Below are 57,671 nucleotides of genomic sequence, written 5' to 3'. Positions count from 1 at the left end.
AATAGCAGTATTCATCCATCATTCCCGAGGAGGTATACTTTCCATGGATGTCTTAAAAGTTTCAGCAAAGTCCAATCCAAATTCTGTTGCAGGGGCGCTTGCAGGCGTATTACGCGAACGCGGCGCGGCTGAATTACAAGCAATCGGGGCTGGTGCGTTGAATCAAGCGGTAAAGGCGGTAGCGATCGCAAGGGGGTTTGTCGCTCCGAGCGGTGTGGATCTAATCTGTATCCCAGCGTTCACAGACATTATAATTGACGGTGAAGATCGGACGGCTATTAAGCTGATCGTGGAACCGAGATAGTGCAATAGGAGCTTAAATATAAGTGCAATTTAATGGACCTGTTTACGACGTAGGCAGGTTTTTTTGCGTTAACCGGCTGGGGCTGCTTATCAAAAGGGAGGCGTTCAGTAAGATGGCTAATTTAAATAGTGCTGATTTTCATTGTGATGTGCTGTGGAAGCTGTTAGAGGATCCTTCGCTTTCATTCGAGCAGGATGCCACGAACGCGCTGGACGTAACGTTGCCGAGACTGCGGCAGGCGGGGGCAGTGCTGCAGACGTTTGCAATCTACGTATCGGATCGGACGGAGAAATCCATGATTCCGATTCTGCGAAGCATCGATCTGTTCCATCGAAAGGTGCTTTCAGCGCCAGATATGACCTTTGTGCGTTCGTCAGATGATGCGGCTAAGCTGCAGAGCAGCGGCAAGATCGGCGCTATGCTCTCGCTTGAAGGGGTGGACGGGCTCCAAGGCGATCTCGCGATGCTTCGCATTCTGTTTGCACTTGGCGTCAGGGCCGTCGGACTCACATGGAATCATGCCAACTGGGCAGCTGACGGTGTGATGGAGCCAAGAGGAGGCGGCTTAACAAAAAAAGGCCGCGCCTTAGTAGAAGAATGTAATAGATTGGGTATAATGGTTGATGTGTCGCATTTGAGCGACCGCGCATTTTGGGACGTGCTCCATCTGTCTACGAAGCCGGTCATTGCTTCCCATTCCAATTGTCGGACGATTTGCCCGCATCCACGCAACCTGGCTGATGATCAGCTGTCGGCGCTGCTTGCCGCAGGAGGTATGGTTGGGGTTACTTTCGTGCCGCATTTTGTCGCCTCTCATCATCCTGTACAAATTACTGACGTGCTGCGTCACATAGAGCGAATATGCGAGCTAGGCGGGATAGAACAGCTTATGTTCGGTTCAGACTTCGACGGTATTGAAGAGCACGTTCACGGACTTGCGCATCCTGGCGAGGTAGAACAGCTGCAAAAGGCACTATTGTCGCATTATTCAGAATCAACCGTAGCCGGATTCTGTTCGGGCAATTTGCTCCAATTTCTAGTAAAGCATCTGCCTGAATGAACGGTTAGGGGATTCCATTCTGTTTGTGATATGGATATAATCGAAAAGAACTATGCTATAAATCCGAGATTTCTACTTGCATTTTACTACTTTGGGACATAAAATTTATGTGACTGTTAAAAAGTTTTAATATTTTATTAACATTCAGCTTGTATACGTTTCACTCATAGTCATGTCTGAATGTTCACCGCACAAAACTAATGTCGAACATATTGCAGGTTCATCAAAAGAGGAGATGGGCATTTTGATTAGTCAATTGTCTTGGAAAATCGGGGGACAACAAGGGGAAGGCGTAGAAAGTACCGACCGTATTTTCTCGACAGCATTGAACCGTTTGGGTTACTACTTGTATGGATACCGTCATTTCTCGTCCCGTATTAAGGGCGGTCATACGAATAATAAAATCCGGATCAGCACGAAACCGATGCTAGCCATCTCGGATGATTTGGACATCCTGGTTGCGTTCGACCAAGAAAGCATTGATCTGAATGCGCATGAGCTTCGTCCAGGCGGGGTAGTCGTGGCGGACGCGAAGTTCAATCCGACGCTGCCAGAGGGCATCAACGCTCGTCTGTTCCCCGTTCCGATCACTTCGATCGCGGAAGAGCTTGGCACATCCCTTATGAAGAACATGGTGGCATCCGGCGCGTCTTGGGCGCTGCTAGGCCTGCCAGTAGATGTATTTAATAAAGCAGTAGAAGAAGAGTTCGGCCGTAAAGGTCCGGCAATCGTAGAGAAGAACATTGAAGCGGTTAAACGCGGCTCTGACTTCGTACTTGAGCTGGCAGGCGGACCTCTGGAAGAGTTCCAACTGGAACCAGCTGACGGCAAACAGAAGCTGTTCATGATCGGTAACGAAGCGATTGGCCTTGGCGCTGTAGCTGGCGGCTGCCGTCTGATGAGCGCATATCCGATTACTCCGGCCTCAGAGGTCATGGAGTACCTGATTAAGAAGCTTCCTAAGTTCGGCGGCACGGTCGTTCAAACGGAAGACGAGATCGCTGCAGTAACGATGGCAATCGGCGCGAACTATGCAGGCGTTCGTACGATGACCGCTTCAGCAGGCCCTGGCCTGTCGCTCATGATGGAAGCGATCGGTCTTGCTGGTATGACAGAAACTCCGCTTGTAATCGTAGATACGCAGCGTGGGGGCCCTTCAACAGGCTTGCCGACGAAGCAAGAGCAATCCGACTTGAACGCAATGGTATACGGTACGCATGGTGAAATTCCGAAGATCGTAATCGCGCCTGCTACTTTGGAAGATTGCTTCTATGACACCATTGAATCTTTCAACCTCTCGGAGCAATACCAAGTACCGGTTATTCTCATGACTGACCTTCAGCTCTCGCTTGGTAAGCAATCTTGCGAACCGCTGGATCTAAATAAAATGCCGATCAACCGTGGCAAAATTGTACGCGATCTGCCAGAGCTTGAAACGAATGAATTGTTCAAACGTTATGAGTTAACAGCCGATGGTGTCTCGCCGCGAGTTATCCCTGGCGACAAGTACGGCTTGCATCACGTAACAGGCGTTGAGCATGATGAAACAGGTCGTCCATCGGAGAGTGCGATTAATCGTAAGAAGATGATGGATAAGCGTCTGAACAAGCTTAACGGCATGCACATCCGCGATGCGGTTCGTGCGGATGCGCCTCACGCGGAAGCGGATCTGCTCATCATTGGCATGGGCTCGACCGGCGGTACAATTGACGAAGCTCGCCTACGCCTTGCAGAGGACGGCTTGAAGACGAACCACATTACAATTCGTCAGATCCACCCGTTCCCTACAGATCTAGTGAAATCGTACCTGGCTGGAGCGAAGAATATCGTTGTTCTTGAGAACAATGCAACTGGTCAGCTGGCAGATCAAGTGAAGCTGCACACAGGCTACGGCGACAAGATCAAGAACATATTGAAATACGACGGCAATCCGTTCCTGCCTTCCGAAGTGCACAAAGCATGCAAGGAGTTGGTCTAAGATGGCAACATTTAAAGAGTTTCGTAACAACGTAAAACCGAACTGGTGTCCAGGCTGCGGAGACTTCTCCGTTCAGGCTGCCATCCAGCGTGCTGCTGCGAACGTCGGCCTTGAGCCGGAAGGATTGGCTGTTATTTCGGGTATCGGCTGCTCTGGCCGGATCTCCGGTTATGTGAATGCATACGGCTTGCACGGTATTCATGGCCGCGCGCTTCCAATCGCGCAAGGCGTGAAGCTGGCGAACCGCGAGCTTACAGTTATCGCTTCCGGCGGTGACGGTGACGGCTTCGCGATCGGTATGGGCCATACGGTCCATGCGATTCGCCGTAACATTGACTTGACCTACATCGTTATGGATAACCAAATTTATGGTTTGACGAAAGGTCAAACATCGCCGCGTTCTGCGGAAGGCTTCAAGACGAAGTCGACGCCGGAAGGTTCGATTGAGTCGACATTGTCGCCGCTTGAAATTGCAATGTCCGCTGGCGCGACTTTCATCGCGCAATCGTTCTCCAGCGATCTGAAGCAGCTCACAGCGCTCATCGAAGCTGGCTTGAACCACAAAGGCTTCTCGCTCATCAACGTGTTCAGCCCATGCGTAACGTTCAACAAAGTGAACACTTACGACTGGTTCAAAGAGAACATCGTTAACCTGGATCAATTCCCGGATTACGATCCGACGAATCGGATCGCGGCGATGAACAAGATCATGGAAACGAACGGCATGCTTACTGGCCTTATCTACCAGAACAAACAGCGTCAAGCCTATGAGAGCATGATCAGCGGCTTCAAGCCGGAAGGTCTTGCAAACCAGGAGCTGTCTTTGTCTCAAGACCAATTCGATAAGCTGCTTACTGAATTTAAATAAGGAACAGCTGTATAATAATGGAGGCATACCCCCGCACATGCGGACGGTATGCCTCTCTTAACGACATGGTGTAGAAAGGTGTTATTACATATGAAAATGGTTCCGGTTGGCGTATCCGCCAGACATATTCACCTATCGAAAGAGCACGTAGACACGTTGTTCGGTCAAGGGGCAGAGCTCACTGTGTTCAAGGATCTCTCCCAGCCAGGGCAATACGCAGCGAATGAGACTGTTGAAGTTATTGGACCGAAAGGCAGCTTCGCCAAAGTGCGGATTCTCGGTCCTGTCCGGAAGCGGACGCAGCTTGAAGTGTCGCGTACCGACGCATTCCAATTGGGCATCAACCCGCCTGTTCGCGAATCAGGCGATATTGCCGGCTCGGCAGGCATTACGATTAAAGGGCCTGCAGGCGAAGTGACGATTGAAGAAGGTGTCATCGTAGCGGCGCGCCATATTCACTTCCATACAACGGATGCAGAACGCTTTGGCATTGCGGATAAGCAGCGGCTTACCGTAAGGCTGCAAGGAGAGCGCGGCCTTGTGCTCGAGAATGTCGTGGCACGTGTTTCGCCTGATTTTGCGCTAGATATGCACATTGATACAGATGAAGCGAACGCTTCTGGTGCGAAGACAGGGGATCAAGCGGAAATTATCGGTTAGTTGGTGATAGATGAGGCAATTTGCTGCTCAAGCGAATTGTCTCTTTTTTGTTACAAATTCGGTGTCTATCTCCCAGACATAAGTCTCATTCTCTTTATTAAGTGATGCCGGTTTGCTATAATATTGGAATGGACACGTTGGTCTGAAGGGGCGTGAGTAAGTGTGAAGAAGGAATCCGCAAGCAAAGGCAAGGATTTCTCCAAGTATTTTGACTTCTCTGGCGCGAAGGTGCTGAAGGAAGCAGATGGCAAAACAACTTACCGGATTAACGGTCGAGATATAACGGTTAATGCTGCGCCCAATCACACTGAAGAGAAACGTAGAGGCAAGGAAGAGATTCAAGTTCACTATGAATCTTCGATTCCTCCTGAGCTGCGGCAGCTTGGCAAAGGCAAGCTTTATCACATCACGACTTACGGATGCCAAATGAACGAGCATGATACGGAAGTGATGAAGGGGATCCTCGAAGAAATGGGCTATACGTCCACAGAAGACCGCCAGCACGCGGATGTTATTCTGCTCAACACTTGCGCGATTCGCGAGAATGCGGAGGATAAAGTGTTCGGCGAGCTTGGTCATCTGAAGAGCCTGAAGCTCCAGAAGCCGGGGCTCATTCTTGGCGTATGTGGTTGTATGTCGCAGGAAGAGTCGGTCGTTAGCCGCATCATGCAGCGTCATAGTTTCGTTGATCTCATCTTCGGCACGCATAACATTCACAGACTGCCTTATCTATTGCAAGATGCGATGTTTAGCAAAGAGCTGGTCGTTGAAGTATGGTCCAAGGAAGGCGACATCATCGAGAACTTGCCGAAGAAGCGGGAAGGGATGCGCGGCTGGGTCAACATTATGTATGGCTGTGACAAATTCTGCACGTACTGTATCGTGCCATATACGCGCGGTAAAGAGCGGAGCAGACGTCCTGAAGATGTCATTGCAGAAGTGCGCGAGCTGGCGCGTCAAGGCTTCAAGGAGATTACGTTGCTCGGACAGAACGTGAATGCGTATGGCAAAGATTTTGAAGACATTACGTATCGTTTCGGTGATTTGATGGCGGATATGGCGAAGATTAATATCCCGCGGATTCGCTTCACAACGAGCCACCCGCGTGACTTTGACGATCATCTGATCGAAGTGCTTGCGACGCAAGGCAATCTGGTCGAGCATATTCATCTTCCGGTTCAGTCCGGCAGCACGGAAGTGCTTAAGCGGATGAGTCGCAAATATACAAGAGAGATGTACCTCGAGCTTGTAGGCAAAATAAAAAGGGCAATACCAGACGTCGTGCTCACGTCGGACATCATCGTCGGATTCCCGGGCGAGACGGATGAGCAGTTCGAAGAGACGCTGTCGCTCGTGCGACTTGTCGGTTTCGCGTTTGCGTATTCGTTCATCTACTCGCCGCGTGAAGGAACGCCAGCTGCGGATATGGAAGATAACATTCCGCAGGACGTGAAGAAAGCGAGATTGGCTCGATTGAATGCGTTGATCGCTGAGCTAAGCCGTGAAAGCAACGAGCTGCTGGTCGGGCAAGAGATCGAGGTGCTGATCGAAGGCCAGAGTAAGAACAATGCGATGGTGCTATCCGGTCGCACGCGCACGAACAAGCTCGTGCATATCGAAGGACCAGCGGAGTATATCGGTCAGTTCATTACGGTGAAAGTGACGGACGCGACGACCTGGTACGTGAAAGCAGAGCCGGTAGAAGAATATTTGAATGAAGAAGCAGTATCTTAACCACATAGAGGAGCTGGAACCATTGGCAAACCAAGAACATAAGCATGACCACGATCACGATCACGGTACGAGCTGCGCTGTACCGAAATTCAATACAGAGGATATCATCGTTCGCGCTGACATTATGGCGAAGACGAAAGAATTGGCAAGCATGATTTTTACTTCGGAAGAAGTTCAGCAGTACCAACGTGCTGAGAAGCAAATTAATGGCAATGAGCGTGTGCAAGGCTTGATCGCTCAAATTAAGAAGAAGCAGAAGGAGCTCGTCGCGTTCCAGACGACGTTCAAGAATGCTGACATGGTGGAGAAGATCGAGAAGGAAATCGAAGTGCTGCAGGATGATCTCGACGGTATTCCGATCGTATCGGATTTCCAGCAAAGCCAAGCAGACATCAACTACCTGCTGCAAACGATCGTTTCCGTTATTCGTGATACAGTAGCAGAGAAGATCAACGTGGAAGATGCATCCGTAGAAGCACCGGAAGAGTGCATGTAACTTTCTTTATATGTATGAACAAGAAACACCTGCCGTCATGACGGCAGGTGTTTCTTGTTTGTTACAGATGAGAATTGGCGCGGCGCCAGCTGAGCGTAAGAAGGAGTGCCATCAAGGCGAAGCAGCCGCCAAGATAGAAGCCGTAGTCGCGGCCGAAGGCATCGTTAATGAAGCCTGCGAGGAAAGGGCCCGCGAACATGCCGACGGAGTATACCGCCTGGTAGAAGCCCATTGCGGTCGCGCGCTTCGAGGAGGCGAACGGCTGAATCGCTAGTCCGAGCAGCAGCGGCATATACATGCCTTGCGCGAGTCCATTCAGCGCTTGCGTCGCTGCCAGCCAGCCGAGCGATGGGGAGAACGCAATAGCGACAGTGAAGATGCCGCTGAGCGCATAACCGACGGCAATGACATTCCAGCTGCCGAACTTCGGCGCAAGCCATCTGCCCGTAATAAGGGAGGTGGCGGCATGCGGCACCATGAAAGCAATCACGATTAGCGTCAGCTCCGAAGTGGAAGCGCCGAGCGAGGTTGCTTTCAGCGGCGTAAAGCCGAACATCGTAATGAAAAGAACGCAGTGCGCCAGAATGGACAGCGTCGATACTTGCACCAGTGACCTCGTTCGTACAACCTCTCGCAGATGTTGCATCGAGATCGGCGGCCTTGTAACCCCTTCACGCGGTTCTTTGACCGCGAATGCGAGCAAGAGTCCGGCAAGGCCAAGGAAGATGCCTGTCGTGAATGCCGCATTATAGCTGTATTCGCCAGCCAGCCAGCCACTAAGCGTCATTCCGATCAGCTGACCTGAGACGGTCATGAAGCTGATGTTGCTCATTGCCTTCGTCGCTTCTGATGAGGCGAAGTATGCGGCATAGAGCACGGTAAAAGCAACCCACGCCGAGGCGCATACGCCTGACATCATCCGTCCGGCAAGCGGCCAGAGCCATGAGCCTGGTATCGTGAACAGCAGGCAGCTTATTGCGCCGCTGATCATGCCCAGCATGAGGAATGGCTTGCGCTTATGCAGCTTATCCGAATACAAACCGAGCGGGAATCGCACAAGCATTTGAATAAATCCGTAGCTGCCAAGTACGACGCCGATCAGCACATCGGCATATCCCCTGCTAGTCATGAAGGGAGTTAGAATCGGCACATACACATAAAGCGTCGACCAATACAGGAGCGTGACGACAATAAAGATGAGATGATCCGTCCGATTCGCGGCAATAAGCGGCCGTTCGGAGGTCTCAGCTGCAGTAGACAAGAAGGGGTCACTCCTTTTACGATAGAATGAGAACAATCCTCCTAACTGTATCGCACACGAGAGAGACTCGGCAATCCTTTTTACATAAATAGAGAATGATTCAGAAACTTATGGACAGCTTCTGTCGTATTAGAATAGGTATTCATACATTATCGCTGTAAACCGGGAAGGGGAAGACGATGGAGACGAATAATGTGACAGTTCGGAAATCGAAGAAATCTTGGGTGCGAGAAGTGCGGGATTGGTGTATCTCGCTAACAGTGGCTGTAGTCGTGGCACTGCTCGTACAGAATTATGCTTTTGCACAAACCGAGGTTAAAAATATATCAATGCAAAAAACGCTCATAGAAGGCCAGCGCCTCATTGAGGACAAGCTGAGCTATCACTTCGAGAAGCCGCAGCGTGGAGATATCGTCATTATCAATGGGCCGCAGATCGATAAGCGGCTCATTAAGCGAGTCATTGGCTTGCCTGGGGACGTCATTGATTTCACGGATGAAGGGCAAGTGACGATTAACGGCGAGGTGCTGAAAGAGCCATACATTAAAGGGCGCACCTATGCAAATGAGCTGAAAGTACCGTATACGGTGCCGGCTAGAACGGTGTTCGTCATGGGAGACAACCGCGAGAACAGTATGGACAGCCGTGCAATCGGGCCAATCGCTTTCTCAAGTGTCGAAGGGCGCGCTGTCTTCAGACTGTGGCCGCTCAATAAGTTCGGTCAACTCAATTAAGTAACCCATAGATCGCTTACCGACACTCCTTGCATGAAATCGCCTCCTGTGGGGAATTCTACCAACTGTATGAGTTGGAGGTGATGGCTGTGATGAGAACAGTATGGATGACGCTGGTGCTTGTCTTGTTCATGTTAAGTACAGCGGCGATTCAAGCTGGCGCGGAGCCGGCATACGCCAAATGGGGCAGGCTTGCGATGAAGGAAACGGCGCAGCGGTATCATGCCGATATTATTGATTACAAGCATGTTGGCCGGAAAGTGGAAGACGGCGGACTGATGACGGAGACATTTCGACTGCAGCTGCGTAAGGGACCAAGGGAGTTCGAAGTGACGGTACGTATTTGGTTCGAGCAGCAGAGCGAGCGAGTTGTGCGGATTCATTTCTCGGAGGATGACAGGACCAGCGGGCTATCAGCTGCGATGGTATTAATTTGAATCTTTTTGCCAAGCCGCACCGTATGACACCTTATAACATATGGGAGGGATACGAATGATCTTATCGACTACGCCAACAATTGAAGGAAATCCGATTCAGCAATACTTGGGCGTTGTAACTGGCGAAGCGATTATGGGAGCGAACATCGTACGCGATCTGTTCGCGTCTATTACAGATATCGTCGGCGGCCGCTCAGGCGCATATGAGACGAAGCTGAAGGAAGCGCGGGACGTGGCGTTCAGCGAGATGTCCAGCCAAGCTTCGCGACTAGGAGCGAATGCGATCGTCGGTATTGATCTTGATTATGAAGTGGTACGCGAGGGAATGCTGATGGTTGCTGTCAGCGGAACCGCGGTTCGCGTATAGCAGGGTAGAAGCGGCGTCCGGTGAGAACCGGATGCTGTTTTTATGTCGAAATAGGGTGGACACGGAGAGCTCGCGAAGAGTAAAATGCAACTAGCACAAGTACCTAAGCTTGAAGGAGCTGCAACTGAAAATGGGAGAAATTATGGCAAGTGAGCTGGAAACCCGGCTGCGTGAAGGCGAGAAGCTGAGCGTTATTGACGTTCGCGAGCCTGACGAGTGGGAAGACGGTCATATTAAAGAAGCAATCAGCATTCCGATGTCGGTATTCGTCGAGCGTCTTGGCGAGCTGAACGACTTGGAGGAGCCGATCTACCTGGTTTGCCGAAGCGGCAATCGCAGCGGCAGAGTGGGCGATTACTTGTCCACGCAAGGCTATGAAGTCGTGAATGTGCTCGGCGGAATGCTGAGCTGGCCCGGTGAAGTTGTAACGGGCGAATAAGCTTGTTGGTATGTAAAAAGCATTTTGATCATCCGCTTTGGGTGAGCAAAATGCTTTTTTATTTGCGACATATTAGACTTATTTAGTCGTAGCCGCCTTCTGCCTCAGGCAGCGCCTTATACTCTTCCTTGGCAGCAACAATCTGCATGATGTCCACGCGAAGCTGCCTCATTTGAATCGCTGCATCGGATACGCTGCAATAACGGTCTGTCCATGATAGCTCGCGGGTTACGCCGCCTATCGTTATTTTCCACGTATTTTCACCGTAAGGAGTTTGTTCGCAAGTAGTTGTGCCAGGCGCGTAGGGCTTGATCGTTAGATTCATAATATCGATCGCTTTCATTTTCGCATAGATGTTAGCCATCTCATCCGCAGATAAGGTGAGGTCCGCTGTCGCGCTGCCTTTCACGATGAGATCCTTCGTCACCGTATTCGTATACGTATTTACCTCATTCTTCGTCATTTCTCCATAACCGAATCGGACCGAGAAGTCAAAATCATCCGGCATCGCCTCAGCCATCTCCACACGATTCTTCTCACCGCAGCCTGTCAGCAGCAGCAATACGGCGAACAGTGCGATTTGAACCATTCGCATCGTCAGCTCCCCCTTCCAATACATACTCTGTATACCTACTATGACGGATTAAGACTGCATTTGTTGCAGAAGTTCTGTGATTGAATCATGAGGCAAGCAGCCTGACCATATAGTGGAGAGTAGGACAGCTTATTGCTAATAAATAAACTTGATAGCTTTAGCTCCTGAGTAGGGAGGAATGAATAACGATGCAGCAGCAAGAGCAAAGCGACGGTGTACTGGATTTGCGAATTCAAGGCATGAGCTGCACCGCTTGCGCGACCCGAATCGAACGGGCGGTCGGCAAGCTGGTCGGCGTGACTGCCGTGTCGGTTCATTATGCAGCCAAATCAGCCTACGTCGCCTATACGCCCGAAAGTATTACGCCAACTGCAATCATGAATCGAATTGAGAAGATCGGGTTCCATGCTTCTCCGCATGGGAAAGACGGGAGCGGGTCCTCCGAAACGGATGCGCTGCGCTTGCGGGTATTCGCTGCGATTGTGTTGACACTGCCGCTGCTGTGGACGATGGCGCATCATTATAGCTGGTCGGAGGGCATTCCAGTGCCGTTATTTATTCAAGAGCCGTTGCTGCAGTTCTTGCTGGCAGCGATTGTGCAGTTCTTCATCGGCATGCCGTTCTATTTCGGTGCCTTCTATGCGCTGCGCGAGCGGACCGCGAATATGGATGTGCTGGTCGCCATCGGGACTTCAGCTGCTTTCGTGTACAGCTTTATCGCGATGATGACGGGCGGGGCGTTGTACTTCGAGACATCGGCCGTCGTCATTACGGCGGTGCTCGGAGGCAAGCTGCTGGAAGCAACCGCGTCGGAGCGGGTCATTCAAGAAAATGACAGTTTCGGTGCGTTGGAGGCAAAGGAAGCGGTCGTCATTCGAGCGGGGCGAAGAGAGCGGATACCGCTTGCGCGAGTTCGGGCGGAGGATCAGCTCATCGCCGCAGTGAATGAGCCGATCCCAGCTGACGGCATTATCGTGGAAGGTCAATCTGCCATTGATGAGTCGTTCCTGACGGGCGAAAGCGCGCTCGTGACGCGCACGGTCGGCGACCGCGTATATGCAGGCACGATCGTGCGCAGCGCAGAGCTGCGCATTCAAGTAACGGCGATTGGTCAGCAAACGATGCTCAGCCGAATTGCGGCATTGACACGACAGGCGCAAGCGACCAAATCATCTATCGGTCGTAGAGTGGACCAGCTGGCGGCCATCTTCGTACCGGTCATGATGGTACTATCGCTTGGGACTCTGCTTGTATGGCTGCTATGGCTTGCTCCTGGCAAATGGGGTACGGCATCGATCCACGCGCTTGCGGTGCTGCTTGCTGCATGTCCATGCGCGCTCGGGCTTGCTGCGCCGATTTCACTCGTCATTGCGACAGGGAAGCTCGCAAGAAGAGGCGTCGTGCTGAAGGAGGCTGGCGCGCTCGAACGGCTCGCTCAGCTTAATACGATCGTGCTCGATAAGACCGGCACGCTTACAGAAGGCAAGCCGGCTTTAACGGAAATGTATTCGCTAAGCGGAGAACCGAGTGCGCTTCTTCGATTGGCCGCATCTGCGGAAGCGAGCTCACCGCATCCATTCGCCTCAGCAATCGTTGCAGCAGCAAGGCGAGCTGGAATGGTCATGCCGGAATGCTCTGCGTTTCAAGCTTTCCCAGGCAAAGGGATTGAAGCGAATGTTGAAGGCAAGCGGATTGAAATAGGCAATGCCGTGTTCGCCGCTGAACGGTCTTGGAAGATGAGCCGTGTCATGCAAAGCTTCGTTACTCGCAAAGAGTCATCTGGGGAGACGGTCATCTATGTCTCGATCAACGGGCAATGCGCAGGTGCGTTCGCTTTCGCCGATCAGGTGAAACGCTCCTCGAGAGAAGCTGTTCATCTGCTCACTGGTGAAGGACTGATGGTGCTGCTCGCAACCGGTGATCATATCTCCGCTGCGAATAATGTCGCAGACCAGATCGGAATTGCAAGCGTCCATGCGTCGATGCTCCCTGAGCATAAAGCAACGCTGATCCGTCAGCTGCAGGATAAGGGATATGTCGTTGCCATGGCGGGTGACGGATGGAACGATGCGCCTGCCCTCGCGGCAGCAGATGTCGGTATAGCGATGGGCGGCGGTACGGAAGCTGCGCTCCATGCCGGAGATATGACACTACTGCGCGCCCGACTGACGGGCATCTATGAATCGCTTGTCATTAGCCGTCTGACCGTTCGTAACATCCGGCAAAATCTCGGTTTCGCATTCGTCTATAACTCCATCATCATTCCTTTTGCAGCTGTAGGTGGCATTGAACCGTGGATGGCAGGGACCGCTATGGCGCTAAGCTCTGTGTCGGTTGTAGGCAACGCGCTGCGCTTAAATGGACAGATGACGCGGGCGCTCGGGAAGAAGAAGCACGCTATAGACAACCTATAGAGGGAATGGTATATTTACACAAGCACAATTGCATAGTACGCGTAAAACAGGTGCTTGGAGGATGATTATCCTCTTAGCTTAATAGGGAAGTCCGGTGTAAAACCGGCACGGACCCGCCACTGTAAGGAGCGCAATTGCTACCTTTAGCATCAAGTCGCTTAGGAAAGCAATTCGCACTGTATTCACACTTGTCACTGATCGGCCATCAGCCGCGCGGGAAGACGTGGATTACAGATGCTCCAAGTCAGGAGACCTGCCTGTTTCGTAAACAACGCTGCCTACGAGGATTTAGGCAGGTGTTAGAGATTGGCCAAGACACGAATTCCGTCATCGCTTGCTAGCCTGCTTGTTTGTTCGCAGCTTGCATGCTTGTGGCGTAACCGTTTGCCTTGCCGCTGCTTAATGACTCATGAGCATTTCTGACATCTGTCTGTCGGGAATGCTCTTTTTTGCATGCACTGACTTACGGTAATGAAGATTCGTAATTGGGAATGGGAGAGAACGGGGAATGAGAACGAGACAAACAATTCGATCGAGAATGACACTAGCGCTGATGGTGATGCTGCTTCTCATGCTAACGGCAGCTTGCGGTTCCACATCGAATTCGAATGCGAACACGGATGTTAAGGGTGGAAACAACGCGGCTTCCAGCAATACGGACACAACGCAAACCGAGCAGAATGCTGCTACGGAGGATAACACAGCTGCTAGCAGCACAACCGATAATAGTGCGAGTGCGACAACATATCCGCTGACCGTGAAGGACGTAACAGGAACGGAAGTGACGTTCCAGAAGGCGCCCGAGCGTATCGTTACTCTGCTCCCAAGCGAGACGGAGATCGTCTATGCCATCGGCGCAGGCGCATCGCTAGTCGGCGCAGACGACTTCTCCAACTATCCGAAGGAAGCAGCAGCAATCCCAAAAATCGGCGGTATGGATGCGGATATCGAGAAGATTGTATCGCTCAAACCGGAGCTGGTACTGGCATCGTACACCATGGGTCAGGCTGTCGTCGATAAGCTGCGTTCGCTCGGCATACAAGTGTACGCAACCGACCCGAAGAACTATGATGGCGTCATGGACAAAATCAAACAAATCGGTGCGATCATAAACAAGTCGAGTGAGGCGGAAGCCGTTGCGAAGCATATGACTGATGTACGCGAGCAGGTTGTTAATGCGGTTAAAGATGCTCCGAAGCCAAATGTATATTTGGAGTTTTCCCCAGGCTGGACAGTAGGGAAAGGCGAGTTTCTGGATGAGCTTATTACGCTCGCAGGCGGTACGAACATCGCAACGAACGCAGGCTGGTACGAGATTGATCCTGAAGCAGTTGTGAAATCGAATCCAGAAGAAATTATCTACGCTTCAATGACGCTAAAGGAAGGCGAGAAAAATCCGATTCTGACGGCAATCGAGACTCGTCCTGGCTGGAACACCATCAATGCGATTAAGAATAAGCAAATATTCGAGGTGGACCAAGATCCGCTCACTCGCGTAGGTCCTCGCCTTGCGGAAGGGCTGCTGGAAGTGGCGAAGAAGCTGCATCCGGATCTGATTGACTAAGATGCGCGCGAAGCTAGCGATTTATGGAGGAGCAGCGATGCTCCTCTTAGCTATATCTATCGTCGTCAGCTTGTCGATCGGTTCATCGGGCTTGCCGCTCGCTGATGTATGGGGCATCCTCATTCACCAGCTGCCCTGGATGTCTGATCCAAGTACCCACTGGGATGCCAGTGAAATTGCTATCGTGACGCAGCTGCGGTTATCTCGCATTCTGCTCGCCGTATTCGTCGGCGCTTGCTTGGCGCTAGCGGGCAGCGGCTTCCAAGGCGTTCTGCGCAATCCGCTTGCCGATCCATTCACGCTCGGTGTAGCTTCGGGCTGCTCGGTAGGCGCTGCATTTATGATTGTTTTTGGCTATACGGCTTGGCTTGGATTATGGAGCGTTCCGATTGTTGCGTTTGGAACAGGGATGGTAACGCTTCTGCTCGTTTTCTCGCTTTCTCGGGCACGCGGCACGATGAATGTGGAATCGCTCATTCTGTCCGGCGTCATCGTACAAGCGTTTCTCGGTGCATTCGTCTCGTTCATGGTCTCGATGTCACAGGGCGTCGTGAACGAAGTGATGTTCTGGCTGATGGGCAGCTTGAGTACGCGCAGCTGGGAGCATGTGAAGCTGATTATGCCTTTTGCCATCGTAGGCTTGCCGCTCATGTTCCGATATGCACAGCATCTGAACTTATTCGTTATGGGCGAGCGGCACGCAGCGCACTTAGGTGTGAATGTCGAACGGACGAAGCTGGTCGTGCTCATTCTCTCCACGCTGTTGACCGCGGTTGCTGTATCCATAGCCGGCGTTGTCGGCTTCGTCGGTCTTGTCGTACCGCATTTAATCCGCTTGCTAGTCGGACCGGATTATCGGATTATCGTCCCCCTCTCCGCAGTAGGCGGAGGGATCTATCTGTTATGGGCGGACACGCTCGCGCGTACAGCGCTGAGCCCTAAAGAAATTTCGCTTGGCGTCGTTACGGCTATCATCGGTGCACCCTTCTTCGCCTATCTGCTCTACCGGCGTAAAGTGCTGCAGGGAGGAGGCCATTCGGCATGATTGAAGTCAAACAAGTATCCAAGCGGATCGGTACTAAAAACCTTGTGCAGGATATTAGCTTTAGCGTGGAGAAAGGCCGTATGTACGGAATTATCGGACCGAACGGTGCTGGCAAAACAACGCTACTGCAGATGCTCTCCGGCATGGATGCGCCGACAAGCGGTGAAGTTCTCCTGCAAGGACAAGCGATTGCGTCCATTAAGCGAAAAGAACTGGCGAAGCGGGTAGCGGTCCTCCAGCAGGGAGGCATTCCAGCTGCTGCGTTTACGGTACGCGAAGTGGTGCAGATGGGCCGGTTTCCTTTTCAAAATTGGCTGGGCGAAGAACGGGCGGACAGTGAGCAGCTTATAGCTAGCGCGATTGAAACGATGGGACTGACTGCGCTTGCGCATCAGCAAGTGGACCGGCTAAGCGGCGGCGAGCGGCAGCGGGTCGCGCTCGCGAAGGTGATGGTGCAAGAGCCTGAGCTGCTGCTGCTTGATGAGCCGACCACGTATCTCGACATCGGCTATCAAGTACAGCTGCTAGATACAGTGAAACGATGGCAGCAAGAGAGGCAGTTAACGGTTATCGCAGTGCTGCATGATTTGAACTTGGCGGCGCATTATTGCGATGAGCTGCTCGTGCTGAAGCAAGGGAGCGCGGCTGCATATGGCCCGCCGTCAGCTATTATGAAGCCAGAGCTAATCTTGGAGGTTTTCGGTGCGAAGGCAGTGATCCTGCCACATCCGGAGACTGGCGTGCCGCAGCTGCTGCTTGCGCCATCTGTGCCGCCGAGTGAGACAAGATAAATGGAGAGGAAGTTTCTGATGACACAATCCGAGCTTGACCATGAACAACGGCTTCAAGAGATTACTGCACGAATTACACCGCTGAATGACGAAAGTATAGAGGCTTCCGAGAAGCACTTAAACAGCTTGACGAAGCCGCCTGGAAGCTTGGGCAAGCTGGAAGAGATTGCTCGGCAGCTTGCTGGCATTACCGGAGAGATCGCCCCTGACCTAGCGAAGCGTGCTGTCATTGTGATGGCAGGCGACCACGGAGTATGCGAAGAAGGGATCAGCGCTTTTCCAGCTGAGGTCACGCCGCAGATGGTGATGAATTTCTTGGCCGGCGGCGCTGCAGTCAATGTGCTCGCTCGTGGTGCAGGTGCTGACGTGTTCTGTGTGGATATGGGAGTCAATGCGGATCTCAGCCATGAAGCGTTGATCAGCTGCAAGACGCGCAAAGGAACGGCGAATATGACTAGGGAAGCTGCGATGGCTCGCGAGGAAGCGCTCGCTGCTATCATTGGCGGATATGAGCTGACCGAGAAGCTGGCTCGTGAAGGATACCGAATGTTCGCGACAGGAGAGATGGGAATCGGCAATACGACGGCGAGTGCCGCGCTCTGTGCAGTTCTCGGCTCGATGACGCCGGATGAGGCAGTCGGGCTGGGCACGGGCATTAATGAAGAACGCCGTAAGCATAAAGTCGATGTTGTATGCCGGGCAATCGCATGCAATGTGCCGAGCGTGGATGATCCGATTGATGTGCTTGCCAAAGTAGGCGGACTCGAGATTGCCGGTCTGGTCGGCGTTATTCTCAGCGCTGCCGCAAACAATTGTCTTGTCGTCATTGATGGGTTCATTTCATCGGCAGCCGCTCTCGTTGCCGCATCAATAGCGCCGCAAGCTACCGCCTATATGATCGGATCTCATCTGTCGCAAGAGCAAGGACATCGCAAGCTGCTTCAGACAATCGGATTGTCGCCCATGCTTCAATTGGATATGCGGCTTGGAGAAGGGACTGGCGCCGTTCTTGGCTTCCATATCATAGATGCTGCGGTGCGGATTATGCGGGAGATGGCAACGTTCGAAAGCGCCGGGGTGTCACGCGGTTAGCTGGTGAGGATACGGGAAGGATGTGAGCGCTAGTGGCGATATTCATTACCGGTGGAGCCCGCAGCGGGAAGAGCGGCTTCGCGGAAGCATATGCGATGAAGCTGGCGAAGCAGGGCATCTATCTTGCCACTTCGCAGAGCTGGGGCGATGAGGAGATGATTGCGCGCACGGCGCATCATCAGCGAACACGTGAACAATCTGGCTATGACTGGCAGACTATTGAGGAGCCGTACGCGCTGGCGGAACTGCTCAAGCAGCTTGAACGGGACAGTTCAGCCGAAGGTAGTGAGCGCAAAGTGGTTCTCGTTGACTGTCTTACGCTATGGCTGACGAATTGGATGCTCAGGCTCGATGAAGAAGAAAGCGAGCGAAGGCTATCCGATACGAAGCTGCAGGCGGTTATCGAACAGCTTGTAGAGGCAGTTGCCGCCTACACAGGGCCGCTTCTGCTCGTGACCAATGAAGTGGGCAGCGGTATCGTCCCCGCCTATCCGCTCGGACGCAGATTCCGAGATGAGGCAGGACGTATGAACCGCAAGCTGGCAGAGCGTTGCGAGCAAGCGCTGCTTGTCGTGGCGGGCATTCCGCTCGATTTGAAGGCGCATGCTTTTCGCATTGGGGAATAGATAGTGCAGTGTTCGGTAGAGTTCGCTATTGTGGGAGGGGCGGCATGGCAACAAAGTTTATGAAAGATCAGCTTCAAGCGGCAGGCACGGCTTTTCAACTGCTGACCCGTATTCCAATCCCGGTTGCTCTCCCGTTCACTCCGCAAGTGCTTGCACGGAGCGTCGCTTACTATCCGCTGGCAGGGCTTGTAATTGGCGGCATCGTCGCGGCGCTTGCTTGGGTACTTGACGGACTTGTGCCGAGCATGCCTGCGGCTGTTATCGTGTTGATTGTAATGACAGCTCTGAGCGGCGGCTTGCACGTGGACGGCTTTATGGATACGGCAGACGGTGTGCTGAGCAATCGACCGCGAGAGAGAATGTTAGAGATAATGAAAGACAGTCGCGTTGGTGCGATGGGCGTATTGGCTGCTGTGCTGCTGTTCTTGTTTAAATTGTCGGCTCTTTACACGCTGCTTGCTGAGAGCCCGGATTGGGAGGCGGTCGCGCCGCTGCTTGCGCTCGCTTTCGGCTGGAGTCGGCTCTGGATCGTCGCCGCGATGGTGTTGTGGCCATTCGCTCGTCCGAATGAAGGAATGGCCTCCTTGTTCAAGGAGGTTCGCCTGCGCCATGCTGTAGCTGCACTTGCTGTACAGCTGGTGCTCGTTAGCGGCGCTATTGTTATTTTCGCATCGGCGCTGGATCGTATTTGGTTAACGCTGCTTGTCCAAGCTGTAGTTATGGCTGCTCTGGGAAGCATCGTTTGCAGCTGGCTGTCACGCAAGCTTGGCGGGTTGACAGGCGATACGTATGGCGCGGTGAGCGAAATCATTGAGGCTGGGCTGGTATTTGTCGTTATGATGATGGTTAGTTGATAGTCCATTAGAGTGGTGGAGGTGACATCCCATTATGCTGGAAACGAACTTAACACGCTTGCTCAGAATCAAAAATCCGATCATTCAAGCGCCAATGGCGGGTGGTCCGACGACACCTGAGCTGGTGGCGGCAGTCTCGAATGCAGGAGGACTCGGCAGTCTCGGAGCGGGATACTTAGCGCCAGAGCAGATTCGTAGCGCGATTCGCGAGATTCGGCAGCTGACTGATCGGCCTTTTGGCGTGAACTTATTTGTCCCGGAAGAACCGAATACGTCGGAAGAAACAATTGCGAAGATGAACGAAGTGTTGAATGGTTATCGGGAGAAACTCGGTATAGACGATAATCCAGCCATCTCGAAATATGCGGAAAGCTTCGAGGAACAAGCTGAGGTGCTGCTAGAGGAAAATGTTCCCGTGTTTAGCTTCACCTTCGGCATTCCATCAGCGAGTCTATTGGAGGCGATGAGGCAGCGTGGAATTGTCCTCGTCGGTACAGCGACAACCGTAGAAGAAGCATTGAAGCTGGAGGCAGCCGGTGTCCATGCGATTGCGGCGCAAGGAAGCGAAGCAGGCGGTCATCGCGGGACTTTCTTGAAGAAAGCGGAGGACTCTTTGATCGGCACAATGGCACTCGTTCCGCAAATTGTTGACATCGTGTCAGTTCCAGTCATTGCATCAGGCGGCATTATGGATGGACGCGGACTTATTGCGAGCCTTGCGCTTGGAGCGTCCGCTGTACAGATGGGAACTGCGTTCCTCACCTGTTCAGAAAGCGGCGCACATGCTGCGTTCAAACAGAAGATTTTGACGGCAAATGAGGATTCCACCGAGATTACCTATGCCTACTCGGGCAAAGCCGCGCGAGGTATTCGAACGGAATTCATGCGCGAAATGGAAGCTTATACCGGAGTTATACCGGAGTATCCTATTCAAAATGCAATGACCAGAGATATTCGCGGGGCCGCTGCCAGAGCAAACAATCCCGAATATATGTCGCTGTGGGCGGGTCAAGGGCTGCGGTTAGCGGGCGAGCGTACTGCCGCCGATACGGTAGACATGGTGATGAAGCAGGCGGAGGAGCTTGTTGGTTTGATAGGTAAGCTGGACGGAAAGCGTGAGTAGCGACTGTCATTGCCATCAAATCATGACGGTTTAAAAGGTGGGATTCGTGTGGATACTCACTCGTTCTTGGGAAGAATGGCGGACAGGTTCAAGCTGGTGCTGGGGGAGAATATAGTAGGCATTTATTTGCACGGCTCCTTGGCGATGGGCGGCTTCAACCCTGACAAGAGCGACATAGACATTATCATCATCGTCACAAACAAACCTTCAAGAGATGAAACGAAAGAGCTCACAAAGCAGCTGCTATTGATGCCGATGAAGTTCCAAGCGGTCGTGGCATCGAGCTGAGCGTCGTCTTGGAAGCTATAGCAACAGACTTCACAAATCCGGCTCCATTTGAATATCATTACTCGGATTATCATCTTGAAAAGTATCAAACGGATGAAGATTATATATGCGGCGGGTTTGAAGATCCAGATTTGGCGGCGCATTTTACGGTTATCCATGAGCGAGGGATCACGATCTACGGCAAACCGATTAAACAAGTGTTTAAGCCTATCAATAGAGCCTACTACGTACAGTCGATAGTAAGCGACATCGCCAGTGCAGCAGGTGAGATCGTGGATTCACCTGTCTACTACACCTTAAATTTGTGCCGAGTTCTTCTGTATTTACGCGAAGGCTTGGTGTCTTCTAAGAAAGAGGCTGGCGAATGGGCACTTCATGCTCTGCCTCATGAATTCCATCCTATCATTGCTGGTTGCTTAGATGAATACAGTGGGTTTGCAAAAGGACTGGGGTTAGATGAAATAGAGCTACAGGCGTTTGCTGAGTATATGTTGAAAGAGATAAACGAATATAGCGTTGAATGATCCCCCTCCATTGTTTGATGGCGGGGTTTTGACGTTGAAAGTGCAAAGTCCCTATAATAGAACTTATGAAATCGTTAGACAGGGGACTCACGCATGGATGATCGTGATCGGAAACTACAGATACAACAGATACAACAGATACAACAGATACAATCACAGGGCGAGCTGCCAATCGACGGCTTGCTGCCTGAGCTTCAACAGGTGCTTGCTGAAGGCAGCGCAGCTGTGCTTGTAGCTGCGCCCGGTGCGGGGAAGACGACTCGAGTGCCGTTGGCGCTGCTTGATGCGCCATGGCTGGCAGGCCAGCGCATTCTTATGCTGGAGCCACGCCGATTGGCGGCTCGTGCTGCGGCTCGGTTTATGGCAGCGTCACTTGGCGAGCAGGCAGGCGGAACGGTCGGTTACCGCGTTCGGATGGATACGAAGGTAGGGCCGTCGACGGTGATTGAGGTCATCACCGAAGGGGTATTAACACGAATGCTTCAAGCTGACCCGGCGCTGGAAGGCGTGGGCATTGTCATCTTTGACGAGTTCCATGAGCGGCATCTGCATGGCGATCTTGGGCTCGCTCTCTGTTTGCAGACGCAGTCCGTACTTCGCGACGATCTGCGGCTGCTCGTCATGTCAGCGACGCTGGAAGCAGAGCCAGTCGCGGAGCTGCTTGGAGGTGCGCCCCTTCTCGTGAGCGAAGGGCGTGCTTTTCCGGTGGAGACGCGTTATGCGGCGAAGCCTCAGATGCAGGGCGGCGGCCGCGTGGAAGATGCGGTCGCGCGCACGGTCTTGGAAGCCGTGCAACGCGATGAAGGCGATGTGCTTGTTTTTCTGCCGGGAGCGGGCGAGATTTACCGCGTAGCCGGGCTGCTTCGCGCTTCGGCGGCGCTGCCGGCAGCAACGGTGGTCGTCCCGTTGTACGGCGCCTTATCGCCGGAGGCGCAGGATCGTGCCGTCGCGCCCGCAGCTGCGGGCGAACGCAAAATCGTGCTCGCGACGACAATCGCGGAGTCAAGCGTCACGGTCCGCGGGGTACGCATCGTCGTCGACAGCGGGCTGAGCCGAGTTCCGCGCTTCTCGCCGCGGACGGGCATGGCACGGCTGGAAACCGTGCCGGTGTCCGTCGCTTCGGCGGATCAGCGCCGCGGGCGTGCCGGGCGCGAAGCGCCGGGCGTCTGCTACCGGCTATGGACGGAGCAGGAGCAAAGGCAGCTGCAGCCGCAGAGCGATCCGGAGCTGCTCAGCGCAGATCTTGCACCGCTCGCGCTCGAGCTTGCGATATGGGGCATTGCCGATCCGTTCGAGGAGCTCGCGTGGTTGACGAAGCCGCCGGCTGCTGCCTACGCGCAGGCGCTGGAGCTGCTGCGCGAGCTTGGCGCGCTCGATGCGGGAGGCAAGCCGACCGCGCACGGCAAAGAGATGGCCGAGCTCGGCATGCATCCGCGACTCGCGCATATGGTGCTCGAGGCGAAGCCGCTTGGCCTAGGCGTTGCTGCGTGCGAGCTCGCCGCGCTGCTCGGCGACCGCGATCTGCTGCGCCAGACGCGCAGCATCGATATGCGGCTGCGCGTCGATGCGCTGCGCGGGCGCTCCGCTGCCGGCGAGCAGCCGGACGCCGCTGCGCTGGGGCGGCTCGCCGCGGAGGCGCGCGAGTGGATGCGCGCCGCCGGCATAGCGCCGCAGCCGCGGCAAGCGACAGCCGCCGCGCCAACGGACGCGACCGGGCTGCTGCTCGCGCTCGCGTACCCGGACCGCATCGCGCAGCGGCGCGGCGACGGCCGGTTTCTGCTGCGCAGCGGCCGAGGCGCGGCTGTGCAGGAGCTGCAGCCGCTCTCCAGCGCGCCGTACCTCGCGACCGCGGAGCTTGAGGATAGCGGCAGCGACAGCCGCATTCTGCTTGGCGCGGAGATTACGCTCGCTGAGATCGAGCGGCACTTTGCCGATCAGCTCACAGATGAGGCGGATGTGAGATGGGACCGCCAAGCGGGGGCGGTGCGAGCACGGCGGCGCATACGGCTAGGTGCCTTGATTTTGAAAGATACGCAGCTCGAAAACGCCGATCCAGAGCTTGTTATGAGTGCTCTCTTCAGCGGCATCGCAGAGCAAGGCGGGCTGGATATGCTCCCTTGGACGAAGCAAGCACGCCAGCTGCAAGCCCGGATCGCGCTTATGCATACGCACAATGCGAGCTGGCCGAATGTATCCGAGGAAGCGCTGCTCGCATCGCTCCCGGAATGGCTCGGTCCTTACGCCGGCGGGATGCGCAGCCGATCCGACCTAGCGCGCCTCAATATGGCGCAAATCATGGAGGCGCTGCTGTCCTGGCAGGAGCGTTCGCAGCTTGATGATGAAGTGCCGACGCATATCAAGGTGCCAAGCGGTTCGCGCATCCCGGTCGATTACAGCAACCCGGCAGCGCCGGTGCTCGCCGTCCGGCTGCAGGAGCTGTTCGGCCTTGCGCAGACGCCGCGTATTGTAGGCGGCAAGCTGCCGATTACGATCCATCTGCTGTCGCCAGCGCAACGGCCGGTTCAGGTAACGCAGGATTTGGCGAGCTTTTGGCAGAACACCTATTTCGAGGTGAAGAAGGACTTGAAGGGCCGTTATCCCAAGCATTATTGGCCGGATAATCCGCTTGAGGCTGAACCGACAAACCGTACGAAGCCACGTCCGCAAGCTTGATTTACGTTAATCTGTAAGGAAAGAAGTGACACTCGCAAAAAATGACACTGCTAATAAAAATATTCGTCCTGTACCTTATTATCATGAATCTCTACGTGTTCAATCTCATGCGCATTGATAAGCGGCGTGCAACGAGAGATCGCAGGCATCGCATTCCTGAGAAAACACTGCTTGGGATGAGCCTAATTGGAGGCTCCCTTGGAGGCGTGCTGGCGATGCGGATGTTCCGGCACAAGACGAAGCATCCTGCTTTCTCCATTGGCATGCCGCTCATGCTGGTGCTTCACGTCGCTCTAGTTAGCCTGTTGATTCGGTACTTGCTGTAACATTTTGGCATGGCTTGGTATGAATTGACACTCGCAAATTGATATGCTATATTGTTCACTCGTGCTCCATAACAGAGCGTTATTGCCATTATTTATACGAACAGACCAAGCCGCATGCGAATGCGGCTTTCGCCGCCTCCAATAACATGGATGCGAGGGAGCGGCTAGCAAAGCAGGCTTGAAGTCGCAGAGGGAGGTAACTGACATGACCGTTCAAAGTGCCTTTCAAGAAGAGGCTGCACGAGTCGAAGATGTGCTGAAGCACATTCACGAGCAGCTTCGTACGATCGGACCTCGTTACACTGGCAATGATTTTACCGAGCAAATGCTCGAAATCCAGCGTGAACAGCGGCAGCAGCGGCTGGAGGTTGCGCAGCGCGAGCCGTATTTTGGCCGAATTGATTTTCAAGAAATGGTTCAGCCCGAACCTAAACCGCTCTACATCGGCAAAGCCGGCGTCGCCCATGAGAAGTCGAACGAAGTGCTTGTCGTCGATTGGCGCGCACCGGTAGCTAGCTTGTTCTACGCGTTCAGCGGCGGGGAAGCCCCTGTCACCTACGAATCGCCGGATGGCGATGTGGAAGGGACCGTTCATCTCAAGCGCAACCTGATGGTGCGCGATGGGAAGCTCGAGCGGGTAGTCGACAGCTATGTTCGTGGGCAGGAAGAAGAATCCGTCACCGACGAGTTCCTGCTATTCCGACTCGGGGAGAGCAAGGACAATAAGCTGCGCGACATCGTTTCGACGATTCAGCAAGAGCAGGATCGCATCATTCGGACGGACAAGAACAAAGCCGTCTTCATTCAAGGGGTAGCGGGTAGCGGAAAAACGACCGTTGCGCTCCATCGTCTCGCGTATTTGCTGTACCGCTACGCGGGCGCGATTCGCGCGGATCGGATGGTTATTTTTGCGCCGAACCGGATGTTCCTTGACTATATTTCCGGCGTGCTGCCGGAGCTCGGCGTCGGCGATATTTTGCAGACGACATTCGCAGATTGGGCGCTTGAGCAGCTGGATGGAGCGGTTCGTCTCGACGAGGACTTCGATCCGTTTACTTATTGGTTTGAGCATCAGCGTTCCAGAGAAGAGATGGATACGGCGACTAGTCGCGTGAAAGGCAGCCTTGCCTTCAAAGCGCTTGTTGATGAGAAGCTTGTGCTCACCGAGTCATCGCTAATTCCAGAGGAAGCTTTCGAGCCGATGGCGGGTTGGAAGGTGACGCCGGCGATGATTATCGAATGGCTCTCGACCGACGACAGTAGTGAGCCTTATATGAAACGTCGCACGAGGCTGGTCAGCCGATTGAAGCGCTGGCTGGAGTCGGAGTGGAAAGCGCGCAGGCTTACGGACAAAACACTCAAGACAAAGCTCAGCACGAAGCTTAATGCATATACGAAAAAAATTCCGTCTTTTACAGCGCCGCAATTGTACAGCTCGATTCTTGGTGAAGCAGCTGCGCAAGAACTGCTTGGGGCAGACGCATGCAAGAATACGATCAAGTCGCTCAAGAAGAAGTTTATTCTTCCTGAGGATCTCGCGTCGCTAGTGTACATTCAGCTTCGGCTGTATGGCAGCGAGCAACCGCCGTACGATCATATCGTGATCGACGAAGCGCAGGACTACTCGCCGTTCCAGATTGAAGCGCTCAAGCAGTGCCAGCGTCAGCCGTCGATGACGGTGCTCGGCGATTTGCAGCAAGGGATTCACGGCTATGCCGGCATTCACAGCTGGAAGGAGCAAACGTCGCTCTTCCCGGAAGCGGACACTGGTTATTTCGAGCTCGATCGGAGTTACCGGTCCACGATGGAAATCATTGATTTTGCAAACTTGGTGCTCGGCGGCATGGGCGATGGCGTTAAGCCGGCAGTCCCCGTGTTCCGGAGCGGCGAGGCCGTGGATGTGGTCGATGCAGGGTCAGACGATGAGCGGCTCGCGGGAGTTGTGCTGACGGTGAAGGAGTGGCAGGCTACCGGTCACTACCGGACAATGGCTGTGCTTGGGCGGACTGCCCGCTCATGTGCGGCGATTGCCGCGGAGCTGAGAGCAGCTGGCGTACCTTGCTCGCTAGTCGAGAGCAAGCAAGAGGCGTACGGCGGCGGACTAACCGTCGTTCCGGCGTATTTGGCGAAGGGTCTCGAGTTCGATGCCGTGCTTATCGCCGATGCCGATGCGGATAGCTTCGGCAGCAACGACGCGAAGCTGCTGTATGTTGCGTGCACGCGTGCGCTCCATAAGCTGAAGCTGCTGTACAGCGGTGAGTTGACGGCCCTAGTAACTTCGCTGCCGGTGGCGGTTGGTTGAATGTAGTGCTACCGTTAAAATAGCAAAAGCTCTAAGAGTGCCGAGAAAGTCCCTATAAGAGGGGCTTTCTCGGCACTTTTTTTAAGCGGCTACACGTCAGCATCGCCGTACTTCAAGCATCAGCTGTGCTGCCACCTGCAAACTCAGCCATGTAAATATGAAATCTCGCCTGCCATAATTTCTTTATCGCCGCAGCTTCAGCGATTATGATGGCATCAGCAGGTCATTTACCTATAGGCGAGGTGCATCAGGTACATGTTACCCCCATCCGTAGAACGAAAGATGAGCAAGTTAGCTAGCGGGCTGCGAAGCAGAACAACCATGGTCGAGTCCATCTATTTGTATGGCTCTGTGGCGCTAGACGATTATATTGAAGGTTCGAGCGATATTGATTTTGTAGCTATCGTCCGTGAAAATCTTACAGCTGCGGACATTAAAGCGATCAGTGAGGCGCATGCGGAAACGGAGCTGGAATATCCCGAGGTCGACATCATGGGCATGTATTTGCTCGCTCATGAGCTTGGCCAGCCGTATCGCGCGGACCGCGCGTGCGTAACCTTTTACAATAAAGAGGTGCACACCAATGGGTTCGGCGCAGATTGGAATCCGATTACGTGGTGGATTCTGGGGCATAACGGCATCCGAATAGATGGCGCGGAACAATGGATGGATTACGAAGTCGATACGCAGTCGCTGGTCAACTATGTCATCGAGAATATGAACAACTACTGGTTAGGCTGGATCGAACGGTTAGAGCAATTCATAGCAAGCAAGGGAAGCTTCTCTTCTGAACAGTTGGATGAAGCGGTGGATTGGTGTGCGCTCGGTATGTTGCGACAGCTCTATACCGTGTCGGAGCACGGGATCAAGAGCAAGGTGCAATCCGGCCAGTATGGACTTACGGTCATTCCAGAGAAGTGGCACGGCATCATTCAAGAAGCGATATGGATCAAGCAGCTTCGCCCGGAACGGGTTTATGAGGATAACGACAAGCGGCTGGCTGATTTTGCGGCATTGCTGCGATACATTCATGAGCAGGCGAATCGAATCTGCAGCTCAAAGGGCTAGAAGCTGTATCTATCTGAAAACGAAATATGCTATGCTAGTGACTTAACACGTAATGACAAAAGGAGTCACATCAATGGATTTTATCGTCGAGTATTTATCGTTCTTCGTTATTCAAGGTGAAGGCGGCGACAATAACGCTGCCAAGACTTTTAAACATTTTCAAACATTGGACCGCTACGACTATGCAGAGAGTGAGCTGAAGTCGTTTCTGGACGGCGAGTTTACCCGAATTTGCAAAAGAAAAGCAGAGCGCCATCCAGCAACGGACTCAGCTCCGACGAAGATCGGTCGATTCATCGTTGAGCCAGGCTACGAGCTGGACAGCAACCCGAACTACAATACGTTTCAGCGTCTTCGCCAGTCTGCTTCTGCGCAAGAGTTTCACGGCTTCGCCGATGAGCTCGTTCGGCTCTATATGGAAGCGGCAGCTGTTCGTGGCGGTGCCTTCATTGTCGTGCACGCGACGCCGAACCGGCATACAGATGAGCCGCTGCTGTTCGTGCTCAAGTGTGATTTTGAACCGAAGATTGCGCGCATCACGGATGAGCATAATTTGATCTCGCATGTGGAGATGGCGATTAGCGCGCGGAATATGAAGTCCATCCAATATCCGTTGATGCCGGAAGAAGGGATGCTTGAGCCGTGGGAGTTGAAAATCCACCAAGCGTCGCATGCGAGATATTTCGAGGATTTCCTCCGGTTCGTCAGCTATGAGAAGGCGATGCCGGAGCTGATGAGCGACCATATGCTTGAGATGGTTCATGAGTATATGGAGGATAAATGGCAAGGGCATGCGAGCGAGGCGCGCGAGCAGGAAGCGCAGCAGTTCGAGGTGTGGGCGGCGAGCGAGAAGCGGGAGCTGCAGGAATCCTGGCCGCAGGAGCGGGTCGTCGCCGCAGCGGAACGGCTGATTGAGCAGCAGCCTAACCTGAGCGTCGCGTTCAAGCTCGGGGACTGGGCTGTTAAAGGGCCGCTTGCCGAATTCGGGCAATCGATCCATTTTGCAACATACAATGGTCGTTATATTGCGCTTATTGAAGGAGACGGCTTCCAGTTCGATCGCAGCATGTCGCCGGTGGAGCTGCTGCAGCCGCCGGATTTGCTGGAGGTGCTTGAGTTTGTCGGCAAGAAGAAAGAGAAAGCAAACGAGTCAACTTCAAGGCTGGACGATCTTCCATACTAGACGCTCCCTGTACGTAGTCGCTGTGGGAGCGGTAATTGTGTTAGGCCTCGCGGTCAGGCGATACCCGGAGGCGCTGCCTGGATGGATTGCCGAGCATGCGGGGGATGCGCTGTGGGCGGGCATGATTTACTTCGGCTTCCGATTCTGCTTCTACAGACAGAGGATAAGCGCGGCCGTGTTGATCAGCTTGTGCTTCTGCTTTGCTGACGAATTCAGCCAGCTGTATCAAGGTGACTGGATTAATCAGATTCGTGGAACGACGCTCGGAGCGCTTGTGCTCGGACATGGCTTTCTAATTGTCGATCTGTTACGGTATACCGTTGGCATTGGTGTGGCATACAGCGTCGACCGCTGGATGCTCTCAGCGAAGCGGCGTTTATTCTAGTTATAGTTGAGGAGGCGGGATGGAAGATGCAGGCGAACATAACGAAGGCAGCAATCGTAACAGGGGTATCGCGTGGGCTAGGGGAAGCCATTGCAGAGGTGCTTGTCCAGCAAGGGTATCAGGTGTTCGGAGCAGCTCGCACATCTCCGGCGGAGCGTCTTGCGAAGGAAGCGGCATTTACATATGTCCCCTGTGATCTAGCAGACGTCACAGCGGTGGAAGCAGCGTTCGATTCTATTGCTCAATCCGTCAGTCTTCTGCCTGTGGAGGAGCTGCTGTTTATCAATAACGCAGCGATGCTCGAGCCGCTTAGGCCGCTGCCCGATCTGGAATCCGCAGAGATGGCAAAGCATCTGCAGACAAGCCTCCTCGCGCCGATGGTGCTGTGCAGCCGGTTCATCAAGCTCGTTCAGAACCTGCCTATCCGTGCCACTATCGTGAATGTAACATCAGGTTTGGGCGAATATTCCGCACCGTCCATGAGCATGTATTGCAGCGGCAAAGCGGCGCTTAATATGCTCACTCGCTGTATCGCAGATGAGCAGCGGGACGCCGAGCGCCCGATCTTGGCTTATGCGTTTGATCCGGGCATGATGGAAACCGCCATGCAAGTAACTGCACGCGGGCAGATTCAGAGCAGTTCCCGCTGCAGCGATTCTTTCAAGAGAGCCACGAGACAGGGAAGCTGCGTCAAGCTTCTGAAGTAGCCGCGGAGCTGCTGCGATTGCTTGGGAAGCCGCACTCTAACGGCATCGTGCTGAGAGCTTTCGAACAAAGCTCGTAAATCCAGCAGCGGCGGAGTAGATGATTAGATCTAGTAATTATCACGATTAACAATAAGAAGCCGGGCCTGCTAGCTGCAGATTCAGGCTTCTTTTGCTTTTTGCCGAGTATTGGTAAGATGGGGGAGGACTGTTCATATTCTGTTCATGATTGAAACGTATATTGAGTGCATGATTTCCTATTCTAACGACAACCGGAGATGAACTTACAATGACTAAACTATTAATCGTCGATGACGATCCCCATATTCGTGAGCTTATTCGGCTGTTTCTCGTTCGGGAAGGCTTCGAAATTGTCGAGGCAGGCGACGGCAAGGAAGCGCTCGATATTCTGGAGAATACGCAGGTTGACCTTGCTGTTCTCGATGTGATGATGCCGAACATGGACGGATGGCAGCTGTGCAGAGAGCTGCGCGAATCGACCGAGCTTCCCGTGCTCATGCTGACGGCGAAGGGCGAAACAAGCCAGAAGGTGAAGGGATTCGAGCTAGGCGCGGACGATTATCTCGTCAAGCCGTTTGAGCCGGTAGAGCTTGTTGCGCGCGTGAAGGCGCTGCTCAAGAGATACAAGATTGCAACTTCGCATACGGTTACCGTTGGAAGCGTGCAGCTCAATCGATCGACATATGCGGTTACGATGGACGATACGACGATGACGCTGCCTATGAAGGAATTTGAATTGCTATTCAAGCTTGCGAGCTATCCGGGCAAAACCTTCTCGCGCGAGCATCTCATCGAACAGCTATGGGGCTACGACTATGAAGGAGACGAGCGGACGGTAGATGTTCATATTAAGCGGCTGCGCGAGAAGTTCCCTGAGGATCGGAGCCGAGTCCGAATTCAGACGATCCGCGGGCTTGGATACCGGCTGGAGGTATAACGAATGGAAATGCCATTGTGGAAAAGAATATTGGCAGGTCTCGCCGGCATGATTCTCATGAATATTGCAATCTATACGACGTTTACGATCGCTTATACGGCTGTTTCCTACTATAAAGAGAAACATAATCAGTCGGCATTAACGGCGGAGCTGGCTCATGACGGACAGCTAATCTCAAATATTCTTACAAGCAAGCCGAGCAGCGAGTGGAAGGATGCACTGCTGCCAGCAGCAAACAGCAACGGCTACCGAATTGTACTGATCGACGCAAAGGGGAAAGCGGAAACCTTCGGCGATGCAGAGAAGGCTGGCAGCCTGCCTTCTCAGGAGGAAACTGCGGCGGTGCTTGAGCGCGGGGAGAAGGTAGAGCTGCTGAAGCGGTCGAATCCTTTTGTCAAAGGAACCGCGCTTGCGGGCATGAAGGTGAACAGCGGCGGTCAGCAGTATGCGCTCTTTATCCAGGAGGAAGCGCCTAGCTTGTATCGCGGCTTGCCGCAGCAGCTGTTTACGGTGTTCCTTGGGTTTCTGCTCTTGTTCATCATCTTGCTGCTGATCGGTCGACCTTGGCGACATCGGGATGGAGCTCGTGTATACATTAATGCCATCCGTCGCATGTCGAAAGGAGACTTCTCTGTGTCCATTGCCAAATCCGAACAAATTCCGCAATTCGGAGAGCTAGCGGCGAGCATTAACGATATGGCTGCTGAGCTGAGCCAGCTGGAGCAGATGCGCCAGACGTTCATCAGCAACGTCTCTCATGAGATTCAATCGCCGCTAACCTCTATTCGCGGCTTTGCCAAAGCGCTGCAGCATGAAGGAAGCGATGATGAACAGCGTAATCATTACGCGAGCATTATCGAGAACGAGAGCGCGAGGCTGTCCAAGCTGAGCGACAATCTGCTTAAGCTGACGACGCTTGAAGCGAGGGAAGAGCCCGTTCTTCTGAAGCCGCTGCGCCTTGATCAGCAGGTTCGCTCGATGATTCTTGCTTGCGAGCCGCTCTGGATGGACAAAAATATTGTTATGGATGTGAACTTGGACGAGGAAGTAACGATCTTAGGTGATGATGAGCTGCTCTCGCAGGTGTGGATGAACATTCTCGCGAACAGCATGAAGTTTACGCCTGAAGGCGGCACGGTGAGCGTTGAAGTAAAGCAGACAAAAGATGGAGCGAGCGTCTCCATTACAGATACGGGAATCGGAATATCCGAAGAGGATTTGCCGCATATCTTCGAACGCTTCTTCAAGGCGGATAGGTCACGCAACCGCAAGCTGGGAGGAAGCGGCCTGGGGCTGTCTATCGTCAAAAGAATAGCCGATATGCATAACGGCACTGTGACCGCGAGCAGTAAAGCGGAAGCAGGAACGACGATTACTGTTACGTTGCCTAGCGGTCCGCCTCCGTCGCAGTCGCAGTCGCCGTCGCGGCAGAAAAAATAAAGAACGCACTTCCTAGCATCCGCTTAGGAGGTGCGTTCTTTATTAGGAGCGAAGCTGAACATGCTGGATGCTCCCCGGCAAATCGCGATACATGCGCAGCGCATCCGAATCTTTCAGAATATGACCGGTTACGATACAAGCTGCAGTCTCGTCCGCGTGAATGATGCCTTCATTCACCAGCTTGCGCAGTCCAGCAACAGCCGCGGCGGATGCGGGCTCGGCGCCGATGCCCGAGCGGTCGATCTGCTGTTTCGCTGCCATTATTTCGGTGTCACAGACAGCTGCCGTGACACCATTCGTAAGCTGCAGCACACCGCGTGCTTTGCGCCAGCTCGGCGGGTTGCCGATATTAAGGGCAGACGCTGCTGTGATGGGCTTCGCTTCCGGCGTCAAGCAGTCGTCGCCGCTCTCGATCATCCGATGGAACGGACTCGCGCCTTCGGCTTGAATAACCGCAACACGGGGCAGCTTGTCAATGAAGCCGAGTGTGTACAGATCGTGCAGCCCTTTACCAAGCGCCGACGCATTGCTTAGCGCACCGCCGGGGAGCACGATCCAGTCCGGCAGCGTCCAGTTCATATCCTGTACGAGCTCATAAACGATGCTCTTCTGGCCTTCTATCCGAAACGGGTTAATGGAATTGCACACGTATAACCCTTCCGCTTCCGCATACTTGTCGAGCCAGCGGATTCCATCGTCGTAGGTGCCAGCGAACGTCCTCACTTGCGCGCCGTAAGCGAGCGTCTGCAACACTTTGTTTAGAGCAACATCGCGGTCAGGCACGAGTACAACTGAAGCGAGACCTGCAGTTGCAGCATACATCGCGAGAGAGGACGATGTGTTGCCGGTTGATGTGCAAGCAAATTTACGATAACCAAGTGATCGGCCATGGGACACGGCTGCGGTCATTCCGTTATCCTTGAACGAACCGCTCGGGTTCTCGCTCTGTGCTTTCAGCCACAGACGTCTAACGCCGGTGAATGCTCGCACAGTCTCTGTTTCATAGAGTCCAGTATTGCCCTCATTGCGGGTCACGATGAACGGATCAGGCAGCTCAGGAGCAAGCAGCTCCTTATAGCGCCATACACCGCTGGCCATTAATGTATGGCGCTCCGCACGGCGCTCATGGAATTGCCGCTTCAACAGCTCGACATCTATGCCTCTGAAATCTTGCACGAGCTGAAGCAGTCCGCCGCAATCGCAGTTGTACCTCATCGGACTTATGTCCATTCCATATGTCGTATTGCAGATTATACATGCTGCTCTCATCGCGTAGAGATCCTCCTTTATCGTTACTTAATCAGCTGTTCGCTTGATCGGAATCGTTCTACTACATACAATAAGTTCAAATAATCTATAATTCTAATACATATATATTTGTTATTGATAACTACAGGTTATGATTAAGTCGGAAGCGGGAGCGGAGGCACGGATGTAATATGAATCTCTACGGACTGATCGTGTTTCATCATGTGGCGATGACTGGAAGTGTGACGAGAGCTGCCGAAATGCTCTGCATTAGCCAGCCAGCTGTGACGGCGCATGTCCGCAATATGGCTGCGGAGCTTGGTGTGACACTTCTCGCGCCGAGAGGGAGAGGCATTCTGCTCACGGAAGCAGGAGAGCGGTTAGCGGCGCATGCTTCCAGACTGTTCGCGCTTGAGCAGGACATTGTCCGCGATATGGCAGCATTTCGCGATGGTACGGCGGGCAAGCTGCGAATCGCCGCGACGTCGCTGCCTGCGAATTTTCTGTTGATGGAGCAGATCGCAGCATTCAAGCTTGCTTTTCCTACTGTATCGGTGTCGATGGAGACGCGAAATGCGAATGATGCGATGGAAGCCTTACTCCAATATGAAGCGGATATAGCGGTGATTGGAGGAAGCGGAGAAACGAGGGAGGAATTAACGCGGCTTGTGCTCCTGGAGGATGAGCTATGGTTCGTCGCCTCGCCATCTCATGCGTTAGCAGGTCAAACCATTTCACTTGGCGAACTGTTCACAGAGCCGTTCATCATGCGAGAGGAAGGCAGTGCGGCACGCGACCGGCTGCTCGCGCTCTGCCGCATCCATGGAGAAGCCATGCCGAAGACGGCGATTCAAGTAAGCGGTGTTCATGAATCGCTTCATGCGGTCGCAGCCGGACTCGGCGTTTCGTTCGTCTCTTCGCTGGAAGCTCGGCGAGCAATCGCAAGGGGTGAGCTGGCGAGAATTTTGGTGGCAGGCGAAGCCGAATTGCTTAACCCGATTGTGCTGTACACAAGAGCTGATGAGAAGCTTCCTCCGGCTGCGCAGCAGTTTGTGAACGTCATGTTGAAGCAAATGAAGGCGGTGATCGGATCGGAGCTCTAACCACTCTAACACGTAAATGGTTCAAAGGTAACCGAGCCGTTCCTATTGCGGTACCGATTATCATTTACTTGTTGCTGCTCGCTGGCTCGCTTGTTATCCGAATGGGGATGCCACATGAGCAATATGCCTCTGATGTCAGCAGATTGATGGAGGAACGCATCTATAAAACGGTACATGTTCACGATACGGAGGACATTCGAGAAGCTCTGGCAGAGGCGAAGGAACGCGGTTTACCGATTTCCGTATCCGGCGCGAAGCATAGTCAGGGAGGGCAAACTTTTGCCGAAGACGCAATTGTTCTTGATATGCTCTCCCTTAATCGTATCCTGCGAATCGACCAAGTAAGCAAAGAAATTACAGTACAAAGCGGAGCGACCTGGGAGCAAGTACAGTCAGCCATCAACCCGCTCGGCTTATCGCTTCGGATCATGCAATCACAGAACCTGTTTACGGTCGGGGGAACGATGAGCGTAAATGCACATGGACGCGATATTCATGAGGGTCCGTTCATTGAGTCAGTGAAGTCATTCCGATTAATGACCGCCGAGGGTAAAATAATCGAAGTCAGTAGAACCGCCAATTCCGATTTGTTCGGAGCGGTGATTGGCGGTTACGGATTATTCGGTGTTATCGTAGACGTTACTCTTTCATTAACTAAAGATTCCTTGTATAAACAGCATGTCGTACCGATTCAATATGATGCGTTTGCTGGTTATTTTGCGAATGAAGTTCGAAACAATCCGATAAATGCGATGATGATTGCACGATTATCCGTTGCACCTGAAGCCTACTTAACGGATATGTTTATTACGACGTATGAGAAGACCGATGAACACATGACAGCTAAGCTAACGAGTTTACGTCATGAGAATGCTGCAGGCGCAGGGGTAGCAAAGTTTGCATTAGGATTATCACGCAAGTGGGATTGGGGCAAGTCTCTTGTTTGGCGTCTGCAGAAGAAAGGGTATCTTCTAAGTGACGGCAAGCTCATAACACGTAATAATGCAATGCGGCCTGATGCAAAGTTCATGGAGTATGCTGATTCTCAGCGAACCGACTTGCTTCAGGAATATTTTGTACCCTTAGATCAATTCAAGCCATTTGTTGATGGCTTACGTGAGATTTTGCTTGAGGATAAGCTTAATTTGCTCAACATTACGGTGCGGTATGTACCGCATAATGAAGAGTCTCTCCTCTGTTATTCGAAGAACGACAGCTTCGCGTTCGTTATGCTGTTCAATAACAAACGATCTGCTGCATCCGTTGAGAAGTTTGCTGCTTCCACCAGGAAGCTAATTGACTTGGCAATAAGGCAAGGAGGCACCTATTATCTTCCTTATCAGCTGTTCGCAGATGATCGTCAATTACGCAGCGCATATCCGAATACAGATGCATTCTTTGCAGCCAAGAAGCGAGCGGATCCTAATCTAGTGTTCCAAAATGAACTGTATGCGAGGTATGCTCATGAGTAATATGATGCGGATGATGATGGTTTCACAAAGTATCATGACGTTCGGCTCTGGCATTGTTTTTCCCTTTTATCTGATCTTCGTGAAGGAAATCGGCGGCGATTTTACGCAATATGGAATCGCGTATGGTTTGTTCACTATTTGCTCCGCTTACTTGAATTGGTGGTTCGGGAAGTCGTCAGATCGTTATGGACGGAAGCTGTTTCTTCTTCTATCTGCATGGGGGACGGCGGCATTATTTCTTATTTTTCCCCTAGTAACAAGCATTTGGCAGGTGTATGCTCTACAAATCGCGATGGGCGCATTCGGGGCCATGCAGCGAACCTGTGAGAAAGCGTTTCTTGCCGATATGACGGAGGAAGGACGCCGCGGGGAGCAAATCGGTCGTTATCATGTCAGTGTATCGTTATTTTCCGGCGCTGCTGTCATTGCCGGAGGGTTCTTAATTGATTTATTCACGCTCGATTTAATGTTCTATTTGGGCTCCGTCATCTTATTTATTAGCGGTTTGATGCTGATTCGAGTTAAAAGCAGTATTTAGCACGTGAGCCAGCAACAATCAGCCGAGTAGCGAGTATCCATTGCCTCTTGTCGGACCATTCTAACGTACGTGTCCGTCATTCTAACAAAGAGGCAGGGATCGTTCATTTATGGCTAAGCTTCTGTATATTACTGCGCATCCGCACGATCATCAAGCATCGTACAGTATGGCTGTCGGTCAAGCATTCATTGATTCCTACCGCGAATCGCACCCGCAAGATGAAATCGTACATCTGGACTTGTACAAGACGGAAATCCCGTATATTGATGCAGATGTATTCAGCGGCTGGGGCAAGCTGCGCAGTGGCGGGGATTTCAGCTCTCTGTCCGGCGATGAACAGAAGAAGGTCGCAAGGCTTGGCGAGATCGTAGATCAGTTCGTTTCAGGAGACAAGTATGTGTTCGTAACGCCGCTCTGGAACTTCTCGTATCCGCCAATCATGAAGGCCTATATTGACTCCATCTGCGTGGCGGGCAAAACCTTCAGTTATACGAAGGAAGGGCCAGTCGGTCTGCTGAAAGGCAAGTCAGCTATTCATATTCAAGCACGAGGCGGCATTTATTCGGAAGGTCCGGCAGCAGGGTTGGAATGCGGCCATCGCCACTTGAATGCCATTATGCAGTTCGTTGGCATCACTGATTTCAAAGGGATCTTCGTTGAAGGCGTCAATGCGATGCCTGAGAATGCAGCGGAGATTAAGGAAAAGGCAATTGCCGAAGCGAAGAAGGAAGCGAAAGTGTTTGGTGCTGTGACTGCAAAAGTATAAATAACTGGTAAGCTCGAAAGCTAAGCTCCTTCCGACGCTCATGCGAATGGAGGAGCTTGGTTTACATAGACCGAGTATGAAATACATAGAATATTGAGGTTTCGCGTGAACGGGAACGACTAATCCGTATTGATTTTCCAATTATTGTTTGATACAATCAACTCTCGTTTTTCTGTCATGTGGAGGTGGAATATAGGTGAGTCTTAAATCACAGGATTGGCGGCAGGAACAAGAGCGCGTGAATAATGTTACGAAACATATTCGAGCCAAGATTTACTCGCTCGAAGAATCAACCTCGGAAACCATGTCCGAAATGGTCGATATCCGCAAAAATTTCTGGGATGACGTAACCGTCAATTTCGAGGATTCGGCGGAAATGGCGGAGACGTTCGCGAGCTTGAAGCAGCAAGCTGAAATTCTATCGGAGCGTGAGCGGACCCATCGCCATGCGGCGTTGCAGCTGCGCACACTAAGGAAGCTAAAGTCGACGCCGTATTTTGGCCGGATAGATTTTGCTGAGAATGGCGAACCCGTCGATCAAGTGTATCTTGGAATCGCATCACTGCGAGACGATAAGGATGAGAACTATTTGATCTATGATTGGCGGGCGCCGATTGCCAGCCTTTATTATGATTACCCGCCAGGACCGGCGGTTGTTGAGACTCCGATGGGGTTGATTTCAGGAGAGTTAAAGCTGAAGCGGCAGTTCGTCATCCGTGAAGGCGAGATCCGCAGCTTGTTCGATACAGGCGTTACGATCGGCGACGAGCTGCTTCAAGAGGTGCTCGGCAAACAATCTGATGCTGCGATGAAGAGTATCGTCGGCACGATTCAGAAGGAACAGAACCGGATTATTCGCAATGAGCGAAGCCGATTACTGCTTGTTCAAGGCGCAGCGGGCAGCGGCAAAACTTCGGCGGCTCTGCAACGGGTTGCCTATTTGCTATACCGGTTCCGCGGCACGCTGAAGGCGGACCAGATCGTCTTATTCTCACCGAATCCAATGTTTAATAGCTATGTCTCAACGGTGCTGCCAGAGCTTGGCGAAGAGAATATGCAGCAGACGACTTTCCATGAGTACCTCATGGCACGGATTGGCAGATCGTTCAAACTGGAGAATCCGTATGCGCAGCTGGAATATGCGCTAACCGGGATGAATGAGCCGGAGTACAATGCGCGAATGACAGGCATCCAATATAAGGCGTCAACGGATTTTGTGGCGCTCATCGATCTATACTTAGTTCAGCTTGGATCGGAAGGACTTGTATTCCGTGACATCGCATTCCGTGATGAAATTGTCGTCTCCGCGGCTGACATTCATCAGTACTTCTATGCGCTTGATCATAGCATCGCCATACCGAACCGACTGCGCCTTGTTGCGGAGTGGCTGCTTAGCCAATTGAAAGAGAGGCAGAAGGCTGCGCTTGAAGAAGAGTGGGTCGATGAAGCAGTCGAGCTGCTGGATAAAGAAACCTACTTAAAGGCTTATCAGAGCGTCCGCAAGAACAAACGGAACAGCCGTGACGATTCGTTCGACGATTTCGATCGGGATCGTGAATTGCTGGTCCAATACGTCGTATCGGAGCAATTCAAGCCTATTAGATCACGGCTGCGGAAGCTTGCTTTTGTCGACTTGCGTGCCTCGTATGTGAATTTGTTCCGTGAACCGGCGTTTGCCGCGTCCTTACTTGCTGGCTCTGATGCAGGCGTGGTCGGGGTTGCAAAGCTGCCAGCAGAATGGAATGAGATCTGTGCGTGGACAAACTCGAAGCTGACGAACCGTGTCTTGCCGTACGAAGATGCAACGCCGTTCTTGTATGTCGTGGAGCGAATTCGAGGCTTCCAGACGAACACTTCAGTTCGGCATGTCATCATTGATGAAGCTCAGGATTATACGGCATTCCAGTTCGCCTATATGAAACGACTGTTCCCGTTTAGCCGCGTGACGGCGCTCGGGGACTTGAACCAATCGATCAATGCGCATACGGCGGCAGATGGAATGATGGGTTTCAGTGCGCTTGCAGCGCTATATCCGGCAGAGGAGACCGAGACGATAGTATTGCGTCAAAGCTACCGCTCCACTCGTCCTATTGTAGAGTTCACGAGCACGCTCATACCGGGTGGTGAAGAGATTCAGCCGTTCAACCGTGATGGAGAGCGACCAACGTTGACCTTTGCGGCGAATAAGGTGGAGCTTCATGCCCGCATTGTGGAACGTATACAGAAGCTGAATAGTGAGGGTAATCGAACGATTGCCGTCATCTGCAAAACCGCAGCTCAAAGCGCCGAAGCTTTCGAAGCTTTACGGGATCAGCTGCCGATCCGTTTGATCGAGCGGGAAACGTCGACTTTTGCGCCGGGAATTGTCGTCATTCCATCCTATCTCGCAAAAGGTGTAGAGTTTGACGCTGTTCTGGTGTATGATGCATCTGACCATGCTGCAACCGGCTATCAGCTGGAGCGCGAGCGGAGATTGTTCTACACGGTATGTACACGTGCGATGCATGAGCTGCATCTGTTCGTATCCGGCTCTGTGCGAGTGAGTCCTTTTATTCGGGAAGCCGCACTCGATCAACTAGGTCAGCGAATCCATTAACACTATTATTGAAAGAGGTATCATTCGTGGAATATTTAAGAGCTAATACGAGCGAGCTGCTTGAAGAAGCAATTTCCGTTCGTTTCGAAGTGTTTGTCAATGAGCAGAAAGTGCCTGCTGATCTGGAGCGGGATGAATATGATGATACACCGGAGTCATGCCATCATTTTGTAGTGAAGGATAATGGCAAAGCGATTGCAGCTGGAAGATGGAAAGAATACGAGCCCGGTGTTGCGAAGATGCAGCGCATTGCCGTTCTGCTTCCGTACCGTGGGCACGGAGTCGGCAAGAAGCTGATCGAAGTGATGGAGCAGGATGCGAAGGCGGCTGGCTATTCCGCCTCATTCCTTGGTGCGCAATGCACGGCGGAAGGCTTCTATCAGAAGCTTGGTTACGCGACAGTATCGGATGAGCCATTCCTCGATGCGAATATCCCGCATGTGAATATGCGCAAACCATTGTAATTGGCTTGGCGCGGTGCAGGCCTAAAGACATCCCATTCGAGCAGGACGTTCAGTCGCTCGGATTTGGATGTCTTTTTGCATGAAGATTAAGGAGGGTATCATCTATGAAACGCTTGCTGCTTGTAGCTTTCTATTTTGTCGTCATCATAGCCGTATGGAGCAACCGGACTGAGCTGCTTGCTTGGATGAGAGATGGCGATGTGCCGATTCTGCTGCTTCTGCTGCTTGTCATTGGCTTGGCTTGTATACCGATCATCCCGTTCAGTGTCGTCATCGGCACTCTGGGATATTTATATGGTCCGCTGCTTGGCGCGTTAATGAGCTTAATTGGAGCTTGGATGGCTGCGCTTCTGCTATACGGGTTGTTTCGGTATGCGCTGCGAGAACGTGGACGAGCCATGCTGCGGCGCTATCAGCTAACGGAGCGATGGACCGTGATGGTGGAGAAATATCCGTTCCGTTCGATCCTGCTAGCAAGGCTGATACCGATCGTGCCGCAAGTCGCGGTCAATATCTATGCAGCGGTCGTAACGATCCCCTTCTTAAGCTACGCGAGTGCATCACTGCTTGGCAAAATCCCGGGGATGCTCGTGTTCGCTTTCATCGGCGGTAGCGCTGCATCAGGCTGGCAATCGTTGATGCTCGCAGTAGCTGTTTATCTCGTGTTTCTGCTCACGGTATACGTGTCGATACGCTGGTGGAAGGCGCGTGAGGCTTGAGGACGATTTACCAAAATCTAGGCATCCTGCTATAATGTTGCTCATAGCTGAAGCTGTTATGCTAGAGTAATTTGAGAGGGAGAGCGGGATGAAGAACAGTAATAAAATTGTTGTTGCCGCATTGCTTGCCGTTATTGCGATTCTACTTTATCAGACGTTGAGCCTTAAGCATGAGTTACGCGCTACCGATACCATTACGAACAGCAACCAGGCGGTTAGCATGAACGGGACGCTTGGACTTTACAACAATAACGCCGTGACGTCGGGCAGTTCGGGAGACGGGTTCTGGCTGTATAAAGTTGATGAGCAGCAGGTGTACTATTTCACTTATGATAAAGAATTGAAGAAGATCCTCCAGGTTGTGAGGAACATTAACCAGTAGGGGCGTCGATAAATATGAACAATCTTGATTTGTTGAATATCTTGATATTTATATTAATCTGCGTGCTCGTTATCGGGCTGAATGGTATTGTCTACAACCTGAAGCGTCGCGAGAAGAATGATAAACGTACTATTGAGCTGTTGGAGAGTTTGGTGAAGAAGCAGGATTAGGGTTAGGGTTAGGTGCTGAGAGTTCCAAAGTGAGCAGTGAATAGAAGGATGCAACGGTCTTGCGATGTAGCGTTGTATCCTTCTTTTTGCTGTTTCCAGAAATTTCTTGAATTGCTATAATGGGTAGAAATCTCTATATAAAAATTCTTTGTGATTGGGGAGAACTCAGTGAAGATTAGCGTTGGTGTACAAGCTGTAATTATCCTTAACGATAAGCTCCTGACGATTAAGAAAATAGAAGAAGACGGTGAGGCAGCCTATATTCTCCCTGGGGGCAAGCAAGAGTTTGGCGAAACGATGGAGCAAGCTCTTCGTCGAGAAGTATATGAAGAGGTTGGTATTACAGTAGAAGTTCAAGAACTATTATTTCTTAGGGAATTTATTAGCGCGAATCATACAAATACGGAAGTGGAGAGCAAGCTGCATATTGTCAGTCCAATATTCTATTGCCGTATGAATCCAGACGATGTAATCCCCCAAGCTGCTCCTTATCCTGATCCAGATCAAATCGGAGTCGAATGGATAGAATTACACGACCTATCTAGCCTAAGATTTTATCCAAAAAAATTAGTGCCTCAAATAATTGAAAGCGCTAACGGGAATCGAGCGTTGAATTGTTATGTTGGCGATATGAACTAATGAGAGGCGGAAACGAATGAATCTCCTTGATTATAAAGCGTTCTATGACAAAGTCGGCGCAGTCAATGGATGGGATTTCAGCAGCGTAAAATGCATCTCTGAGGGAGAGAAGCCCGAGCTTTATCAGGATGTACAGAAGTTATGCGGGAAAACAGATATTTTGCTCGATATTGGCACTGGCGGCGGGGAAGCGATCCTATCAATTGCAGCTGATTCTGCATTGCTCTTGGTAGGGATCGACCAGTCCAGTGGAATGATCGAGACTGCAACTAGAAACGCGGCTGTATCTGGCTTGCCGAATGTGCGATTTCTGCAGATGGAAGCGGAGAGCTTGAAGTTTCCTGACCATTTCTTCAACATCGTCTTATGCAGACACTCGGAGTTTTATGCCAGCGAGGTTGCAAGAGTTCTAACGAACAGTGGTGGTATATTCATTACCCAGCAAGTCAGTGAAAACGACAAATCTAATCTGAAGCAAACCTTCGGAAGAGGGCAGGCGTATGGTACGGAGGCGGGTACATTAAAAGAGCAATATCTGAGCGAGCTAAGCGAAGCGGGGTTCAGCGTCATTCAGTCTGCGGATATTAGCGTAACCGAGTATTACCAAACGGCTGAAGATTTGATTTTCTTATTGAAGCACACTCCAATTATCCCAGACTTCGGGCGAACCGAAGATGACTTCAAACTGCTGGAGCTATTCATTAAGGAGAATCATACGGAGAAAGGCATTCGAACAAATTCGGAGCGCTTTATTATAAAAGCTAGATTGTAGTTGATTTTAATCATTCTAGAAATTCCACTAACAGTTGAATTTCTAGACGCATACAATTTCAACTAATGCTTGATAGGCCCACAATCGTCGCTATGCTATGCTGAGCACGGACAAAGCGCATCAACCATTTTGCAGCAAAGTCTACGATCTGTAACTACTAGAAGGGGGTTTTAGAGTGTCAACAGAGAAAGCAGCGGCGTATTCCGCGTGGTCTAACATCAAGTATTCCATGCGAGTGCACTGGCGGGCAAGGCCGCTTACGCTAATTTGTTGCGTCATCGCGGTGCTTGTTGGTGTCGGTATGCCCTTTGTAAGCATCCTTATGCCGAAGATTGTTATCGACAACATTACAAAAGGGGGCACGCCAAGCGAGTTTATAGTGTCGGTAGGAGCTATGGCGCTTCTTCTGGCCATATTGAGCAGCTTGAAGAGCTATGCTGATCTCATCACCAATGATTCGGTAGGTACAATCAGCATATTTAAACACCTTCAAACGGCGATGATCAAGCAGCTAAATATGGACTACGAGGTGCTAGAGAGCCCAAGATACGCAAAGCTAGGCGAAAAGGCGGGGCGCGCCATGCAGAGCAACCACTCTCCTGCCTCCAACATACCGCGCGTCATTTCACAGCTTTTAATGAACGTGTTGGGTTTTCTTACATATGGGTTGGTCATTATTACGGTACATCCGCTTATTATTGTCTTTCTAGCCATTTCGGCTGGGATCAATTGGATGTCGCTCACTCGTGCCCGCAAGATTGAGAAGGACACGCGTGAGGAACGGTCCAAGCTTCAGGGCAAGCTGTGGTACATCCAGAGAGCGTCGAAAGAACCGTCTGGAGGCAAAGACGTACGCTTATATGGTCTGAGCAGCTTAATCGGAGGAGTTTTTCAAAATGTACTCGCGTCTAGCACGGAGAAAGAGCATAAGGTCGCGACAGGTGATATGAAAGCTCAGCTGTCGGATGCAGTGCTTAGCCTTATACGTGATGGTGCCGCGTACGCGTTTCTAATTTACTTGCTGCTGAACGACAAGATGAGCTTGGGCAACTTCGTGCTCGTGTTTGCCGCCATTGGTGCGTTTGCAGGCTGGTTGTCGGGCATTTTGAGAAGTTCAAGCGAGCTTATGCGCTCTTTAAGTGAGATGTCTGATATCCGAGAATATCTCGATGTACCTGATATTTCTAACACCGGCCCGGGCCATAAGCTGCCTTCAGGTGACATGCTCCCTCCATCAATTAGGCTAAGAAACCTCGGATATACGTATCCGGATGCCAAGGAGCCTACTCTCTTCGGAATAAATCTGGATATAAAGCCGGGAGAACGCATCGCGATTGTAGGTCCGAACGGGGCGGGCAAGACGACGCTTATTAAGCTCTTATGCGGACTTTATATGCCGACAAGCGGCGAGATTACGCTCGGAGGTGTCGACACGACGCGGTATAACAGGGACGATTACTTTTCACTATTTTCTACCGTGTTCCAGGATATTCATCTCTTCTGCAGTGATATTGCCGGGAATATATCGCAGCAGTCTCCTGATCAGACAGACTACGAGAAAGTAAAGCAATGCCTTGTGATGTCCGGACTTATGGATAAGGTAAGTAAGCTTGAGAAAGGCGAGTCGACGCTTCTCGTTCGTCGTGTGCATAGCGACGCAATCGAACTTTCAGGCGGTGAGATGCAGAAGCTGGCGCTTGCGCGCGCTCTGTATAAAGACGCGCCGGTTATTATTTTGGACGAGCCGACAGCTGCGCTTGACCCTATCGCTGAGAGCGAGATTTATCAGCGTTACGCCGAACTGACTGCCGGCAGAACATCGATTTACATCTCTCACAGGCTGGCAAGCACACGTTTCTGCGATCGGATTCTATTAATAGACGGCGGCGGCATCGCCGAAATCGGCACGCACGACGAGCTTATGAGAAATGGCGGAAAATATGCCGAGATGTTTAACGTGCAGTCTCACTACTATAAAGACGGGGAGGTTGCCGACCATGCAGAAGCGCTCAATTTGGCGTAACCTACGCCGCGGATACGGGATTGTAAATCAATTAACGCCAAAGTACATTCCGCTAACTGTCGTCTCATCCTTTATTAAAGCTGTGCAGCCGTTAATGGTGCTCTTCTTGTCTGCCCAGATCATTAACGAGCTGGCAGGCGACCGTGACACCGGGCGTATCGTGCTGTATACCGCGCTTACTGTCGGACTCGCGTTTATTTTATCGGCTATAAACGCCGTCGTATCACGCCGGATAACGACCTTAAACAGTACGTTGTGGGCGCGATTCTACTTTTTCCTGGGCCATCGGTATATGCAGCTTAATTACGATCAAGTGGAAGATACGATGAATAACGAGAAATTAGCGGATATTGAAGCTAAGACTAACGGTAACGGACTTGGTCTCCTGCGCTTGCATCACAGTTTGCCGGAGCTGCTGCAGCCCCTTTTTGAACTCATACTGTCCATCGTGCTCTTTATAGGCATGTTTACAACTGCTTCTTCCTATGAGGAGACTTTCATCACATCTCCAATTGCCACCGTTATGCTGGTCATTCTCATTCTGCTTATCCTTCCTTTTACCTATATCCTTAAGAAGCGGGAGGAGCGGATTCAGAGAAGGGTGTTTGAGGAAAATCCGAAGTCGAACACCTATATCCACTTTTTTATGGAATATATGCAGTCCAAGAATGCCGCTAAAGACATTCGGCTCTATAAACAAGCGCCGGCGATCGAGGAACACTACAATAAATCAGTTGGAGCAGAGTTCTGGTACAGAATATTTGACTTATTTGGAAAAAATAACGCCTTGGCAGCGGCTATTAACGCCGTGCTTGGTGGCTGCGTCTATCTATTTATCGGCCTTCGGGCGTTATATGGCATGTATCCGTTAGGTAGCGTGGTTCAATATATCGGTGCGGCTAATGGAGCTGTCGGAGCGCTGGCTAAGCTTGTCGCGGTTCTGGGGAATTATATTACCAACAACCAGTATCTTAACCTCGTGTTCGACTATCTTGACCTGCCGGACAACATGCGCAAGAGCGATGGCAACAGACAAATCCCGCAAGCAGAGCTGGAGTTCGAATTTCATGACGTGTCGTTTAAATATCCTGCCGCTGGCAACTATGCCATTAAGAATCTAAGCATGAAGTTCAATATCGGCGAGCGGCTTGCCGTTGTGGGGTTGAATGGTAGCGGCAAGACCACAATGATTAAGCTTCTATGCCGGCTTTATGAACCGTCGGAGGGAGTTATTACATTAAACGGCATTGACATTAGAGAGTACGACTACTCGGCATACATGGGCGTTTTCAGTGTCGTGTTTCAAGATTTCAAGCTCTTTTCATTCTCTCTCGGCCATAATGTTGCTGCCTCCGAGAACTATGATGCGGATTTGGCAGAGGAATCCCTCATTATGGCTGGGTTTGGCGAGAAGCTTAAGAACATGCCAGAGGGGCTCGGTACCTTCTTGCACAAGGATTTCTCTGACGACGGCGTAGATATGTCAGGAGGAGAAGCGCAGAAGGTGGCTCTGGCTAGGGCGCTGTACAAAAACGCACCTTTTGTCGTGCTTGACGAGCCAACGGCGGCACTGGATCCGATCGCGGAGTTCGAGATTTATTCCCGATTTAATGAATTAATCGGCGGCAAAACCGCTATCTTCGTCTCCCACCGGCTCTCGTCCTGTCGGTTCTGCCACGACATCGTCGTGTTCCACGAGGGGCGCCTTATTCAACGCGGCTCCCATGAAGAGCTGTTAGCTGTTAGGGACGGGAAGTACGCGGAGTTGTGGAATGCTCAGGCGCAGTACTATGTGAGCGCGTGATGATCTATCCGTAAAGAAGAAGCGAACCAAGCTAATTTATAACAGTCTGAGGTTGTTGAGAAATGTCTCGACGACCTCTTTTTATGCTTTTTTTAGATTTGATTTAGAGTCTGTTTGAACCTACCCACTAAAATAAAGGAAGGAGCAAAACAAAAACATCAATAACTAAAGGAGTAATAACATGGTGAATCGATATGGCACTACCAAGGAGAGATGGATATGGATTTGAAACAAAGAAGAAGCTGGTGGATATTATTCATCGTCTCGCTCGGGGTGATGATCCCGTTTGTCCTGCCGTATTTAAACTTGGATCCTGCGAAATCTAGAATTACGATTACATCGAACACCATCCAATATCCGCTCTTAGTGACGCATATTCTGTTTGCTTCTATAGCGTTAATAACAGGATTTTTGCAATTTTTGACGCGTATTCGTGTTCAGCAACCTCATATCCATCGTTATCTGGGAAGAGTGTATGTAATCAGTGTTTTTATTAGTGGTTTGTTGGCGTTGCCGATTATCTTGTATATGGAAGATTTCACGAAATCATTGGCATTCCTGACATTAACGATTGTGTGGCTTGTCACTTGTTGGAACGGTTATCGGGCAGCTGTAAAAGGACGCCTTCCTGAACATCGCATATGGATGATGCGCAGCTTCGGAATTACGCTTGTCGCTGTAAGCGCAAGGTTACTCATGCCTTTGCTGCTCCTTAGCTATTACATATTGAACGGGCTCTCCGTTCCTGGAGGAAGAACGCGGATGGTTGAAGAAGCGTTGAATGTGAATATATGGGTCGGACTTTTGTTGAACTTCGTCATTATCGAATGGATCATTCTTAAGAAAAGGAATGAAAAGCGATAATATAGAGGTAGTTCTCATTCGAATTAACTTCTAAAATATGGATAATTAGGCTATCGTTTTCTGATTGCTCAAAAAGCTTAACCGGATCTGCGAAGAGGCTTGGGATGAAGGTTGGTCTTGCTTCTAGCGCGCCATATGATTGGGTTATGCCGAACTTGATCGAGTTAGATATCGTTAGCTATTTTGACTGCATCCGAACGCATGAAAATGTAAAAAAGGTGAAGCCTGACCCAGAGCTTTAAGCTTAATTCAGTCTGAGCAAATCGTTGTTCCGCAACAAGAGTTCCGAATTCATTTATTCCGTGGACAGACATGTTTACATTTGGTGTTAGAAGAGGAGCAGTTGCATGAATCTGAACTTCATAGGCTACATTTCCATCAATAAAAAATTCTCTCACGCGGTATGAATTCGCAGGTACAACGTAGGCGACTAGGTCTACTGTATAGAATACATTCGAATCGACTGATGCAAATATCTGCACTTCAATTGTAGCTGCGTCGGACAAATCTAAATTTCTTATGTTCACAACGATGTTAGCAGCAGCTGTTCCAAGGTCTCTTGTGTTAGTTACAACCCCCGTAGTGTAAGGCATGTGGGTCAACTCCTTCTTGTATGGCATATTGCAATCTATGAAAATATTTACACATGTGACTAGACTAATCTCGAGAGCGTACAGATTCGAATAGAGGGTCGGCTGATTTTTTATTTAGAGTAGAAATTCAATATTTACAGATACGCAATGAAGCAGTAAAATTGGTGAGCAAGTAAAGTTGTATACAAGTATACTTGTAGACTCATATAGAGGTGAAACAGATGAAAATAGGTATGATCGGTCTCGGCAAAATGGGGTATAATCTGGTACAAAATTTGCTCCAAAACGGGCATGAGGTCGTCGTTAACGACGTGAATCCCGAACCCGGACAGGAGCTTGCTAAGCATGGCGCCGAGTTTGCAGCGACGATTGAAGAAGTAGCTGCGAAGCTGCCGACGCCGCGCGTCGTGTGGTTGATGGTTCCCGCAGGAAAGATTGTCGATCAAGTCATCGAGCGATTGGCACCGCTGCTAACAGAAGGGGATATGGTTATTGACGGAGGCAATTCCCACTATAAAGAATCGATCTCGCGTGCGGAGCGGCTGAGCGAGAAAGGCGTTCATTTCTTCGATGTAGGGACATCGGGCGGGACGGAAGGTGCAGCGCAAGGCGGTTGCTTTATGATCGGCGGCAACCGGGAGATGTTCGGCGTAATTGAGCCGCTGTTCCAGGCGATTGCGGTCGACAAAGGCTACCTGTATGCAGGCAAGAACGGAAGCGGACATTTTCTGAAAATGATCCACAACGGGATCGAGTACGGCATGATGCAAGCGATCGCTGAAGGCTTCGAAGTGCTGTCGAAGAGCGATTTTGACTACAATTATGAAGATGTTGCCTGGGTCTGGTCGAATGGCTCGGTCATTCGGAGCTGGCTCATGGAGCTGACGGAGAACGCGTTCTCGAAAGACCCGCAGCTGGATGGCATCCGCGGCGTCATGCAGAGCTCGGGTGAAGGCAAATGGACAGTCGAAACAGCGCTGGATCTTGAGGCGAGCACGCCGATTATTGCACTTTCGCTTCTGATGCGTTACCGGTCGCTAGAAACCGATACGTTCCATGGCAAGGTCGTTGCCGCACTGCGTAATGAATTCGGTGGACATGCTGTTGTCCGTTCGTAAGCTCTAAACATAGTATCAAATCGCGAATCTGTGTTAAAATCGATAATGCTGTATTTATCGTGTAATCATTCAAATTTGATCTATGTAGGAGAGTTGAATTAGAGATGCGTTATCCTTCCGCTTGGCTTGCCGGAGTTTCTCGTGGTGATTCCATCGCTTGTGAATTAAGGTTGCAAATTATCCGTGGAACGATCAAACAAGGGGAAGTGATTTCGGAGAATCGGGTTGCCGCCGACTTCGGCACGAGCCGCTCTCCGGTCCGCGAAGCATTGAAAACGTTGTCCAATGAAGGTCTTATCCGTCTGGAACGGATGGGCGCCGTCGTGCTCGGACTTAGCATGAAGGATCTCGAGGAGCTGTACGATGTCCGCTATTTGATCGAGAGCTTTGCCCAGAAGCGACTGGGAGAAGGCGATCATGAACAACTGCTCGGCCATCTCAAACAGCTCATCGACAGAATGGAGCTCGCCGTAAAATACAACGACAGTGTAGAGTTCTCGCATCTGGATTATACTTTCCACGAGGCGATGATCGTCGGAGCGAAGCATGCTCGTATTCTTCATTTATGGAAAAGCATCCGAAATATCGTGCTCACGGTAATGCTTATTACGACGGATGAAATATTTTCGCAAGGGGAAGAGAAGCTTCACACCGTCATCGAGAAGCATCGGACGCTCGTGCGGGCTATCGAAACACGCGATCTTGCTGAGATTCAGCAAGTGGTCGAGAATTACTTCGCCGATTCGAAACAGACTTTGCACAGCAGTATTACCTAGCAGTATCCAAGCGCTTTTAAGTAAGCGTACAACCAAACTTGTCGACAAGTATACAACGAAGTCGTGTTACGAATTCTGGCAACATTGGAATAATCGCTTCGCACTAGTCGAACCATACGAAACGTACAACCAGAATTTACAGGAGGTTTATGATGAGCAGTATTTTTGGACTCAGTCATAATGTGACATTAATTATATGGGCGCTCGTGTCGATCGCCTTTCTTGTAACGCTAATTGCAAAATTCAAGTGGAATCCATTCGTCACGCTGCTTATTTCCGCGCTGCTGCTCGGTTTTCTTGCAGGCATGAAGCCGGCAGACAATATCAAGGCGGTGACAGGCGGGCTTGGCGGCACGCTTGGCACGATCGCGATTGTCATCGGTCTCGGTACGATGCTCGGTAAGATGATGGCTGAGTCCGGAGGTGCTGAGCGGATCGCCAACACGATGATTCGCCTCTTCGGGGAGCGACGCATACACTGGGCGATGCTGATTGTCGGCTTTATCGTCGGTATCCCGGTTTTCTTCGAGGTCGGCGTTATTTTGCTCATCCCAATCGTATTTATTGTCGCCAAGAAGACGAAGATGCCGCTCTTGCAAATCGGAATTCCGGTGTTGGCCGGTCTATCCACCGTACACGGACTGGTGCCGCCGCATCCTGCACCGATGATTGCAATTGGAGCATACGGGGCAGATATCGGCAAAACGATTCTTTACTCGCTTATCGTAGGTCTGCCTACCGCAATTTTGGCTGGACCGTTATTCGGAAAGCTGATCGGCAGTAAGATCGAGGTTGAGCCGCCAACGAAACTTGTTGAGCAGTTTGCGACTTCAGAGGAGCGCGTACTGCCAGGCTTCGGCATTACGCTATTCACAATATTGCTCCCGGTTATTCTTATGCTGATCGGTTCCGTTGCTAATATTATTGACCCGCTCGCAACAAGCAGCTGGACGGTGTTCTGCGAATTTATCGGTCATGAAGTGATTGCGTTGCTTATCGCCGTCGTGTTCTCGTTCTACTCGCTTGGATTCGCTCGCGGTTTCTCTAAAGAGGAAGTGTCGCGCTTCGCCAGCGAATGCTTGGCGCCAACTGCTACCATTATTCTGATCATCGGTGCAGGTGGAGCGTTCAAGCAAGTGCTCATTACGAGCGGTGTCGGCGATGCCATCGCGGCAATTGCAACATCGGCGCATGTGAACATTATTTTCTTCGCTTGGTTCATTGCAGCCCTTATTCGCGTGGCAACTGGCTCGGCAACGATCGCTATGACCACGGCGGCGGGTATTATTGCGCCGATTCTCGGCCAGACGCCTGATGCGAATGTCGAGCTTGTCGTGCTCGCGACCGGCGCAGGCTCGCTAATTCTGTCGCATGTTAATGACGCTGGATTCTGGATGGTTAAAGAGTTCTTCAATATGTCCGTTCCGCAGACGTTGAAATCGTGGACGGTAATGGAGACGATTCTATCTGTCGTCGGCTTGATGCTTATACTGCTTCTTAGTGTTGTTGTTTAATATAAGCTACCCTTGGAATGCATCAATTCACCGGAAAGAAGGTTTATTCACTTGAGTCAACCTATGTATATGATCGGAGTTGATATCGGGACAACGAGCACGAAGTCCGTGCTGTTCGAGGAGAACGGAACCGTTATCGCGAAGGCAGACGAGGGTTATCCGTTGTTTACGCCAACAGCGTCTATCGCCGAGCAGGATCCGGATCAGATTTTCAACGCCGTTATCCATACGCTGAAGAACGTAATCGCGCAGAGCGGCGCGAGTGCTAATCAAATTATGTTCGTTTCTTTCAGCTCGGCGATGCATAGCGTTATTGCTGTCGATGCAGAAAGCAAGCCACTGACACGCTGCATCACATGGGGAGATAACCGGAGCGCGGCATGGTCCGAGCGGCTAAAGCATGAATTCGGGGGCCAGCAGATTTATCTAAGGACCGGAACGCCGATCCATCCGATGTCGCCGCTGCCGAAGCTCATGTGGCTTCGCCAAGATATGGAATCTTTATTCAATCGAGCAAGCAAGTTTATTTCGATCAAGGAATATGTATTTGCTCGACTGTTCGGCGAGTATGTGATCGATTATTCGATCGCATCGGCGACAGGCATGTTCAATCTCACTAAGCTTGATTGGGATGAAGAGGCACTAGCGCTCGCAGGCGTGACGCGTGACCGGCTATCACAACCGGTATCAACGACACATGCATTGCAAGGAATGAACGCTGCATTCGCCGAGGAGATCGGTCTCGACGTATCGACACCATTCATCGTCGGAGCAAGTGACGGCGTACTCTCGAATCTTGGCGTGAACGCGATCGAACCAGGCGTCGTTGCAGCGACGATCGGCACGAGCGGTGCCATTCGGACGGTCGTGGACAAGCCCGTGACCGACCCGAAAGGGCGCACCTTCTGCTATGCCCTAACAGATGAATTGTGGGTCATCGGCGGTGCTGTTAACAACGGCGGCATGCTGCTGCGGTGGGCGAGGGATGAGTTTGCGGCTGCTGAAGTGGAGACCGCGAAGAGACTTGGCATAGACGCTTACGATTTGCTCATGGAGATCGCTTCGCAAGTGAGACCTGGCGCAGACGGCCTTCTATTCCATCCGTATATGACGGGTGAACGGGCGCCACTCTGGAATTCGAATGCAAGGGCTTCGTTCTTCGGGCTTACGATGAACCACCGCAAAGAACATCTGATTCGCTCCGTGCTAGAGGGCGTTATTTTTAATTTGTACACGGTGCTGCTCGCCATGGAGGAGAATATAGGACGTCCGACCAAAATCCATGCGACGGGAGGCTTCGCAAGGTCGCAGCTCTGGCGCCAAATGATGGCAGATATTTTCGACCAAGAAGTCGTCGTGCCGGAGAGCTTCGAGAGCTCATGTCTCGGCGCTGTCGTACTCGGTCTCTATGCAACAGGCAGAGTCGACTCATTGAATGTAGTCTCGAAGATGGTCGGCGCTACGCATGTGCATCATCCGATTGGGGCAAATGCGGAAGTCTACCATCAGCTGCTGCCGATCTACATCCGCCTGGCGCGCCAGCTCGAAACCGAGTATGAGGCGATCGCGAAATTCCAGCAGCAGTATGCGCAATCTTAATTTGAGCTTATACAGACCAAGACCACATCGTCATTCGATGTGGTCTTTTTAACAATTGCATATGGACAAACAGGGGAATACAATCAGATTATGACAGAATCGTTAAAACCTACATCATACACCCTCGTCGTTCCATACGAATTAATGCTTATCTTAATAAAGGATGGTGTGAATCAACACTCATGAGTCATACAACCGGCAAATTATCGGGTCGAATCGCGATTGTTACAGGTGCAAGCCGAAGTGCGGGAATCGGAGCGGCAGTGTGCAAAGAATTGGCATTGCAAGGTGCAGATGTATTCTTTACATATTGGGATAACTACGATCAACAGATGCCTTGGGGCAGCAATAAAGTAGAATCGGAGCAGCTTCAAGAGGAAATTCGCTCCTTGGGCGTTCGCTGTGAGCACCTTAAATTAGATTTATCCTTAACAGAAATCACGGTGGAATTAATGGAGGATGTCACTCGGAGGTTAGGTGAGCCATCCATTCTTGTAAACAATGCGTGCTACTCAGTAAATGATGATCTAACTACGATGACTTCAGAGTCTCTAGATGCTCACTATGCAATTAACGTCAGAGCTGTAGCTTTACTTAGTGTGGAATTCGCCAAACGATTTAGTAAACAGTCCGGTGGCCGAATCATCAACATGACATCTGGCCAGTCACTTGGCCCTATGGTCGGCGAAATTTCTTATGCCACGACCAAAGGAGCTGTTGATTCATTCACACGCACATTTGCAGCCGAGGTTGGAGCTAAAGGCATTACTGTGAATGCAGTAAATCCGGGTCCAACTGACACCGGATGGATGACCGATGAACTTCGAATGCAGCTTTCAAGTCAATTTCTGTCCGGTAGAGTAGGTTTGCCCAAGGATGCTGCCCGTTTGGTCGCGTTCTTAGCCTCCGATGATGCCGAGTGGATTACAGGCCAAGTGCTCCATTCAACCGGGGGATTCAATTAGAGAGATCGGGACGATATACTTCCGCCAGCATAGCCTGAGCTTTCTGTGGATCCTCTATTAGTGTCTTTCTATAATCAAGCATCCAGTTAAGGGTCAGAAGCATCTGATCGTACTCATCTTTCTTGCGCGCAATCTCGTCGATTTTCTTGTGAATCCATTCCATTATTTCTTGATTGGTACGGGCACTCGAATCATGCTCTTGCAATATCGTCTTCAGCTCAGCCAGCGAACAGCCGATGCCTTGAAACTTCTTGATCAGCTTCAAACGCTCGATCGCCTCGTCTGAGTAGCTGCGGTAATTATTCTTCTCTCTCTGGATATGCCTGCCGTCGAGCAAGCCTTCTTTTTCATAAAAACGTATCGTATGAGCAGTCAAACCCATCTTGTCAGCTAATTCTTGAATTTTCATGTTAATAGCTCCTTCAAATGCTTTCCTTAGAGTTCACTTCATAGTTTAGACTTGAGCTGAACACTTCGTCAAATGCATATATAGGAGGAGAAAATAATGCGTATATTCATTACTGGAGCAGCGGGCTATATTGGTACGGCTGTTGTCCGAGAACTTATCCATGCAGGTCATCTGGTTGTTGGTCTTACCCGTACTGAGAGTGGTGCCGAACTATTGCAGCGATTAGGGGCTGAGGTTCAAAGAGGAGCACTAGAAGATCTGGATTTGCTTCGAAGCAGCGCGGCCGCTTCGGACGGCGTCATCCATCTGGCATTTAATCACGATTTCTCAGACTTCGCCGGCTCGCTCGCAACCGATCTTCGCGCCATCGAGGCAATGGGGGAGGGACTTATAGGTTCTGGAAAGCCGCTAACCGTTACCGCTCATGCAAATGGCCAAGCATCGGAGGAGGCAGCATTCGCACTTGCTGAGCGAGGCGTGCGGCCATCGGTCGTTTCCCTTGCACCTTCCGTGCATGGTGAAGGAGATAAAGGATTTGTTCCGAGATTGATCCGTATCGCCAGGGAAAGAGGTGCCTCAGCCTACATCGGAGACGGAACCAACCGTTGGCCGGCGATTCACCGTCTTGATGCGGCTGCCTTGTTCCGATACGCAGTGGAATCTGCACCTGCCGGCGCGCGTTTGGATGGCGTTCACGATGAGGGTATTCCGTTCCATCATATTGCTGGCGTCATCGGCCGTCACTTAAACGTCCCGGTAGTCAGCGTCCCACGTGAAGAGGCAGAAGCATATTTTGGTTTTCTAGGTCTGGTTGCGTCGCTCGACATTCCAAGATCAAGTGGAACGACGAAGGAACTGCTTGGCTGGAAGCCCGTACAATCGGGACTTATCGCAGACCTTGAGCAGAGACACTATTTTCACAAGTAATCATAGTCAGGTCATCCGCGGGGAGAGGATCAGTTTGTTGAACAATTATACGGCTATTATCGATCAATACTTACGGAATCTGGACAGCTACACTATAGAGCAGCTGCGATTTAAGAGTGAAGAAGACGTATGGTCGGTCGGGCAAATGTATATTCACGTAATTGAAGTGGCAAAAGAGTACATCGGGCATATCGAAACATGCTCCAAGGCAACACTCGAAGTGTCTGAAGGCAAAACAGTTGACGGAACGAAGGTGCTTGCCGAAAAAGAGTGGCCCAATATCCGTGTGAAACTTGATGAACCAATCAATGCGACAAGTAACCCTGCTAGCAAGGATGAAATCATAGCTGGTCTGGAGGACGTGCTAGAGAAGATGAGCTGCTGGGCGGGGTGTGTAGATGAAGTGAATCCGGCTTGCAAGGTGCGCCATGGCTGGTTTGGCTGGCTCAGTGCTCGTGAATGGTTTGAGATGGTTGGTATGCACAGCAGGCACCATTTGCGCCAGAAGGCGGATCTGGACGAGAAACTGGCAGAGGCAGGCATAAGATAGCTATCATTCTTAATAAGGTGGAATCACAATGGAAGATTTCTTGCAAGCAGCGGATCGCTTTGTGAAGGATCGCTTCGGTGACCGTGCTATAGATCTTGCTTCACTGGCATCTGGTGATTGGTCGAGAGCCTATTCCTTCTTGCTCGATGGTCGTGAAATGGTTATTCGTTTCGGCGCATATGTGGGTGATTTCGAGAAGGATCGTGTAATGGGGGCGTTCTCTATGGACACGCTGCCGATACCAAAGGTAGTAGAGGTAGGCGAGACGGAGAACGGATTCTTCGCCATATCTGAACGTGTTCAAGGAGAAAAGCATCTCGATGAGCTAGAGGAGTCGGAAATCCGAGTGGTCCTACCAGAGCTGTTCGCTGCACTCTTCGAGCTTCAGAAGCTAGATCTCACTAGCACACAGGAAGTTGGACTATGGCGTCCGGAAGGAACAGGCCAGAGCTGGGGGGCTGAGCTGCTGTCGGTGGCTGAGCCTAGAGAAAGGCTTGCTGGCTGGCGCGAGCGGTTAGACACTTCGCCAAGAGAGGCAAGTATCTTCAATGCTGGTGTTGCAAAGCTTCGTGAACTCGCACCGCAGCTTCCGGAAATTCGAGGAATCGTTCATAACGATCTCCTGAACCGGAATGTGCTGGTGGCCAATGGGAGATTAACCGGGGTGTTCGATTGGGGAAATGCATTCTATGGCGATCCTCTCTACGACCATGCTTGGTTTCTTTATTGGTGGCCTTGGTTTCCGCAATGGCATGGCATTGACTTGCAGGAGATACTCGATGACCACTGGGCAAAGCGCGGAGGCCCGCCAGCTCAGATGAAGGAACGCCTACTCTGCTGTCTCATCCACATCGGGCTTGACCATATCGCCTACTGCGCATTTAGGGAACGCATAGAAGATATGAGACAAAATGCCGATCAATTGTTGACTTACATCCAGTGAGACGAAAGTTCTGTAAGAACAAGCTATCGATCAACGAGTGGAAACTGTCCGAGGTTACTCGGGCAGTTTTTCTTTTTGCTGCGAAAATAGCAATAATAAACAGGAATATTTAAACACTGGACGAGTATGTTGATATCATGTTAATATTTCATTCTGCCGCTGAGAGGTATGCCAAACACGGTGGTCGAAACGAAAACAAGTTGAAAAATAAAGCTTGCAATTGAGTTTCGATACATGATATATTCTAATTCCGGTCGCGAGGCTGGGACGAGAAATAAGCAAGTTTGTTCCTTGAAAACTGAACAATGAGCGACCTGTCAAAAGGTCTAAAACAAGCTAGTTTTTTGAATGAGCTAACAAGCAAATTCATTTGGCGCGAATGGCTCCGCCATTTCGCCTTTTATGGAGAGTTTGATCCTGGCTC

At 51.4% G+C, this 57,671-nt stretch carries 57 protein-coding genes, 1 pseudogene and 1 riboswitch; of the genes and pseudogenes, 53 read left to right on the top strand and 5 right to left on the bottom strand.

Features of this window, described 5'->3' with window-relative positions:
• Window positions 1-43: 43 nt before the first annotated feature.
• From AC0LWF_RS24865 to AC0LWF_RS24835, 7 genes are all read left to right on the top strand, one after another.
• Window positions 44-304, top strand: a complete 261-nt coding sequence (locus tag AC0LWF_RS24865) for a stage V sporulation protein S (protein ID WP_090574265.1) — start codon at window positions 44-46, stop codon at window positions 302-304.
• 112 nt (window positions 305-416) lie between these two features.
• Window positions 417-1,364, top strand: coding sequence for a dipeptidase (locus tag AC0LWF_RS24860; RefSeq protein ID WP_474654230.1), 948 nt, complete (start codon window positions 417-419; stop codon window positions 1,362-1,364).
• Window positions 1,365-1,608: 244 nt separating this feature from the next.
• Complete coding sequence (locus tag AC0LWF_RS24855; protein WP_474654229.1) at window positions 1,609-3,342, top strand: 2-oxoacid:acceptor oxidoreductase subunit alpha; 1,734 nt, start codon at window positions 1,609-1,611, stop codon at window positions 3,340-3,342.
• Window position 3,343: 1 nt separating this feature from the next.
• On the top strand, window positions 3,344-4,210 hold the full coding sequence (locus AC0LWF_RS24850) for a 2-oxoacid:ferredoxin oxidoreductase subunit beta (protein ID WP_474654228.1): 867 nt from the start codon (window positions 3,344-3,346) through the stop codon (window positions 4,208-4,210).
• 90 nt (window positions 4,211-4,300) lie between these two features.
• The gene (locus tag AC0LWF_RS24845) at window positions 4,301-4,870 is read left to right on the top strand and encodes a phosphate propanoyltransferase (protein WP_474654227.1); all 570 of its coding nucleotides are present in this window, start codon (window positions 4,301-4,303) and stop codon (window positions 4,868-4,870) included.
• 162 nt (window positions 4,871-5,032) lie between these two features.
• Window positions 5,033-6,604 (top strand): tRNA (N6-isopentenyl adenosine(37)-C2)-methylthiotransferase MiaB, encoded by a 1,572-nt coding sequence (gene miaB / locus AC0LWF_RS24840; protein WP_474654226.1) that lies wholly within the window; start codon window positions 5,033-5,035, stop codon window positions 6,602-6,604.
• 22 nt (window positions 6,605-6,626) lie between these two features.
• Window positions 6,627-7,100 carry a YlbF/YmcA family competence regulator gene (locus tag AC0LWF_RS24835; protein ID WP_474654225.1) on the top strand — a complete coding sequence of 158 codons (474 nt, stop codon included), beginning with the start codon at window positions 6,627-6,629 and terminating at the stop codon, window positions 7,098-7,100.
• Between the two features lie 61 nt (window positions 7,101-7,161).
• Here the strand turns inward: AC0LWF_RS24835 and AC0LWF_RS24830 are convergent, their stop codons facing one another.
• Window positions 7,162-8,361: an MFS transporter gene (locus tag AC0LWF_RS24830; RefSeq protein WP_474654224.1), complete on the bottom strand. Its 1,200-nt coding sequence runs from the start codon at window positions 8,359-8,361 to the stop codon at window positions 7,162-7,164.
• Window positions 8,362-8,540: 179 nt separating this feature from the next.
• Between AC0LWF_RS24830 and lepB the strand changes: the two genes are divergently transcribed.
• The 4 genes from lepB to AC0LWF_RS24810 all read left to right on the top strand — a co-directional run bounded on the left by lepB (window position 8,541) and on the right by AC0LWF_RS24810 (window position 10,338).
• Window positions 8,541-9,095 (top strand): signal peptidase I, encoded by a 555-nt coding sequence (gene lepB / locus AC0LWF_RS24825; protein WP_474654223.1) that lies wholly within the window; start codon window positions 8,541-8,543, stop codon window positions 9,093-9,095.
• Window positions 9,096-9,187: 92 nt separating this feature from the next.
• Window positions 9,188-9,532 carry a DUF3889 domain-containing protein gene (locus tag AC0LWF_RS24820; protein ID WP_474654222.1) on the top strand — a complete coding sequence of 115 codons (345 nt, stop codon included), beginning with the start codon at window positions 9,188-9,190 and terminating at the stop codon, window positions 9,530-9,532.
• Between the two features lie 55 nt (window positions 9,533-9,587).
• Window positions 9,588-9,899, top strand: coding sequence for a heavy metal-binding domain-containing protein (locus AC0LWF_RS24815; RefSeq protein ID WP_474654221.1), 312 nt, complete (start codon window positions 9,588-9,590; stop codon window positions 9,897-9,899).
• A 130-nt stretch (window positions 9,900-10,029) separates the two neighbouring features.
• Complete coding sequence (locus AC0LWF_RS24810; protein WP_090574285.1) at window positions 10,030-10,338, top strand: rhodanese-like domain-containing protein; 309 nt, start codon at window positions 10,030-10,032, stop codon at window positions 10,336-10,338.
• Window positions 10,339-10,420: 82 nt separating this feature from the next.
• Here AC0LWF_RS24810 and AC0LWF_RS24805 read toward each other — a convergent pair whose 3' ends face one another.
• Window positions 10,421-10,933, bottom strand: coding sequence for a hypothetical protein (locus AC0LWF_RS24805; protein WP_474654220.1), 513 nt, complete (start codon window positions 10,931-10,933; stop codon window positions 10,421-10,423).
• A 188-nt stretch (window positions 10,934-11,121) separates the two neighbouring features.
• Between AC0LWF_RS24805 and AC0LWF_RS24800 the strand changes: the two genes are divergently transcribed.
• From AC0LWF_RS24800 to AC0LWF_RS24710, 19 genes are all read left to right on the top strand, one after another.
• The gene (locus tag AC0LWF_RS24800; protein WP_474654219.1) at window positions 11,122-13,347 is read left to right on the top strand and encodes a heavy metal translocating P-type ATPase; all 2,226 of its coding nucleotides are present in this window, start codon (window positions 11,122-11,124) and stop codon (window positions 13,345-13,347) included.
• A 31-nt stretch (window positions 13,348-13,378) separates the two neighbouring features.
• Window positions 13,379-13,622, top strand: a riboswitch (cobalamin riboswitch).
• A gap of 233 nt (window positions 13,623-13,855) precedes the next feature.
• Window positions 13,856-14,911, top strand: a complete 1,056-nt coding sequence (locus tag AC0LWF_RS24795) for an ABC transporter substrate-binding protein (RefSeq protein WP_474654218.1) — start codon at window positions 13,856-13,858, stop codon at window positions 14,909-14,911.
• Between the two features lies 1 nt (window position 14,912).
• Entirely contained in the window at window positions 14,913-15,956 is a 1,044-nt protein-coding gene (locus tag AC0LWF_RS24790) for a FecCD family ABC transporter permease (protein WP_474654217.1), read from the top strand.
• The gene (locus AC0LWF_RS24785) at window positions 15,953-16,747 is read left to right on the top strand and encodes a heme ABC transporter ATP-binding protein (RefSeq protein WP_474654216.1); all 795 of its coding nucleotides are present in this window, start codon (window positions 15,953-15,955) and stop codon (window positions 16,745-16,747) included. The genes AC0LWF_RS24790 and AC0LWF_RS24785 overlap by 4 nt, the downstream gene beginning before the upstream one ends.
• Window positions 16,748-16,765: 18 nt before the next feature.
• Window positions 16,766-17,839, top strand: a complete 1,074-nt coding sequence (cobT, locus tag AC0LWF_RS24780; RefSeq protein ID WP_474654215.1) for a nicotinate-nucleotide--dimethylbenzimidazole phosphoribosyltransferase — start codon at window positions 16,766-16,768, stop codon at window positions 17,837-17,839.
• Window positions 17,840-17,871: 32 nt separating this feature from the next.
• On the top strand, window positions 17,872-18,465 hold the full coding sequence (gene cobU, locus AC0LWF_RS24775; protein WP_474654214.1) for a bifunctional adenosylcobinamide kinase/adenosylcobinamide-phosphate guanylyltransferase: 594 nt from the start codon (window positions 17,872-17,874) through the stop codon (window positions 18,463-18,465).
• A 44-nt stretch (window positions 18,466-18,509) separates the two neighbouring features.
• On the top strand, window positions 18,510-19,319 hold the full coding sequence (gene cobS, locus AC0LWF_RS24770; protein WP_474654213.1) for an adenosylcobinamide-GDP ribazoletransferase: 810 nt from the start codon (window positions 18,510-18,512) through the stop codon (window positions 19,317-19,319).
• A 34-nt stretch (window positions 19,320-19,353) separates the two neighbouring features.
• Entirely contained in the window at window positions 19,354-20,442 is a 1,089-nt protein-coding gene (locus AC0LWF_RS24765; protein ID WP_474654212.1) for an NAD(P)H-dependent flavin oxidoreductase, read from the top strand.
• 48 nt (window positions 20,443-20,490) lie between these two features.
• Window positions 20,491-20,730 (top strand): nucleotidyltransferase domain-containing protein, encoded by a 240-nt coding sequence (locus AC0LWF_RS24760; RefSeq protein ID WP_474654211.1) that lies wholly within the window; start codon window positions 20,491-20,493, stop codon window positions 20,728-20,730.
• An 8-nt stretch (window positions 20,731-20,738) separates the two neighbouring features.
• Window positions 20,739-21,254 (top strand): DUF4111 domain-containing protein, encoded by a 516-nt coding sequence (locus tag AC0LWF_RS24755; RefSeq protein WP_474654210.1) that lies wholly within the window; start codon window positions 20,739-20,741, stop codon window positions 21,252-21,254.
• Between the two features lie 93 nt (window positions 21,255-21,347).
• The gene (hrpB, locus tag AC0LWF_RS24750; RefSeq protein WP_474654209.1) at window positions 21,348-23,927 is read left to right on the top strand and encodes an ATP-dependent helicase HrpB; all 2,580 of its coding nucleotides are present in this window, start codon (window positions 21,348-21,350) and stop codon (window positions 23,925-23,927) included.
• A 41-nt stretch (window positions 23,928-23,968) separates the two neighbouring features.
• On the top strand, window positions 23,969-24,253 hold the full coding sequence (locus AC0LWF_RS24745; protein WP_474654208.1) for a DUF1294 domain-containing protein: 285 nt from the start codon (window positions 23,969-23,971) through the stop codon (window positions 24,251-24,253).
• 205 nt (window positions 24,254-24,458) lie between these two features.
• Window positions 24,459-26,555, top strand: a complete 2,097-nt coding sequence (locus AC0LWF_RS24740; protein WP_474654207.1) for a HelD family protein — start codon at window positions 24,459-24,461, stop codon at window positions 26,553-26,555.
• A gap of 282 nt (window positions 26,556-26,837) precedes the next feature.
• Window positions 26,838-27,623 carry a nucleotidyltransferase domain-containing protein gene (locus AC0LWF_RS24735; protein WP_474654206.1) on the top strand — a complete coding sequence of 262 codons (786 nt, stop codon included), beginning with the start codon at window positions 26,838-26,840 and terminating at the stop codon, window positions 27,621-27,623.
• Window positions 27,624-27,696: 73 nt separating this feature from the next.
• Entirely contained in the window at window positions 27,697-28,806 is a 1,110-nt protein-coding gene (locus tag AC0LWF_RS24730) for a DUF3900 domain-containing protein (protein ID WP_474654205.1), read from the top strand.
• 37 nt (window positions 28,807-28,843) lie between these two features.
• Entirely contained in the window at window positions 28,844-29,191 is a 348-nt protein-coding gene (locus AC0LWF_RS24725) for a ribosomal maturation YjgA family protein (RefSeq protein ID WP_474654204.1), read from the top strand.
• A 26-nt stretch (window positions 29,192-29,217) separates the two neighbouring features.
• Window positions 29,218-29,898, top strand: coding sequence for an SDR family NAD(P)-dependent oxidoreductase (locus AC0LWF_RS24720; RefSeq protein ID WP_474654203.1), 681 nt, complete (start codon window positions 29,218-29,220; stop codon window positions 29,896-29,898).
• 286 nt (window positions 29,899-30,184) lie between these two features.
• Window positions 30,185-30,853: a response regulator transcription factor gene (locus AC0LWF_RS24715; RefSeq protein WP_474654202.1), complete on the top strand. Its 669-nt coding sequence runs from the start codon at window positions 30,185-30,187 to the stop codon at window positions 30,851-30,853.
• Between the two features lie 3 nt (window positions 30,854-30,856).
• Window positions 30,857-32,293: a sensor histidine kinase gene (locus AC0LWF_RS24710; protein WP_474654201.1), complete on the top strand. Its 1,437-nt coding sequence runs from the start codon at window positions 30,857-30,859 to the stop codon at window positions 32,291-32,293.
• A 42-nt stretch (window positions 32,294-32,335) separates the two neighbouring features.
• On the opposite strand, the gene thrC is transcribed toward AC0LWF_RS24710, so the two are convergent.
• Entirely contained in the window at window positions 32,336-33,562 is a 1,227-nt protein-coding gene (thrC, locus tag AC0LWF_RS24705; RefSeq protein WP_474654200.1) for a threonine synthase, read from the bottom strand.
• A 170-nt stretch (window positions 33,563-33,732) separates the two neighbouring features.
• On the opposite strand from thrC, the gene AC0LWF_RS24700 reads away from it, so the two are divergent.
• From AC0LWF_RS24700 to AC0LWF_RS24630, 15 genes and pseudogenes are all read left to right on the top strand, one after another.
• Window positions 33,733-34,644 (top strand): LysR substrate-binding domain-containing protein, encoded by a 912-nt coding sequence (locus AC0LWF_RS24700; RefSeq protein WP_474654199.1) that lies wholly within the window; start codon window positions 33,733-33,735, stop codon window positions 34,642-34,644.
• Between the two features lie 107 nt (window positions 34,645-34,751).
• Window positions 34,752-36,116 (top strand): FAD-binding oxidoreductase, encoded by a 1,365-nt coding sequence (locus AC0LWF_RS24695; RefSeq protein WP_474654198.1) that lies wholly within the window; start codon window positions 34,752-34,754, stop codon window positions 36,114-36,116.
• Entirely contained in the window at window positions 36,109-36,654 is a 546-nt protein-coding gene (locus tag AC0LWF_RS24690; protein WP_474654197.1) for an MFS transporter, read from the top strand. Before AC0LWF_RS24695 ends, AC0LWF_RS24690 begins: the two co-directional genes overlap by 8 nt.
• Window positions 36,655-36,763: 109 nt before the next feature.
• Window positions 36,764-37,420: an FMN-dependent NADH-azoreductase gene (locus AC0LWF_RS24685; protein WP_474654196.1), complete on the top strand. Its 657-nt coding sequence runs from the start codon at window positions 36,764-36,766 to the stop codon at window positions 37,418-37,420.
• Between the two features lie 196 nt (window positions 37,421-37,616).
• Window positions 37,617-40,016, top strand: a complete 2,400-nt coding sequence (helD, locus tag AC0LWF_RS24680; RefSeq protein WP_474654195.1) for an RNA polymerase recycling motor HelD — start codon at window positions 37,617-37,619, stop codon at window positions 40,014-40,016.
• 26 nt (window positions 40,017-40,042) lie between these two features.
• Window positions 40,043-40,480: a GNAT family N-acetyltransferase gene (locus tag AC0LWF_RS24675; RefSeq protein WP_474654194.1), complete on the top strand. Its 438-nt coding sequence runs from the start codon at window positions 40,043-40,045 to the stop codon at window positions 40,478-40,480.
• A gap of 104 nt (window positions 40,481-40,584) precedes the next feature.
• On the top strand, window positions 40,585-41,199 hold the full coding sequence (locus AC0LWF_RS24670) for a TVP38/TMEM64 family protein (protein ID WP_474654193.1): 615 nt from the start codon (window positions 40,585-40,587) through the stop codon (window positions 41,197-41,199).
• A gap of 88 nt (window positions 41,200-41,287) precedes the next feature.
• Window positions 41,288-41,581, top strand: a complete 294-nt coding sequence (locus tag AC0LWF_RS24665) for a hypothetical protein (RefSeq protein ID WP_474654192.1) — start codon at window positions 41,288-41,290, stop codon at window positions 41,579-41,581.
• 14 nt (window positions 41,582-41,595) lie between these two features.
• Window positions 41,596-41,751, top strand: coding sequence for a hypothetical protein (locus AC0LWF_RS24660; protein ID WP_474654191.1), 156 nt, complete (start codon window positions 41,596-41,598; stop codon window positions 41,749-41,751).
• 168 nt (window positions 41,752-41,919) lie between these two features.
• Window positions 41,920-42,390, top strand: coding sequence for an NUDIX domain-containing protein (locus AC0LWF_RS24655; protein ID WP_474654190.1), 471 nt, complete (start codon window positions 41,920-41,922; stop codon window positions 42,388-42,390).
• A 16-nt stretch (window positions 42,391-42,406) separates the two neighbouring features.
• Window positions 42,407-43,162 (top strand): class I SAM-dependent methyltransferase, encoded by a 756-nt coding sequence (locus AC0LWF_RS24650; RefSeq protein ID WP_474654189.1) that lies wholly within the window; start codon window positions 42,407-42,409, stop codon window positions 43,160-43,162.
• A gap of 175 nt (window positions 43,163-43,337) precedes the next feature.
• A complete protein-coding gene (locus AC0LWF_RS24645) occupies window positions 43,338-45,185 on the top strand; it encodes an ABC transporter ATP-binding protein (protein WP_474654188.1) in 1,848 nt (615 codons plus the stop codon).
• Window positions 45,160-46,989, top strand: coding sequence for an ABC transporter ATP-binding protein (locus AC0LWF_RS24640; RefSeq protein WP_474654187.1), 1,830 nt, complete (start codon window positions 45,160-45,162; stop codon window positions 46,987-46,989). The genes AC0LWF_RS24645 and AC0LWF_RS24640 overlap by 26 nt, the downstream gene beginning before the upstream one ends.
• Before the next feature lie 219 nt (window positions 46,990-47,208).
• A complete protein-coding gene (locus AC0LWF_RS24635; RefSeq protein WP_474654186.1) occupies window positions 47,209-47,853 on the top strand; it encodes a DUF2306 domain-containing protein in 645 nt (214 codons plus the stop codon).
• Window positions 47,854-47,957: 104 nt separating this feature from the next.
• Window positions 47,958-48,029: pseudogene (locus tag AC0LWF_RS24630) on the top strand (hypothetical protein); the annotation flags it as partial.
• Here the strand turns inward: AC0LWF_RS24630 and AC0LWF_RS24625 are convergent.
• Entirely contained in the window at window positions 48,018-48,446 is a 429-nt protein-coding gene (locus tag AC0LWF_RS24625) for a hypothetical protein (RefSeq protein WP_474654185.1), read from the bottom strand. The pseudogene AC0LWF_RS24630 and the gene AC0LWF_RS24625 sit on opposite strands and share 12 nt — an antisense overlap.
• A gap of 221 nt (window positions 48,447-48,667) precedes the next feature.
• Here AC0LWF_RS24625 and gnd point away from each other — a divergent pair, with 221 nt between their 5' ends.
• From gnd to AC0LWF_RS24600, 5 genes are all read left to right on the top strand, one after another.
• Window positions 48,668-49,564, top strand: a complete 897-nt coding sequence (gene gnd / locus AC0LWF_RS24620; protein WP_474654184.1) for a phosphogluconate dehydrogenase (NAD(+)-dependent, decarboxylating) — start codon at window positions 48,668-48,670, stop codon at window positions 49,562-49,564.
• Between the two features lie 104 nt (window positions 49,565-49,668).
• Window positions 49,669-50,340 (top strand): GntR family transcriptional regulator, encoded by a 672-nt coding sequence (locus AC0LWF_RS24615; protein ID WP_474654183.1) that lies wholly within the window; start codon window positions 49,669-49,671, stop codon window positions 50,338-50,340.
• Window positions 50,341-50,492: 152 nt separating this feature from the next.
• The gene (locus AC0LWF_RS24610; protein ID WP_474654258.1) at window positions 50,493-51,854 is read left to right on the top strand and encodes a GntP family permease; all 1,362 of its coding nucleotides are present in this window, start codon (window positions 50,493-50,495) and stop codon (window positions 51,852-51,854) included.
• A 51-nt stretch (window positions 51,855-51,905) separates the two neighbouring features.
• Window positions 51,906-53,453 (top strand): gluconokinase, encoded by a 1,548-nt coding sequence (gntK, locus tag AC0LWF_RS24605; RefSeq protein ID WP_474654182.1) that lies wholly within the window; start codon window positions 51,906-51,908, stop codon window positions 53,451-53,453.
• A 182-nt stretch (window positions 53,454-53,635) separates the two neighbouring features.
• Window positions 53,636-54,418 (top strand): SDR family oxidoreductase, encoded by a 783-nt coding sequence (locus AC0LWF_RS24600; protein WP_474654181.1) that lies wholly within the window; start codon window positions 53,636-53,638, stop codon window positions 54,416-54,418.
• On the opposite strand, the gene AC0LWF_RS24595 is transcribed toward AC0LWF_RS24600, so the two are convergent.
• A complete protein-coding gene (locus tag AC0LWF_RS24595) occupies window positions 54,411-54,827 on the bottom strand; it encodes a MerR family transcriptional regulator (RefSeq protein WP_474654180.1) in 417 nt (138 codons plus the stop codon). The genes AC0LWF_RS24600 and AC0LWF_RS24595 overlap by 8 nt on opposite strands.
• 96 nt (window positions 54,828-54,923) lie before the next feature.
• On the opposite strand from AC0LWF_RS24595, the gene AC0LWF_RS24590 reads away from it, so the two are divergent.
• Genes AC0LWF_RS24590 through AC0LWF_RS24580 form a run of 3 tightly spaced genes read left to right on the top strand, consistent with a single transcriptional unit; the run spans window position 54,924 to window position 57,247 of the window.
• Window positions 54,924-55,754 (top strand): SDR family oxidoreductase, encoded by an 831-nt coding sequence (locus tag AC0LWF_RS24590; RefSeq protein ID WP_474654179.1) that lies wholly within the window; start codon window positions 54,924-54,926, stop codon window positions 55,752-55,754.
• Between the two features lie 34 nt (window positions 55,755-55,788).
• On the top strand, window positions 55,789-56,304 hold the full coding sequence (locus AC0LWF_RS24585) for a DinB family protein (RefSeq protein WP_474654178.1): 516 nt from the start codon (window positions 55,789-55,791) through the stop codon (window positions 56,302-56,304).
• Window positions 56,305-56,332: 28 nt separating this feature from the next.
• Entirely contained in the window at window positions 56,333-57,247 is a 915-nt protein-coding gene (locus tag AC0LWF_RS24580; RefSeq protein ID WP_474654177.1) for a phosphotransferase family protein, read from the top strand.
• Window positions 57,248-57,671 lie beyond the last annotated feature (424 nt).

This window comes from Paenibacillus sp. sgz302114 (assembly GCF_056120345.1).
This window is presented reverse-complemented; position numbering and strand designations above follow the sequence as displayed.

Bases quoted from the DNA above. Each gene is read 5' to 3' on its own strand.
- AC0LWF_RS24790 (WP_474654217.1), top strand. From the start codon at position 14,913: ATGCGCGCGAAGCTAGCGATTTATGGAGGAGCAGCGATGCTCCTCTTA.
- AC0LWF_RS24810 (WP_090574285.1), top strand. From the start codon at position 10,030: ATGGGAGAAATTATGGCAAGTGAGCTGGAAACCCGGCTGCGTGAAGGC.
- AC0LWF_RS24600 (WP_474654181.1), top strand. From the start codon at position 53,636: ATGAGTCATACAACCGGCAAATTATCGGGTCGAATCGCGATTGTTACA.
- AC0LWF_RS24590 (WP_474654179.1), top strand. From the start codon at position 54,924: ATGCGTATATTCATTACTGGAGCAGCGGGCTATATTGGTACGGCTGTT.
- AC0LWF_RS24610 (WP_474654258.1), top strand. From the start codon at position 50,493: ATGAGCAGTATTTTTGGACTCAGTCATAATGTGACATTAATTATATGG.
- AC0LWF_RS24860 (WP_474654230.1), top strand. From the start codon at position 417: ATGGCTAATTTAAATAGTGCTGATTTTCATTGTGATGTGCTGTGGAAG.
- AC0LWF_RS24785 (WP_474654216.1), top strand. From the start codon at position 15,953: ATGATTGAAGTCAAACAAGTATCCAAGCGGATCGGTACTAAAAACCTT.
- AC0LWF_RS24595 (WP_474654180.1), bottom strand. From the start codon at position 54,827: ATGAAAATTCAAGAATTAGCTGACAAGATGGGTTTGACTGCTCATACG.
- AC0LWF_RS24850 (WP_474654228.1), top strand. From the start codon at position 3,344: ATGGCAACATTTAAAGAGTTTCGTAACAACGTAAAACCGAACTGGTGT.
- AC0LWF_RS24765 (WP_474654212.1), top strand. From the start codon at position 19,354: ATGCTGGAAACGAACTTAACACGCTTGCTCAGAATCAAAAATCCGATC.
- cobT (WP_474654215.1), top strand. From the start codon at position 16,766: ATGACACAATCCGAGCTTGACCATGAACAACGGCTTCAAGAGATTACT.
- AC0LWF_RS24690 (WP_474654197.1), top strand. From the start codon at position 36,109: ATGAGTAATATGATGCGGATGATGATGGTTTCACAAAGTATCATGACG.
- AC0LWF_RS24845 (WP_474654227.1), top strand. From the start codon at position 4,301: ATGAAAATGGTTCCGGTTGGCGTATCCGCCAGACATATTCACCTATCG.
- AC0LWF_RS24740 (WP_474654207.1), top strand. From the start codon at position 24,459: ATGACCGTTCAAAGTGCCTTTCAAGAAGAGGCTGCACGAGTCGAAGAT.
- AC0LWF_RS24665 (WP_474654192.1), top strand. From the start codon at position 41,288: ATGAAGAACAGTAATAAAATTGTTGTTGCCGCATTGCTTGCCGTTATT.
- AC0LWF_RS24800 (WP_474654219.1), top strand. From the start codon at position 11,122: ATGCAGCAGCAAGAGCAAAGCGACGGTGTACTGGATTTGCGAATTCAA.
- thrC (WP_474654200.1), bottom strand. From the start codon at position 33,562: ATGAGAGCAGCATGTATAATCTGCAATACGACATATGGAATGGACATA.
- AC0LWF_RS24815 (WP_474654221.1), top strand. From the start codon at position 9,588: ATGATCTTATCGACTACGCCAACAATTGAAGGAAATCCGATTCAGCAA.
- AC0LWF_RS24695 (WP_474654198.1), top strand. From the start codon at position 34,752: ATGCCACATGAGCAATATGCCTCTGATGTCAGCAGATTGATGGAGGAA.
- hrpB (WP_474654209.1), top strand. From the start codon at position 21,348: ATGGATGATCGTGATCGGAAACTACAGATACAACAGATACAACAGATA.
- AC0LWF_RS24580 (WP_474654177.1), top strand. From the start codon at position 56,333: ATGGAAGATTTCTTGCAAGCAGCGGATCGCTTTGTGAAGGATCGCTTC.
- AC0LWF_RS24720 (WP_474654203.1), top strand. From the start codon at position 29,218: ATGCAGGCGAACATAACGAAGGCAGCAATCGTAACAGGGGTATCGCGT.
- AC0LWF_RS24715 (WP_474654202.1), top strand. From the start codon at position 30,185: ATGACTAAACTATTAATCGTCGATGACGATCCCCATATTCGTGAGCTT.
- gnd (WP_474654184.1), top strand. From the start codon at position 48,668: ATGAAAATAGGTATGATCGGTCTCGGCAAAATGGGGTATAATCTGGTA.
- AC0LWF_RS24635 (WP_474654186.1), top strand. From the start codon at position 47,209: ATGGATTTGAAACAAAGAAGAAGCTGGTGGATATTATTCATCGTCTCG.
- AC0LWF_RS24685 (WP_474654196.1), top strand. From the start codon at position 36,764: ATGGCTAAGCTTCTGTATATTACTGCGCATCCGCACGATCATCAAGCA.
- AC0LWF_RS24670 (WP_474654193.1), top strand. From the start codon at position 40,585: ATGAAACGCTTGCTGCTTGTAGCTTTCTATTTTGTCGTCATCATAGCC.
- AC0LWF_RS24710 (WP_474654201.1), top strand. From the start codon at position 30,857: ATGGAAATGCCATTGTGGAAAAGAATATTGGCAGGTCTCGCCGGCATG.
- AC0LWF_RS24615 (WP_474654183.1), top strand. From the start codon at position 49,669: ATGCGTTATCCTTCCGCTTGGCTTGCCGGAGTTTCTCGTGGTGATTCC.
- cobS (WP_474654213.1), top strand. From the start codon at position 18,510: ATGGCAACAAAGTTTATGAAAGATCAGCTTCAAGCGGCAGGCACGGCT.
- AC0LWF_RS24735 (WP_474654206.1), top strand. From the start codon at position 26,838: ATGAGCAAGTTAGCTAGCGGGCTGCGAAGCAGAACAACCATGGTCGAG.
- AC0LWF_RS24745 (WP_474654208.1), top strand. From the start codon at position 23,969: ATGACACTGCTAATAAAAATATTCGTCCTGTACCTTATTATCATGAAT.
- AC0LWF_RS24700 (WP_474654199.1), top strand. From the start codon at position 33,733: ATGAATCTCTACGGACTGATCGTGTTTCATCATGTGGCGATGACTGGA.
- AC0LWF_RS24650 (WP_474654189.1), top strand. From the start codon at position 42,407: ATGAATCTCCTTGATTATAAAGCGTTCTATGACAAAGTCGGCGCAGTC.
- AC0LWF_RS24640 (WP_474654187.1), top strand. From the start codon at position 45,160: ATGCAGAAGCGCTCAATTTGGCGTAACCTACGCCGCGGATACGGGATT.
- AC0LWF_RS24730 (WP_474654205.1), top strand. From the start codon at position 27,697: ATGGATTTTATCGTCGAGTATTTATCGTTCTTCGTTATTCAAGGTGAA.
- AC0LWF_RS24625 (WP_474654185.1), bottom strand. From the start codon at position 48,446: ATGCCTTACACTACGGGGGTTGTAACTAACACAAGAGACCTTGGAACA.
- AC0LWF_RS24865 (WP_090574265.1), top strand. From the start codon at position 44: ATGGATGTCTTAAAAGTTTCAGCAAAGTCCAATCCAAATTCTGTTGCA.
- AC0LWF_RS24805 (WP_474654220.1), bottom strand. From the start codon at position 10,933: ATGCGAATGGTTCAAATCGCACTGTTCGCCGTATTGCTGCTGCTGACA.
- AC0LWF_RS24660 (WP_474654191.1), top strand. From the start codon at position 41,596: ATGAACAATCTTGATTTGTTGAATATCTTGATATTTATATTAATCTGC.
- lepB (WP_474654223.1), top strand. From the start codon at position 8,541: ATGGAGACGAATAATGTGACAGTTCGGAAATCGAAGAAATCTTGGGTG.
- AC0LWF_RS24820 (WP_474654222.1), top strand. From the start codon at position 9,188: ATGAGAACAGTATGGATGACGCTGGTGCTTGTCTTGTTCATGTTAAGT.
- AC0LWF_RS24795 (WP_474654218.1), top strand. From the start codon at position 13,856: ATGAGAACGAGACAAACAATTCGATCGAGAATGACACTAGCGCTGATG.